Raw genomic sequence first — 57671 nt, 5'->3', positions numbered from 1 at the left:
AAAGGTTTAGGAGAGGAAATAAGCTGAATGAAGTTGACCATTATTAAGAAGACAGTCCTGCTGATCACATTGACAACAATAGCCTTTCTATTCGAAAGTATCAAATTACCTGAATTATTTTTAGAAGATATTCCAGATGCTCTAAGGTTTAAGTTGGAAAACCGGCTGGCTGTCATTCTGTTTTTCATGCTGCTTTTAGTGATTTTCAAAGAACAGTATAACCACTTATTTAAGGTTAGTGTGCTGAAAGATAAAAAAACCTACGCTTGGATTTTCTCCGTTCTGTTTGTCGTGTTCCTTTTAATAAAAGCCACTGCTGGTTTTCAGGATCCTTTTCTTATTAATATTGTTGTATCGAGTTTGTGTACTTGTACCCATTGGTGAAGAATTTTTGTACAGAGGACTTCTGCTGATGGTACCTTCTCATAGAATCAGATATGTCATGCTGATTATTTCTTCTATCATATTTGCCAGCATTCACAGCAATCCCTATGAAACAATCTGGCGCTCTCTGGAATCTTATGGCAACCTACTTGTGAAAGGGACGTTTCAGATCAGGAAGCACTTTAGCTGACTGTTTTGGAAGGATGCTGTTTGTCAACAGCACGATCAAAATTTCTGAAATAACCACCCTCCCAGGAACATACAGATAATCTCCCAAAGCACAGTTCTTTCTATCCGCCAAAATGAAAATGTAAAAAATCCGTCTCACTAATCTATATACGTTCACTCAGATACAAACTAAACTGCTTGATAGAATTCAAATTAATAATTTGCATATGTTTAATTAAAGTTACAGCTGTTTCACCTGGGAATTTTAACCCTCTTGGTAAAAGGGCTATGCTTCATAAATCTCTATAATTCTCCTTGACTCCCTTCATCGCTGATTTCCCCGTTTCTTGGGCCTCTAGAACCCTCATTGAGAACACTTTTAATATTCGCACGCCGAACTCTGACCTATCGAGCAATGTTTGTTCTACCTATCTAGGAAGGTAATAAAAAAAGACCAATTCGTATACATTGTTGCTTTCGGATCTCCCCGGGGATACTAAGGTTTTTTCTCCAGACGGAGGGAGTAGCTTTTTTTTCCTGCTTACCAGGACATTCCCCATAAGATGGGGGTTTTTTCACAAATTAATATTAAATAGCAACAAAGTTTACGAAAAGAGCCAAAAATAGACAGTTTCAATAATTTTTATTCAAAAAAGCGACTTCTCATCTCGAAAAGTCAGCAAAAGATTCAGGCACCACAACACTTCTTATACTTCTTGCCGCTTCCACACGGACAACGGTCATTGCGGCCAGCCTTCCTCTCTTCTTTTACTCTATTTATTTCTTTCGAAGGAACAGGCTGCAGATGATTTCGTTCCAGGCGTCCCAGTTCTGCAGGAGTGTACCCCTTCAAGATCCATTGTCTTGTATTATTCATGAGGTGAACAACATGGTCGGCTACTTCCTGAAGAGTTTCCATAGAATCCATTTCCAGATGACGGCTTAAATACTGCATGACCTCATTAGGTCCTTGATCAATTCTTACGGCATAAGTACACTCTTCCACGATCTGTTCAGCGATATCCTTTTCAACCGAAAAGTTAGCAGTAAGAAAGCGGACGAATTGTAAGTAACTTCGATTCCTGTCGGTAAAGTTTTGCTCCCCTGCCGTCAGAAGCTGATCTTTCGTAAAAGGATAATATGCAACATTGCTTCTGGACTTATGCTCCTCCTTGACCTTCTTAGGATCCATAACCCTTTTATCGGAATAGCCATTGTCATCTATACGAATATCCTTGCGCCGATAAGCATTAGCCTCATGAATAACATATAGGTACTCTCTAATCGGCAAAGCTTTCCCTGTGTATTTTTCCAGCATCTCAATAAGAACTGTAAAACTTAAGGTCCCATAATAATACAGCAGCCCTTTTGTCAGCTTAATCCATTCAGTATTTCTTCTTATAACCGAGGTGGCATTTTCATCCTTATTCAGCTCTAGTATTGCAGTTATCAATTCTTGAGGAACAACCAGACTCTTTTCACCATTGTAAGTACCAGAATAAATCAGGCCGGTTGTACGGAGATATTCAACCTGCTCCCATCCGAGACTGCCTGCAGACACGTGCCCTCCGTTGCTAGCTGCTTTGATAAGCCACCCGAAACGCTCTTCGTCCCAAAGCAAGTAAAGGTTTCCTAGAGACAAGATCCTTTCTTCCAAAACCTTCTGCAAATCGGCCTTCTTCAAACTGCTGACGCCTTGAATATCGTGCGCCTTCCGTATGTCGTCTAATTCATATTTTTTAAAGTTTCCTAATGCATCCTTCAACTTAAGAGGAATGGTTATATCACTCCAAAACTTGATAAATCTGCTCTTTTCATGTTCCTCTTTCATATTGTTCAATCCTGACAGAATATTTTTCATCGCTGCCTGCAGCTGCTTGTCTGCCACTCTAACACCTTCTTCATTTGAAATTAATAAGAACCTATATCTACTTTTCATAGCATCAGTAGTTAGATCAATACATGATATCGGACCTTAATAGATTATAGAAATCATTATACCAAACATGAAGCGATGAAACTTCTGAACAATGAAAGATTGTAATACGAAGTGCTATCAGAAATCCCTGGATACTAATTTTTTCAGGTTTCAAAGGGAGAGCAGCTCCTTTCTGCCTACCTTAAAGGTCACTGATTTAAGACAAAATCACTTAAATTTTAATCTTAACCAACCACGAATTTAACAAAATACTTCAAAAAAATAACTACCGCTCCCCTTGGACCACTGTGCTATAATACAAAAAAAGGAGGTGTTAAAAATGGAAGAAGTATTGAATCAAATATTGCTCGAATTAAGACAAGGTCAAAGAGTGATAGTTGAAATGAATGGAAGACTTGAGAAAGTTGAAGGTTCTGTCGGAAACTTGGAGGGCTCTTATAGAAGGTTAGAAGGCTCTGTTACTGGGTTAAAAGGTTCTGTCGGAAACTTAGAAAGGTCTTTTGAAAGTTTAAAGGGCACTGTTAATGGTTTAAAAGGTTCTTTTAAAAGTATGGAAGGGACTGTTAGTGGTCTAGAAGGTTCTGTCGGAAACTTAGAAGGGTCTTTTGAAAGTTTAAAGGGCACTGTTAGTGGTTTAGAAGGTTCTGTCGGAAACTTAGAAGGGTCTTTTGAAAGTTTAAAGGGCACTGTTAATGGTTTAAAAGATTCAGTCGGAAAAGTAGAAGGCACTGTTAATGGGTTAGAAGGTTCTGTCGGAAACGTAGAAGGCACTGTTAATGGGTTAGAAGGTTCTGTCGGAAACTTAGAAGGGTCTTTTGAAAGTTTAAAGGGCACTGTTAATGGTTTAAAAGATTCTGTCGGAAACGTAGAAGGCACTGTTAATGGGTTAGAAGGTTCTGTCGGAAACCTAGAGGAATCTTATAGAAGTATAGAAGGCTCTGTTGATAAAGTACAAGAAACTGTAGACAGGATTGAAGCATCCCAAACTCAGGATGTAGTTGCTTTGTTAAAGACTTCTCGTAAATACACTGAGTCTGAATTTGATTACCTCAATAGCAGACTAACTCACATGGATAAGCGCATCTTTAAGTTAGAAAAACGTGTAGAAAATTAAAGAGGTCTCATGGAACAATAAACAGTTCCCTTCTAATAAGGCAATTACTTAGACTACTTTCAAACTCCTCCATAAATAAGCAATCACACAATGTTAAAAGTTTTCACTTCCTTAATGAAAGAATGGCTGCACTTCTGATTCTAATTTCTCCGTCAATCCGATCGCAGCAATCGTCACTCCTGCTGTTTGAATGTAATTTCCTATTGCTTTGATTCTTTCCCCCAACTTAATTTGACCCTTAACATTGTACAAAGCTCCTATTGCTTCAATGAGGAGTCCGAATGATTGGATGAGATTGCCTGAAACCAAAGTCTTTAAGAAAGGTGTCTCTTCTGATGAACGTAATCCTGCTGTTTCACTCAGGGCTCCTAGAAATTGAACAGAGTCTCCTACGACGTCAAGCTTGAACCCGTTTTCTTCCTCTTCGTCTAGAATAAGAAGGGCTGCAGCAACATTAGTAATGTTCCCAGCTGCCTGAAGCCATGCACCGAGGATAGTAAGAGTCGTTCGTTTTTCAAAAGAAGCTTTTTCTCTTCCTATAGCTTGAAGGGCGTTTCCCGATGCTTCAATCCCATTTCCAAGGGCAACGAGCTTTAAGCCCTTTTCCACCGAAGAGTCTTCTGAAGTGCTGGCTAAAGTCGTCCCGCCGACAGAAACAATTGCAGCTCCTCCTGCCTGGATCCACCCTCCTGCCGTTTCAAGCAATGTACTGTAGTAATCATCCACTTTTATCACCCTTTTCATTCCCGGTTTCTTACTATCAGTGTATGAAGGTAACCAGAAGTTGCAAATGGGGAATCTTGATGCTAAATACGAAAACTTCTGCAATAATTAAACCTCATAGGTCAGTCTCTCCCCTATATAAAGTTCGACCTTTTCATTTGGTTCTTTTTGCAACTTTGCTGCTAGTTAAAATGGGGTACGAAAAAATGATCCTAAAACATTTGTATGGAAGGAACCATAATCACCACAGCCCTGCCCAACATATACTAACTCAAAGAGAGAGAGGTGGATTCAGGTGAAGATAAATACGACAGAAACATGGCTTTCCCTGCTGGAAGCGCAAATTGAAAAGAAAACAAAGAAGGACGGGAAAAGAAAAGAGGAGTATTCAAAAGACCATCTTCAATTAACATCAAGAATTGAAAAGCTCGAAATGGAAAATGACCTTTTACTTGAAAGAGTTGAAAATTACAAAAACATCGAACTTGCCTTAGCAAATGTTTATGATATTGCAGTTATATTTAACGATTCACTCAAAGCGATCTTGGAAAGCCAAAAAAAGATAGATTTCCTTGAAAAGCGAATGGAAAGGTTCGAAAAAGAATTAGCTGCTCAAGCCTTAACAATCAACGAATTAAGTCACAGTGAATTTATTACAGAAGCCAGCTTTTTGGAAAATACAGAGCTAATAAAGGATAATCTCTATAAAAAAATACTTCATCTTGAAAATAGAGTGGTGATGAATGAACGAGAGTCAATGGCTGAAAAAGGTTCTAACGAAACAAAAGTGGTAAGGAGAAGATTACCACCAGGCCCTAAATCCCCCGAATAATCGGTTAACATGATGACGAAACAGTACTGCAGCAGCAGCTTAAAAATTTTTTGGCGATTCTTTTAAACTCGAGATTCTTGTTTTAGGTAAAAATCTCATTTTCAAAGAATGGATCATTCGAAAGGTAAACCACCCAAGCATGACAGGTTGTCTTGAATACTCTAGTAGAGAAATAGAAATATATTATAAAGGAGTTTTTAAGTTGACCAACAACAAAAGGGTGGCAAAACAGACAGATAAGAGAGAGCAATTGAACTTAGTACTCAGCAGTTTAAGAGAAGCTATGCTAGAAGCAAAAGATGCAGGTGATTTTGAACTATCAGCGTCATTGCAAGTGGCTCTTGATCAGGTAGAGAATCAGGCTGCGGATTGTTTTGCAGTGGTTCTGGATCAATGTACAATCGAACTGCCAAATGCTGGGGGCACTATCATTAGCACTCCACCTCTTTTTTCAAGAGTTATTAATGATCCTTTTTCCCTGGAATGCTGTATCTCCCCAACGACTGTAGCGGCTGTTACAGATTGTGGAATCCTTCCGGATGCTGCAACTGTAAATGAAGTAAGAGCAACAGGTCCGCTCAACTACTATCTCACATTTGACTTGAACACCTACTTTAATGATGGTAATCAAAATTGTAACGATCAGGAAGTAAGACCGTTTATTTGCCCAGGATCTACCTGTGTAGATGAGGTTCTCTGTTATACTCCGCTGGATGAAGTGGACGTGTGTCCTGACTTTTGTAATGGCGAGGTATTCTCTTTCGCGGTTAGATGCAGTCTATGTCAAATTGGTGATAAAATTACGGCAACCTATGTAATTGTCCATATTTTGCCTGATTGTAATTAATACTTTTTAACTAGATAAGGTTCAAGCTCAGCTTGAACCTTATCTTTATATGATTATCACTCTCTTTTTTCTGTGGCACTGAATAAAGTAAAAACGACCACTGTTCTTATAAGGTAAAATATTCTTATGTCCCCGAACAAAAACGCTACGGTGACTTTCACTATTTTCTTTTCTATCAGTCGGACTGCTTTACACTAAGCAAAGTAATTGTCGCCAGGATGATCACCATACCAAGATATTGAATCAGGTTCAAGTGATCCCCCAGAATCAAAAGACCAAATAATGAAGCTGTAACAGGTTCGATCATCGCTACCATTGAAGCGGTTGTCGGTGCCGTCTTTTGTATTCCAATCACATAAAAGATAAAAGAAATTCCCGCACCGAGAATTCCTAACAGCAGAAACCAGCCTAAGTCAGCTGAAGTCAATACACTAGCTGCTTCCCCTTTGTTGGATAAAAGAAAAAGGATGATACAAAAGGAAAAAAAGGCGATGGTTAACGTAGTCTGCGGCTTTCCAATCTTAGAAGCATTTTTAAACCCGAATATAAACAGTACATAAGAAAGGCCGGCAGCCAGACCAGCTGCTATCCCTAGAAAACTTATAGAAAGGGTTTCGAGATTGTAGGCGCCTGTAAGGAGGATGATTCCTGCAAGCACCCCTGCAATGCATCCCCATTTAAACCAGGTCGAACGCTCTTTGCCCAGTACGAACGAGAGCAGAAGGACGAAGACTGGCGCCGTGTACATTAGAGTGGAGGCAATTGGAATGCTGGCAGCCTGAATGCTTAAGAAGTAAAAAGTGAAATTTCCTGCAACCCCTGCCCCCGCCAAGACTGCCCATAAATAGAAACGCCTATTGAAAATCCAATTCTGCTTAACTCGAAACAGAAACCATGAGAAAAAACAAAGAAATCCAACAGCTCCCCGGTATAGTGAGATCACTATTGGATCCCAGCCTTTCCCCATTAAGATACCGGCTATTCCGCCACTAATGCCCCAGCATACAGCGGCTAACATCACTAACCCTATGCCTGCATATTTCATTGTGTGCCTCCTAAATATAAATATGGCTCGCACCTTTTATAACATGATAATAAACTTGTAGTAAGTGCAACCGGTAATAGAAAGGAACGAACCATTCACTAGTATCCTAATACAAGTTTTTTTTAAAAGGTATTAACGGTAATTCCCTTGTATACACTCCTAAAACCTATTCATGATGTATAAAAAGTAAAAGAGCAGATGAAAAGTACATCTGCCCTTCTTCTCTCTTCTAAACAAAATAACCAATATCATTAGTGATCCTATTTTTGTGCGAAGTTTATTCTATTGGAAAACCCTTATTGTTTACATAATAATGTTATAGTATTTTTATTTTATGTTTTCCAGCATCTTACTTTCTTGTTTTGGATCATCCATAGCGATCTCCTCCTTAAAGAACTGCAGTACTTCTAGGAAAAGTATGTGGCAATAGGACTTGGAATATTATTGTAGTTATGGATTTCTTTTTAGAGGGCTCTTTTTGTTTTTACCTTCTGAGTGTCCTAATAAATTTAAAGGGGGCATGTGAGGTACAAACTTTAAGAAGGCAAACCTGACCATAGTGAAACTCACAGACCAAAAAGGCTAAGAGGAAAAGTCTCTAAGCCCATTGCTGTTACCAGTATCTTCTATTAAATACACAGTCTATTGCGGTTATTGTTGAGTTAAAGTAAAGGTTTCTGTATTACATTCTATTCTACCTTCACACAATCCCTGCATTGCTCCTCAAAACTGAACCCCGTGCCAATAACTATAACCGATTTTCTTTCTATATGATTTTTCACAGTCCAGGGGCATGAAACAAATTAGCACGAAAATTTTACCCTTTATAGAGCAACCTAACAATTAGATGCAAAATAAGGGAACTTTCTTCCGTTAATTGCTGAATCTAACTGTATCATTACTAAATAAGGGAACATTTTTCCCTTAAGCCCAGAAAAATCACCTTATTTACCGTTTTTCAAGTGGATAGCGGTAAAAAATTCCTTTATTTCAGTTGTTTCTTATGAGTTCTACTAAATAAGGGAACTTTCATCCCTTATTTTCATACTTCTTTTTTCAGAGGTCGGCTTTTTTCTCCTAGCCGTTTTAATTGGTACCACATAAAAAAGGCGTAGAGACCAAATGTCGTCTCTAAGCCTTTTTACAGTGAATACATCCCCGCTATACCCAGCTTCCCCTAAAATCCTCTATGAACTGAGCGATTTGTCGAGGCTTCTTACCTGTAACTTTTTCAAAGTCATGTTTGATTCCTTTGGCGAGTCCCAGCTTCGTTGGAAAGTGGACACCCACGACAACATTGGTCATGCTTTCGTCTTCACCTGTCTCTGTCATGAACTCCTTAAATTCCTTAACAGATGGATTGGTATACTCAATTTTGACCCCAAGAACCTCTGTCATGATTTCGGCCACCTTATAGAAGTCCAATGCTTGGTCACCTGTTATGACATACTTTTTGTTCTCATGTCTTTTCGGATTGGTCAGTGATAATGCTGCCACTTCCGCAATGTCCCTGGTATCGACAAAGCTGGTCTTTCCCTTTCCGGCCGGGACAAAGATTCGCTTTCTCTCTCTGATTTCCTTACAGAGAAAGTCATTCAGATTCTGCATGAAATAGCCTGCCCGTATAAAGGTATACGGTATTTCGCTCTTTTTGATCAGCTTTTCCATTTTATAATGATGAATGAAGGGCATGAATTGAACATCCTTCACTGACAGGTACACAACCTGCTTTACAGCTGCTGCTTTTGCCTGAGAAATAAATTCCTCAAACTGCAGATTCTCTCCCGGCGGATACATGAGGAAGATTCGTTCGGTATTTTTTAGAGAATCTGGGAATGTTTCGGGTTTGGCAAAATCTAATGTAACAAATTCATAGTCGTTCTCATGTCTTTTCTTCGCTCTCTCGACATTTCTAACACCACAAATGAAGTCGGCATTTCTATCTTTCAAGGCTTGTGCCACTTGAAATCCGACCTTTCCTGTAAAACCTGTCACAAGTATGCTCATTGGGCATCCTCCTATAAATTAAGGGACGGGAAGACCCATCCCTTACCTTTAGATTTGAGCTGATTCTTCTTCCGTTTCTTCTTCATTGGAAGTCCGCAATGCGATTTCTTTTAGGAAAAAGGTGAAGATGACCGCTGCGATAATGGCCAGCATCGCAAAGGTGAAAACAGATGATAAGGCATAACTCAAAGCCTCTCGTAATGACAAAATCAGCGAATCAAACATCTCTGTCATTGGTGCAGGTATGTCACTTCTGATTTCACTCAGCGCATCAGGATTCATGAGAAGCTGCGGATCCTGCAGGCTGCTAAAATCCATGTTTCCTTGTGGTGCGCCTTCACCCTCCGGCAATGCAGGCATCTCCATCTCTTCTATCTTCTCACTCATACGGTTGGACATGATAGCACCCATGACGGCTACGCCAATCGTTCCGCCAAGTTCCCTGAACAGCTGGGAGGTTGCCGTCGCAACACCAAGATACTTATGCGCAACTGCATTCTGAACCGTCGTATTAAACACGGGGAATGTAACACCCATTCCAAGACCGGTCACAATCAAGTTCAAGATGACCCTCGTTAAGGACGATTCAATCGACAGCAGAGTGTTCAGGTAAATACCTAATGCCATAACCATCAAGCCGATGATGGCAATCTTCTTGTACTTCCCTGTCTTCGTAATCAAATTGCCGGCAATCGCACTGGATAGTACCATCGAAATCGTCATCGCCATTTCGATCATGCCGGAAGTTGTTGCCGTATCACCCGAAACCCCCTGTACATGGAAAGGAATATACATGATTACACTGAACATGCCCATCCCCAGTAAAAAGGCCACGATATTTGAAATGGTAAAAACACTGTTTTTAAACAGATACAGTGGGATGACAGGGCTCTTGACCCTCATTTCAATAATAAAAAATAGTACGAGGGAAACAAGTGACGTTGTGAATAATCCAATGATTTCAATTGAACCCCATGGATATTTTGAATCTGCCCATGAGAATCCGAGCAGCAGGGTCACGATTACAACCGTCAATACAAATGAACCCAAGTAGTCGATTTTTTCTTTTTCCTTCTTCTCTGCTTTAGGATAAAGCCTGGCAATCAGGATAAAGGCAACCACCCCAAACGGCAGGAATACCCAGAAAACCCACGACCACAGGAAGTTGTCAACAATGATACCTCCCAATGTTGGTCCGAATAAACTGGCCAATCCAAAAACGCCGCCCAAAGCTCCCTGCCACTTCCCCCGTTCTCTTGGAGAAAATAAATCCCCGACGGTGGCAAAGGAAACACTCATCAGCATTCCGCCGCCCAAGCCCTGAATTCCGCGGTAAATAATCAGCTGGATAATTGTATCCGAAAATCCGCTCATTAACGCTCCAATACTGAAAATAATGATTCCAACGAGAATGAAAATCTTCCGGCCGTAAATATCCGAAAGCTTTCCAACCAGGATAGCCGTGATACTCGATGTCAGCATATAGATCGTGAACACCCAGTCAAAGTACTCCATACCGCCTATTGCCGAAACAATCTTAGGCAGCGCCGTCCCCACAATCGTCATATTCAATGCCGAAAACAACAGCACCGACATGACCGCAATCATAATCAATGTTTTTTGTCTTCTATCTAATGTCTCCATTCCGCTGCTCCCCTTTTGGCTGTTCCTCTTGATACGCTTCAATTTTGTCTGAAATTTTATTAAGAAGCTTGATTGTCTGCAGCAGTTCCTCTTCAGAGAAATCCTGCAGGATATACTGGTACAATTCGACATGCTCCTGCTTTTTTTCTAAAACAAGCTGCCGTCCCTTTTCTGTCAAACCCAGCGTGACAACCCTGCGGTCCGTCTGGCTCCTCCTTCTTTCAATCAGCCCAAGGTTTTCAAGTTTATCCGCAATTCCCGTAGCAGCACCGGAAGTGACACCAAAGTGGTCCGAAATTTCGCTTGTCTTGATTTCCCCCTTATGATGAATCATAAAGAGAAAGATAACCTGGCTGTGATTGACTTCCCCGATATCCCGGGGCTTCATCACAGAAATACTGACCTCACTCGCTCTCTTTAATGAAGTCAACAGACTTTCAAATATGTTCAAAACAACAAACCTCCTGACAAATAAAAAATACCTTAGTAGCTAAGATATTTACAAACTAAGTATATTCAATTGTAAGGTTATATTCAAGATTCTTTTAGTTTGAAAACACATAAAACGAAGATATTTATAAGAGTTATTACCGGAGGGACTATTTAACAGCGAGTATTAGAAGGTTTATAGGGTTTTGTTTTGCATTTCTAACTTTTTAGCAGCTTTTCCAGTTTTCTTGTTGTAGAAGATGATGATAAAAACCTCAGCTCGCCAATATTTACCTTACTAAAGAAGGATATGAAGTCATTGAGGCTTTCGGACGGTTTAGAAACCAAACAAAAACTCGAAATCTATGATCCCTGCATCAACATACTCGATCGGATGCTTCCAAAAATTAGCGGAGAAAAAGTGTGCCGCTGGATCAGGGAGGATATGAAAAGCATGATGCCTGTCATCATGCTGACTGCAAAAGTCGAGGTAAAAAGCCGGATAAAGGGCTTCAAGTTGGGAGCAGATAATTATGTAGTGAAACCTTTCAGTGCTGCAAAGTTAAAGGTCAGGGTCGAGGCTGTTTTAAGACGCACAGAAAGCAGATGCGGAAAGTTAAGGTTTACAGGGTTCATGATTAAACCCGCTAAAGGAGAAGCATGGATTCATAAAAGTCAGCTTGAGCTTACCCACTATGAACTCAAGCTGCAGCACCTGTTTATGTGATTGTTCTCTGGCTGCACTTGCCTTCCTTAAGTAGTGCTTCAGCAACTCTCCTTCTTCTACCGTACCTAAATATTGGTGGCCGGTGTATGAAGCCCACGCCTTGATATTCGCCGTGGAGCCTTTGTCTGTCGACTGAATCTCCATCACTTGACTGGCTTCCAGGTTCGACATCTCTTTTTTGTTTTGACGATAGGCATTGAACAAGCGAGCCCTGTAGCATCGAGAACTCTTATAACTGTTACTTCCATTTTCCTCGGCCTCCTTTCTTAAGGATATTTTTAATTACCAACACACGTATTAAATTCACATAAATTTTCACTATAATTTCTAAATTCCAACTGCCTTAGCATGATAATACATCTCTCAGATAGTTTGTTAAAAACTTTCATTGAAAACATGCAGACGCTGGCTTGCTCATATTATTTGTGTTGGCTGAATTGCCTTTATTTCTGTCTATTGAGAAGAAACTCTATTTCCAATTGCTTTCTTTTCAAGTGTGACATTTATCACATCTTTTTATTTCATATTCTTTTAATATAGGGGTAGGGGTATAAAACAAGACTTCAAAGGAGCGGATAATATGAATAAAAAAATCGTCATTATTGGCGGAGTTGCCGGCGGAGCTTCAGTAGCTGCCCGTTTACGCAGATTAGATGAAACATCCACTATTGTTATGTTTGAAAGAGGAGAACACATTTCCTTCGCTAATTGCGGATTGCCCTATTATATCGGAGAAACTATTCAAGAACGTGAAAAGCTGCTAGTCCAAACGGTTGATGGCATGAGTAAGAAGTTCAACCTGGACATTCGCAACTTAAGCGAAGTGACAAGCATCAACCGGGATGAAAAAACAGTAACCGTAAAAAACTTAAAAACAAACAATGTCTATAAGGAAGATTATGATGTGCTAGTACTTTCACCTGGTGCAAGACCAATCGTCCCTCCTATTCCCGGCCTGAAAGAAGCGGATAACATTTTTACTCTTAGAAATATTCCGGATACAGACAGAATCAAAAGCTATATAGATGACCAGAAGCCAGACAAAGCAGTAGTAGTTGGCGGCGGTTTTATCGGACTTGAAATGGCGGAAAATCTTGCTCATCGTGGAGTAAATGTGACGCTTGTTGAAATGGCAAATCAAGTCATGGCCCCTGCTGATTATGAGATGGCAGCTATTGTCCACAAGCATCTTCGAGATAAAGGTGTTACTTTGATCCTTGAAGATGGAGTAAATTCATTTGAAAATAAGGGTAAAAAAGTAATTTTGAACAGCGGAAAAGACATCTCAACAGATATGGTCATACTTTCTATTGGTGTACAACCGGAAAGCAGTCTTGCTGTAAATGCAGGTCTTTCAGTCGGTGAGCGCGGTGGAATTCTTGTTAACGAGTATATGCAAACCAATGACGAAAGTATCTTCGCACTTGGAGATGCTGTTGAGGTAAAAGATTATATTAGCGGCAGTGCTGCAATGATTCCTCTTGCAGGGCCGGCCAACCGCCAAGGACGAATAGTTGCAAATAATATTTATGGCAAAAAAGAACCTTATAAAGGAACATTGGGAACAGGAATTGCGAAGGTATTTGATTTAACTGTTGCCACAACAGGAAACAATGAGAAAACATTGAAACGGTTAGGAAAAGAATATAAAGCAGTTCATATCCATCCTGCTTCCCATGCTGGGTATTATCCAGGGGCATATCCCATAGCTCTAAAGGTGCTCTTTGACCCTGAAAACGGAACAATCCTGGGAGCACAGGCAATTGGGAAAGATGGAGTCGACAAGCGAATTGATGTTATTGCTACGGCAATCATAGGTAACTTGACGATTTATGATCTTACTGAAATCGAACTGGCTTATGCCCCTCCTTTCTCATCTGCTAAGGACCCTGTGAATATGGCGGGATACGTGGCTGCTAATATGTTGGCTGAAGGTATTCAGACGATTCAATGGCACGAAATTGATTCAATTGTAGAAGCGGGCGGTCTCTTGATTGATGTTCGGGAACCAAATGAAAGAAAAAAAGGTTTCATACCTGGATCCATTAACATCCCTCTTGGTGAGCTTCGCGGCCGTCTTACAGAGTTTCCGAAAGACAAGCCGGTGTATGTATCCTGCCAGGTTGGACTACGAGGATATCTTGCAACCCGGATTCTTGCCGGTAATGATTTTGATGTTTTTAACCTTGATGGAGGCTGGCAAACGTATTCGGCTGTTTATGGTGGTGAATAATATGGCAGGCCCTCTTTTAAGGAGGGCCTGCCATATGTATGTTTTTTTACATAACACCATCGTAGGCAATCACTGCTAAACAACTATCAGGATACTAATGAAGAAATAAATAAAAGCTCTCAGTTCAAATAATTCCCCTTAAGTTTACGCGACATTCTTTGGAATGTTTAAGAAACCTATTCTCGGATAAAAAAATAATAGGACGTTAGTAAATTATTGAAGGAGGAGTTAAGATGAAGAACACTAAGAAACTATCAACTATAGCTCTTGCCGCTGGTTTTATGTTAGGCGCAACTGGAACAGCCAGTGCGGATGAAATTGTGATAAAAGAAGGAGACACCATTTGGGGCATCGCCCACGACTATGGGGTCGATGTAACTGACCTTATGGAAGCAAATGCTGATTTCGATCCTTTAGCGCTCCCTATTGGAGAAGTAATTGGAGCCGATACAAGTGAAGAAGTTCACTTAGTTGGAGATGGAGACACTTTAGAAACCATAGCAGACGATAACGGCACTACAGTAGATGAACTGATCACCCTCAATCCGGGCATCGATCCCTATCTTCTTTTACCAGGTGATGGTATCGTGATTGGAAGCGGTGACGACGAAGTAGTGATAGCATTGGAAGATGAGAACGAAGAAGCACAACAACAGGAGAATACCAATGAAGCATCCGATGACGATCGTAATGTAACTCAAAATGCAGATGACAGTGAAGAAAATGAAGAGAACAATAATGAGGAAAGTAATGAAGATAGTAATGCAGTAACTAACAATGAAGAAAATACCGACGATCAAGCAGGCAATAACGCCGAAGATGGTACTGTAAATGAAAATAATGAGCAGGAAAACAATGAAGAGAATAATACTGAAGCGAACAATACAGAAGAAAACAATGATGAAGAATCGAACACTGACGAAAGCAATTCATCTCAAACACAAGTTGATGAAGAAGAAAGAGAAAATGATGATGAAATGATGAATGACTATCAAGGTAAGTAAGATTCATTCACTTTTTCAAATATAGTTAATGGTAAATAATATAAATAGCCCCTCACTTAAAAAAAGATTAATAAAAGAACAGCAGTGATTTCGCTGCTGTTCTTTTATATTTCTATTGATAAAATTTATGAGTAATCTTCTAACTTGGTGTTCATTAGGAAAATTAGCTCCTTGACTTGATTACAGCTTCTCATCTCCTCTTTAGTGATGAGCATCTCATATCCATTGTTTCCTTTAATAAATGCAGCAGGAAATTCAACTTTCGGGAGCTCACTCGATAGCTCATCCAGATGGAGAAACGTAATTTTATAAGGAAGATTCCGAAGATAGGACTTCCACTCCCGATTCATGGTAGTTAGCCCATAAGTCAGCTGACACAGCTCACATGAGTAGGTTTCAGGTGAAGATATTTTATGCAGGCTATCAAGAAGTCCATTCCAAATGCCGCTTTTGGCGTTATACACAAATATAATCTCTCCTGACATTTCTACCAGCTTCTTTCATAAGTTTTTTAAGCGCTGACTCATTATGTTAATTACATCTTTCCACACCACTATCGAAATTAATAGGATTATGTTTTATAAAAGGCTCTCTTCCAATATTTTTCTTCTATTCGATTTAAAGTTCGAAATGGATATCCGGCCGTCACCTGTCCACCCATTTTCTAAGAAAAAAGCTGACCCCTGCTTAATCAGGGAGTCAGCTAATAATTCTTGTGAGATGATGTAAACGATTCATTACTGTAAATCCGCATCATAGTCATATTGAGTACGATCTACTTCTTTAAAGCCATCTGGTGTGTAGAACCGTAATAAATCGCCATTGACCACTCTATCTGAGAGGCTTAACTTTTGTTCTGCTATCTTTTGCATTTCTACAGCTTTTTCTCTTTGGTCACTTGGCAGCAGTTTCCCAGTAGAAGTATCATAGAATTTTCCTTCAACTGATGAGATATCCTTACTTACGAAATCTCCATTTCTGAATGGGATAATATCATCATGTTCGTCAGAAAAGATATCTGTTCCAAAGTGCAGATACTCATCAGACTCGATTCCAAGCAAATGAAGGAGAGTTGGAAGCAGATCAATTTGTCCTGCAAATTCATGATTCACTTCCCCTTCCATGCCAGGGACCCTGATGAATAATGGCGTCCGCTGCAAACCGGCACTTTCAAATGGGGTCACTTCTTTTCCGATAACTTCCCTCATTGCGGCATTGTGATTCTTGGATATCCCGTAATGGTCTCCATACATTACGATGATAGATTCATCGTATAAACCAGACTCCTTCAGGTAATGGAAGAATTGCTCCAGGGCTTCATCAGCATATCTGGCTGTCTGAAAATAATCATCTACCGTTTTATCACCAGTTGTATGTTTACCGATTGTAGCTTCTTCTTGATCCATCGTAAACGGGAAGTGATGGGTAACCGTAATGAAGTTCGCGTAGAACGGTTCAGGAAGCGATTCTAAATAAGGAATCGACTGCTTGAAGAAAGGCTTATCCATCAAGCCGTAATCAGCTAAATCCTCCTGTTCGATATCAAAGTACTGATCGTCATAAAAATGATCATAACCAAAGGATTTATAAATTTCATCCCGATTCCAGAAGCTCCCGGTATTGCCATGAAATACAGCAGAGGTGTAGTCCTGCTGCTGTTCTAAAATCGCAGGAGCTGAATGGTAGGTATTCAGCCCTTTTGTTGTAAAAGCTGAACCTTGAGACAGACCATATATAGAGTTGGCAACCATATACTCTGCATCAGCCGTTTTTCCTTGAGCTGTCTGATGAAAGAAATTATCAAAGTAGAAGGTGCTTTCTTCATTCGTCAAAGAATTCAAGAACGGAGTAACTTCTTCACCATGCAGTTCATAGTCAATAAGGAAATTTTGAATAGATTCCATGTGAACATAAATTACATTCATCCCTTCCCCTTTTCCAAAATAGTCTGGATTGGGATCCGCATGGTTCGATCTAGTATAGTTCTCTATCTCTGTCGCATCATCACTGCTGGCCAAAGCCCGCTGTGCAGTCGCTTTCGTGCTCTGATAAGCATCATATATTGTATAATTGTAGACTCCCAGATACTTAACAATGTAGTTCCGGTCAAAGCCCCTCTTTAATAATTGCGGACGATCTATTTCCGAAATTGCCAGGTTGACGCCTGATATCAATAAAGCGGTCACCAACAACCTTTTAACCCTCTTTGATGTCACTGTGTTGATTTCTAGTCTATTAAACTTCAATACAAGGTACCCAAGAAGAAAAACGACGTCTGCAAAAAACAACAGATCGACTGGCTGCAGCAGAGTCCCTGCGCTGCTGCTGACATTTCCAAAGTTCTGGGTCTGCATTAAAGTTGGAATTGTAATAAAATCATTGAAAAATCGATAGTACAGGGCATTTGCAAATAACACGATGGACATTATAAAATAAATCACCATGAGGATGATAAATTTCTTTCTGCCCTTAAAAAGTAAAGCCAAACCTAAAAACAATAACGATGAACCTAAAGGATTCACCAAAAGCAATATATGCTGGATAAAACTTTCGATTCCTAAATTAAATTGAGTTAATTGGACGACATAAGTTTTTAACCAAAGTAATACAACTGCCATTACGAAGAAGAACGTGAATTCGTTTGCAAAGTTAGTTGTATTCTTATTAGTTATTGGGGTTTTCATGATTACACTCCCTTTACATTAAATACAACTTGCTTATGTTTTACAAAATCTTAACATATTCTGTCCCAAAAAGGAACCATAATGGTATTATAGTATTATGTAAATCAACAAAGGAGTGTTCATCATGCTAATTGGGTATACAAGACCCTCCACCTTAGATCCAAACTGCCAACAGCAAAATGCGCTTCTATATAAAATAAATTGCGGTAACATTATAGAGGAGGCTCACTCTTCCTCAAAAAATAGACATGCTCTGGAACAATTGCTGAATGACCTGAAACCAAAAGACAGGCTTGCGGTTGCAAAGCTTTCCAGTTTAGCAGACTCCCTTCCCCATCTCCTTGAACTACTTAATACCATCGAGGAAAAAGGCGCTGCTTTTGTATCAATTGAAGAGGAAATCGATACAGAGAAAGATAACAATGCTTCATTCAAGAACCATTTAGAACACATTCTAAAATTCAACCGTGATACCATCAGTTCAAAAACCCGGGAAGGTCTAAAAGAAGCAAAACTGAGAGGAATCTCTGCGGGGAGACCAAAAATACCTGATGATAATATAAAACTGGCACTAACCATGTATGAGTCAAAAGAGTACACAATGTCTGAAATTAAAAACAAGACAGGAATAAGCAAGTCTACTCTATACCGTTATCTTGGAAATCATAAAAATTAATTCTTTGGAAAAAGGAAATTAGAGAATGCGGACGGAGGTACCTACACGGGAGTGCCCTCCTGGAATAGAATTAAGAGTTTCTATTTTCAGCGCCCAGCTCCTCGGGGTCAAAAAACCTCAAGAGAACATTTGCCTGTCGGGGCTGACCAAGGCGCTTCCACTTTAATAAATAGAGGGAAAAATTCCCCTTGTTTAACAAAATCCACTAAAAATAGCTAAAATAGGGGGAGAATTTCCCCTTATTTGAATCAAAACACTAAATTAATGGTACTTTTCTTTATATAAGGGGAAAAAATCCCCTTATTCATCAACCATTTTAGTCCAAAACTGTAAATAACGGGAAATTCTCCCCTTATTTTTCACATTAGATTACTCAATTAAGGAGATGACTCCTCTTTTTCGATATTTCCAGAAGATTGTTACTCAATAATGCTGCTTCGCATTATCTCCCAGGAGGATTGGAGCGTACGACGAATGACCTCCGCCAACAGGTTCCCCCCAGTGCCGCCACACATCCCTTTCCCTTCAATAAACTACTTCCATATAGCGGTATACTTCTTTTTATACTTCGGGTCTTCAACCGTTTCTGTCAATTCTAATGCAGTTTGCTTGATGGTTTCGTCATGGAAATGCTTATATAAATTTCTCATATTTTGAAGGATGTCATTTCGGATTAAAGTAAAATTTTTTTCGTCTGTTCCCCTCCTGAAACGGTCCTCCATAGCTTTCATCACCATTTCTTTTTGCGGCGGCCCTGCGATTCCGACCTTCCAGATTGACTGGAGGCTGTGCCGGGCAGTTACAAACTTTTCGTCTTTGGTTACCTGCCACAATTTAGAAAAGTCTTTCATTATTCTCATCTCTGGATCGCTTTTAGCAAGATTCGCTAAATATTGGGCGGCGCGGGATCGCTGGTGGTTGTCTTTATGAGTTAAGTCCTCTAACAGCTGATCCAAAACCTCATAAGCCCAATCAACTTTTTGGTCCGTAATATTTAGAATGGTATGAAAAGCTTCATATCGCTCCTCTTTATCACCTGATTTTGATTTTTCGAATTCCTTTTCAATTTGACTATCCACTATTTCAACTCCCTCCTAACTAATCTAGTTTAATTACTGCTGCATGATCTGAATCAGATTTCCGCAAGTATCGTCGAAAACAGCTATTGTGATTCCGCCCATTTCTGTTGGAGACATTGTAAACTGGACACCCTTCTCGACCAGCCTTTTATACTCTTCTTCAATATCCTCAACGCCAAACATTGTTACAGGAATTCCATCGCTGAATAACTTTTGTTGATAGTCCTTAGCAGCGGGATGCTCATTAGGTTCCAGTAATAGCTCGGTTCCGTTTTCTTGACCTGGTGTAACTACAGTTATCCATCGATGCTCACCAGTGGGCACATCGTGCTTTTTAACAAATCCCAGTGTTTTCGTATAAAAATTTAACGCCTTATCTTGGTTTTCTACAAAAATACTCGTTACGATTATATTTAACATTTATAGACCTCCCTATATAGTTCAAAGCAGCACTTTCAAAATCCTAATACTTAATCTATCCACCCTTCCAGCAAATTCTTCAGCGGTTCTCTGTTAAAATTAAGCACCCTGTACTTTCCTTTTCGTTTTGAGTTTACAAGCCCGGCAGCTTCCAATGCTGAAAGATGTTTGGCGATCGCTTGTCGTGAAATGGCAAGATTGTGCTTCATAATGAGCCGTGTCGTAAGCTCATACAAAGTTAGGTCATTTCGTTCCGACAGCTCATCCAATATAATTCTCCGTGTCGAGTCACTAAGTGCTTTGAATATAGCGTCTTTATCCCATCTCATAAACCGATTATATGCAACTTCAAGGTTGCATGTCAATCATAGGCAACTAATTGGTTGCCTATAAACCAGGAATGAGACGGAGGATTCCCTCGTCCCCCCGTCTCAGCAACGCTTCCGTATTCCCGGTAAGGCATCTTTTATATCTACTATACCGTCATCTTCCAGCTCGATGCGGCCAGCCAGTTTTCTTTCTCTTTATAGTCCGGCACGATTTTTCCGACAAGACGCCAGAAAGACCGGTCATGATTGAGATGAACCATGTGGCACATTTCATGAACGACTACATAATCAATCACTTCCCGGGGCGCCATGGCAAGCTTCCAATTGAAGGTCAGCTGCCTTTTTCCATCGCAGGTTCCCCAAGTTGTTTTGCTGTCATTAATACGGATGGAATGCGGCTTTGTTTTAAAGTGATGTTGATGTTCGGAGATACTCTTCTCTACTAACGCTTTGCACTGTCTGTAATAAAACCGTTTTAAAGCCTGTTTAATCCGCTCATCTTCAAGCTGTTTGACGTAGATATGCAAAGTGTTTTCATCAAACTTTATATGATCTTGCGGGGTGCTCCAATCCTCATGGACTTCTATGGGATATACCTTTCCTAAATACAGAAATTGTTCACCGTGCACATAGTCCTTTTCCTGCGGCCCATTCAGTCTGTCTTTTCTTTCATTCGAATTCTGCAGAATTACTTCCCATCTATCTTCTATTAATCGAAGGATAGCTTCGTCTGGCGTGCCCTTAGGTGCATGCACTTCAACATTTCCATAACTGTCAAGGTAAATACCAATGGATTTGCGGTTTTTATATTTAATATCAAAATGGATCGTCTCACCTGAAAAAGTATGGTTCATGAGTTATCCCCTGTATCTGATGGTTAATCCTTTTAAGAAATTCCTGGCATACCGGTCACCGCAGATCTGGTAATTCTTGTGGCCTTCTCTCCGCAATATGGCGCCGATTTCCCCTTTGGTAACCGTCACTCCAGCATCATCCAATATCTCGATCATGTCTTCACTTGTGAGAGAGAGCGCAATTTTCACCTTCTTAAGCAGAAGGTTATTCACGTGCTCATGGGTTAAAGCAGGTCGTTCAGGCTGCCCCGGCTTTGGCTCCTGCTTTCCTCTTTTATATGTAATAAAACCGTTTAAGAAAGACTCGAACATTTCATCATCACACGCTATATGGGTCTCTGTTACAGCAAGATCGTCCTCTGATTTGGTCAGTACTTTCATCACTTCTTCTTTAGACAAATCCACCCCGCCCAGCTTGAAGATCTCAACCATCTCTGTATTTTTGATATCCAGTGCATATCGTAAGCGGATTAATATATCGTTATTATCTATATTCATTGATAAACCTCCTGTTAGTTACACGTGTCCAGATTTTAGCATATTTGCGACACTGAATTACTAGCTTACCACTTTATCGACATTTTTACATCGTGAGAATTGAATGTGAATCAAATTTGTGCTGAAGCGTAAGGTATCTGGTTTCGATAAGAAAAGCCTTGCTTTTTTGGTGAAGCCTTCATAATAGGACAGCTGGACCTCACCTTGCTCATCATTCCCTCAGAATCCTCACATTTAAACGACTGCTAAAAAAACCGTCTGAGGTAAAAGAATGAATCACTCGAATGATTTAGTGATATCAGCTGAAAATCATTGGGTGAGCAAGCAAAGCGGCGTTTTGATGTTTCATGGTAAACACACCAGCCCTGTTATTCCCGGTAAAGGTTTATTCACAGAAGTGTCAGGGTAGTGTAATGAGAGCTTTGATGTTTATTAGAAAAGAATTTCAGTATGCGAGATTTACATAATGAAATTCATCAGTCGGTGAGAGAGCCGCCATCATCAGAGAGGTATTTTCATATTTTTAAAACAGGTGGGATAACATGAAAAAGATATTGAAAACGGGAGCTTACTTTGCAGCCATCCCTTCATTACTAATTACAGGATGTTCGCAATCAGTAACTTCAACAAACCAGGAATCCATGATGCATCAACAAACAGAACTTTCCCTTAGTGAGCAGCATTATGCGATTGCGGATGCAGCGAATTCTCCACGATTCGCTAACCAAGCATCCTTTCAGGCAATCGAGCCCAGCCAAAGTGCTCAACCGCTGAAAACCAACTATACAGAAGAACAGCTGGCGGAAATGCCAAGGACGCAGGCACATGGAGGCGACACGGAAAGAAGTGTGCCATTAGGGCAGACCTTGACCAAAGGTGCAGAAGATGCAACAGATGGACCGCTTAAGGATCATAGAATCGTCTCCTATTATGGGCATCCCAATTCAGTGAACATGGGAATTTTAGGAGAGCACAGCCCTGAAGTTTTCATGGATAAACTTCTTGAGCAAACCAAGGCCTATTCTGAACTGGACCCTGAAAGACCGGCTATCCCTGCGATCGAATTGATCTCAACTGTAGCTCAGCGGAGTCCCGGAGAAGATGGTGACTATATCGTTCCAACACCAGACGAAGCTATTGAAGAATATGCCCAATTGGCAGAAGATCACAATGCCCTGCTGATCCTCGATGTACAGCTTGCCCGTGATACCGTCATGAATCAGGTCAAATCGCTGGAAAAATACTTAAAAATGCCTCATGTCCATTTAGCCATTGATACGGAATTCCAAGTCAAAGAAGGACAAGTTCCCGGAGTGGACTTAGGTACGGTCGATGGTAAAGAAATTCAAGAAGCGATAGAATATGTATCAGATTTGACGGAGGAAAATGGGCTTCCTGATAAGTTTGTCATTGTCCATCAATTTGCAGAGAAAGTTCTTACCAACAAGGACGCCATCCAGCCTACGGACAATGTGGAAGTTGTCTTGAATTTTGACGGCCATGGAATTGCTGGAATTAAAAGAGCAGGATACAATGAACATGTGCAGAAGCAGCCAATTCAATACGGAGGCTTCAAGGTGTTCTACAAAAAAGATGAACCACTAATGACGCCTAAGGACGTCTTGGAATTAGACCCTGCCCCTGCTTTTGTTAATTACCAATAGAATAAATTCAGGTCAGAAGGGCCGATCTCTTGTTTTCAATGAGAGATCGGCCCTTCTATTTTTACGGGATGAGAAGTATCTCTTCACCAAAAGAGGCTGCATGCAAACCAATATCAATTCTGTCCCGCTGGTCTGCACCACCCAATTACAGAAAAAGACTATTCTTCTTTATTAATTGATATTGATATTCATTATCACTGATAATATAATATAAATATCTTATACTTTTTAAAGGAGAATTCCATGTATAAAAACCAAAACACCAAAACCCTGACGACCATTGCTTTACTAGCTGCTTTACCCATTGCACTAATGTTCGTTCATGCAATGCTGATGATGTTGATCTATACCGTCTATACGCTTGTTTTAAAACCGCAAAAATCAATTATGATCGGTGTCATCATCGGAACTATCTCTTTCATAACAACTGGCAAGATCTTTGCTACTGCCAACATTATCATCCTGCCTGTCTTTGCCATAGCCATTTTTCTGCTCAAGCCTTATATCTTTTCAATTAAAGACAGAATGTTTAACTGGAGCACTTTATCATACAATGGCAAAACCAAACTCAGATTGGGCATCATGATTTTCCTAACACAACTAATAATAAATTCAGTGAATGAAATTATTTTGGCACAACTATTGAATATTCCTATTTTCACTGGACTCATCGTCGCTTTCATTATTTCCCTTATTCCTGCCATAATCATAGGAATTACAGGCATTGAGATATCAAAAGCGTTTGCTCATGCGTATTCCCGTTTCTTAAAGAATTCTAACGCTAAGCCGGCTTCATTAGAGCTATAGTGAAATTTTCTCCTTGAATATACATAAAAAATCATTCACCTAGTACCCTTTTTAGATCAGCTCTCCTTCTGAGATGACGGTTTCATGCAAGACTCGAAATTCTGTATGACTTCCCTAAAACGAAAGATACTGCCTTATAAAGAAACATAACAAGCCAACACGGACTTGTTATGTTTCTTTATTTCTTATGAATATGTGGACAAGTGGAACAACAATGGCTTTTATCACCTTCATGTTGAAGGTAGGCGAGACAGCAATGCTTGCGAATATAGGCTGCTGTGCTGCTTCCGCCTTCCGTTTTTCTAAAAGTAAAGTCTAACGGATTTCTTTGATTCTGAAACAATTCCGCTCCTGTCATCATACGAAGAACGTCCTCTGATGATTGTTTGCAGTCGGAGAATTTCTTTCGTAAGAAATGGCTCCGTTGGTACAAGTTATGACTCACCAATGATTGTAGATGTGGTACTTTAGAGTTTGCTATTTTGCAAACTATCTCAAATAGCGGTGTCAAATGATCGGCAACTAAGGTATGTAGAAGCTTTTGTTCCTGCTCTTTGGACAACGATTTACGTGAGACTATATTTCTTGGATGAATAAAAAAACGGATTCCGCCTGTTTTCGTTACTTTGACAAAGATATTCTCTGGTGATGCGTCAATGACCATACCACTCAGCACCATCTTATCGAAGAAAACGATCGGCAGTACAGAATACCTTTTACCGAATAGTGTCCCCACGATTGTTAAATTAGGATTACCGTGGCTGTGGCTTTTCTGTACAAGGAGAAGATTTCGCAGTGTCTCTTCATCTTCTATTAACTTTTGAACGGAAAAATCACCTTTTTTAATGTGTCTTCTGCTGATGTGCACACCCAGCCGCTTCATTGATACTGATAAATATAGATTCATGAACAATTTCCTCAACTGTCTTCACCCTAATTTAGAATTTGAAAGTTTATTAACTGATTAACTTATGTTTAAAAAAATCTCATTACCTATTACTCTCTCTATAGTAAATCAAAACTAAATGACTGTATATGCAGTAATTAGTTCTGTACGAGGCGGAGGACCAGGTTCCGTGTCCCATCTGCTTAAAGTTCTAATTCATTCTTTTATAATTATCGACTAATGTCTTCAAGGGGCCGACTCAGGAAAATGCGGATTAACAATCATAAGGAAATTCCAAATTTAAAAGCTCAACTTCTCTGCAAATCAAAATAGAGAAATTGAGCTTTTTCAGTAAATTTTATTTAAGAATTCATTAACTGGAAGAAGTATTGAGGTTCATGAGTTTTATTTAGGTTATACCATGAATGTAATGCTTCTGGTGTCAATACGTCTAGTTTTTTCAGTACTTCCATGGCAAATTCCAGTGGAGCTATTCCTGATGCAGTGACTAAATTCGCATGAGATACCGCAGGTCCTGACTCATAGAACTTTTCTCCTCCATAGTTAGGACATACCATTTTAGTATAGTCTAAGTTATTACTTGTATGCTTCCTGCTATCTAAGTATCCCATATTCGCAAGGGCATCAGTTGCACCACAAATTGCAGCAACAATCGTGCCGTGCTTTAAAGCTCCGCCAATTCTTTCCAAGACAGGTTGATGAATTTCGTCACTCCAAGTAGTCCCTCCTGGTAAAATTAAAAGATCTTTACTCTCAAATGTACATTCATCAAGAGAAATATCTGGTTTTATGCTCAGTCCTCCCATAGTAGTAATCATTTCTTTGTTAGCTCCTACTGTTATTACTTTTAAAGGTGCTAAATCTTTTTTAAAATATCTGCCTGAATTTAGTTCAGCAATTAAATATCCATATTCCCAGTCCGACATTGTATTAAATACATAAAGAAAAGCTTTTTTTGTTTGCATCCAATAACACTCCAATCAACCTTGATACAGCTATTATAAAATAACTTCCCTGACAGTTAACGTCAGGGAAGTTATCCTTCTTGATGAAAATTTATTAATTCCGACAGAACTTCAATAAGTCTTTTTTTAAGACTTACTGGCTCAATAACTTTAATCGATTGATTGTACGGCAGCAGTAAATAAGGGACATAAGTATGTATGATATCTTTTTCAAGAAGAAAAACTGCCTCGTTTGAAGTACGTTTCTGTAAATAATGTCCTAAGAACCAATGTTGGCAAATATCAGCCAGCACATTTTTATCTCCATGAATAACCAAAGAAATTGCCTCTTCCTTATCTTCTATAGTTGGAAGAAGATTTTCTATAAAAAAGTCACGTGCTGAAAAATTTTCCGGGGGATTAAAATTATTTTCGGTCAGCAATAGGTTTTCAATTCGATCTATTCTAAAACTACGGATAGCATTTCTAAGATGACAAAATCCAATCAAATACCACTTATTATTCCAATAGACAATTCTGTAAGGATCGACCAATCTATCATTTAATTGCTTTTCGCCACTTTTATAGTAAAGAATTTTTACTGAATACCCGTCAGCTACAGCCAGCTCCAGCTTCTTCAAAAAAGATTCCATAGACAGTGAACTTACTCGACTTATCACTTCAAGACTAGTTAAATGTTGATTTACCTTTGTTTCCTGCTCTGGATTTGAGTATTTACTTAGTTTTGAAATGGCTCGATTCAGTGCTTCACCTCCATAATAACCGGCTTCTTCTGCAAAAACAGCAGCATGATAAAGTGAAGTTTGCTCCTCAAAATCAAAAAAAAGAGGAGCTTCAATAAAATTATTCATTAAAGAGTATCCACCGTTATGTCCCGGTTCTGAAATGATCGGTACGCCACTTGTTGAAATAGTATCAATATATCGATACACAGTTCTTATATTCATCTCTAACTTTTCGGAAATTTGTTTTGCTGTAATTTTTTCACCTGAACGAAGCATCCATAGAATGGCTAACATATTGTCGATTTTAGGCATACAATTCCACCTCTATATGAAAGTTATTTTATAAGCCGGGACATACCCGGGGGTTTTCGAGAACATCATAAAAAAACTGGTTACCATTTTCCAGATAACCAGTTTTCCTTGTATTCTACTTCTCTTTCAGCATCCCAAATACCTGCTCAACATCCTTGTCCCCTCTGCCAGAAAGATTAACAATAATGATATCTTCTTTTGATAGGGTTTTGGCAAGCTTTACAGCATGCGCAACTGCATGAGAGCTTTCCAAAGCAGGGATGATCCCTTCTATCCTCGATAATTCCTGGAATGATTCTAATGCTTCCTGCCCGGTTACCGTCACATATTCTGCTCTGCCAATTGTTTTCAAATGGCTGTGTTCCGGTCCGACACCTGGATAATCGAGTCCTGCTGCAATGGAATACGTCGGCTGCGGATTTCCTTCTTCATCCAACAGGGTTAAACACTTAAATCCGTGAATAACCGCCGGCACACCTTTTGTCAATGTAGGTGCTTCAGCTGGCTCGACACCAACCAACCGAACATCTTCCTCATCAATGTAGTGAGAGAATGCTCCTATCGCATTGCTTCCGCCGCCTGCACAAGCCACCACTGCTGTTGGCAGCTTTCCTTCTTTCTCAAGAATCTGCCTCTTGGACTCTTCACTAATGACAGATTGAAAATGCTTGACCATCGTCGGAAATGGATGCGGCCCGACTGCCGAACCCAACAGATAAAAGGTATTCTCATAGTTTTCAACCAGGTCATTCAAGGCTTCATCTACTGCATCCTTCAACCTGCCCTGCCCTTTATCAACAGGAATGACCTTCGCACCCAAAAGCTCCATCCGGAAAACATTCAGAGATTGACGGACAGTATCCAGCTTTCCCATGTAGATAATGCATTCCATTCCAAACATCGCACACGCGGTAGCTGTTGCTACGCCATGTTGGCCGGCTCCAGTTTCAGCGATAATTCTTGTGGCACCCATGCGCTTGGCTAATAATATTTGTCCGATGACATTATTGATTTTATGAGCACCTGTGTGATTAAGGTCCTCGCGTTTCAAATAAATCTTTGCTCCGCCTGTCTTTTCAGTAAGGTTTTTCGCAAATGTCAATGGGTTTTCACGGCCTACAAACTCTTTCAGATAGAATTTGAATTCTTCATTAAATTCCTCATCATCCTTATACTTATAAAACTGTTCTGCCAGGTTCGATAAGACCTCTTGTAAGTCTGGCGGAAGATAGCTGCCTCCAAACTCTCCAAATAACCCATTCTCAACTACACTGTTTTTACTCATCTCTAAACTCAGCTCCTCTAAATAACTTGAATATTCACTCTTGAATATTCATAATCTATTTTTTCATCATTTTCATCGGAAATCAATGATTTTATCCCTTTTTATCAATTTAATGAAACAGCGATGGACTAAGAAGCTGCCCCCTCATCACTGGAGAGATACATGTCAGACACATTTCTCACCAAATCGCTCGCTCCCGACCGACATGCGGCCAGCTTCATACATATCTCTCACCAATTCGCTCGCTCCCGACCGATATGCCGCCAGCTTCATACACATCTCTAACAAAATCACTCGCTCCCGACCGACATGCGGCCAGCTTCATACACATCTCTCACCAATTCCCTCGCTCCCGACCGATATGCCGCCAGCTTCATACACATCTCTCACAAAATCCCTCGCTCCCGACCGACATGCGGCCAGCTTCATACACATCTCTCACCAATTCCCTCGCTCCCGACGACAGGCTTCAGTCATAAATACTACTTGTTAAAGGCAGTGACAAGGCAGTTTTCCATCTGTTCTTCAACTATAAAAAAAGGATAATGAGAGTGTCTCCCATTATCCTTAAATAATTTTTCCAGCAAATAAAGATACATGTACTTCCCTGCTATTAACTGCGCTTCACATCATATCTCCTACAGCCCAAGCAGTCCTGGAAGAAAAAGGCTGATCTGCGGAATATAGGTCACAGCAAGCAATACGACAAAGATGGCTGCGTAAAATGGCAGTAATGGCTTTGTTACCTGTTCGATCTTTACTCCTCCAACACTTGCTCCGACAAACAGCGCGCTCCCGACCGGAGGGGTAATGCTTCCAATACATAAGTTCAGGCACATCATGATACCAAAATGGACCGGATCCATCCCAAATTCAGCCGTGATCGGCAGGAAGATCGGCGTGAAGATAAGAACCGCGGGAGTTATATCCATAAAAGTTCCTATAATCAATAGAATGATATTCATCAATAATAGAATGACGATCGGGTTATCTGACAGCGAAAGCATTCCACTACTTATCGCATCTGGTATTCCCGTAAAAGACATCACCAGAGACAGAATCGAAGACGTAGCAATCAAAAGCATGATGATGGCAGTCATCTCGACCGTTTCCAGCAGCATTTTCGGCAAGTCTTTCATCTTAAAACTTCGGTAGACAATCGAAAGAATGATAGAATATGCAACGGCAATGGCTGCCCCCTCTGTTGCAGTAAATATTCCAGCAACGATTCCCCCGATTACAATAACAATTAACATCAAACTAGGCAGGCTTTCCAGAAAAACTCTAAACCGCTGCTTCCACGTAATCTTCGGTGATACTGGATAACTCTTTTTCTTGGCAATAATGTAAGCAACCACAATCGCTGCAAGCCCCCATAGTATTCCCGGTATGTATCCGGCAATAAAGAGTGCTGCGACTGAAGTTCCTCCGCTGACCAAGGAATAGATGATCAGCAGTCCGCTTGGCGGGATGAGCAGTCCTGCTGGTGCGGATGCAATGTTAACGGCAGTTGAATAGGTTCTTTCATATCCTTCTTTTTCCTGCAATGGTGACATGACTCCCCCGATGGCTGCAGCGGCCGCAACCGACGATCCGGAAATGGAGCCGAATAACATATTCCCGACAACATTGGTATGAGCCAGTGATCCCGGCATCCTGCCTGCCAGCACCTTTGCCAGGTTGATCAAGCGGATGGCTATGCCCCCGCGATTCATAATGACTCCCGACAGAATAAAAAACGGAATGGCGAGAAGAGAAAAACTGTCCAATCCTGTTACCAGTTTTTGCGCTGAAGTAAAGACGGCGATATCAAACGGAAACAATATAAGCATAGTGGTGATCGATGCCCCTGCGATACTGACAGCTATCGGTACTCCAAGAAACAAGAGAATGAAAAAGGCAAAAAACAAAATCAATCCCGCAGTGATCGTCATTTTAAGCTCCTCCCTTCTGCGTCTAAAGGAGTGGCCGGCCACTCTGTTTCCATATCTTCTGAATAGAATTCCGCTTTCCTTTTTACAGTAGATTCATATATAGAAAACAACGAATAACAGATGATCAGGATTCCTGATACAGGCAGAGATAAGTAGATGGCTGCCATAGGAATGCCCAATGCCGGCGAAGACTGGCCCAGCGAAATGCCGATCGTTTGCACACCCCCAACAATCATGACAAGACTGGCAAACAACAAAACGATAACTTCTATTAAAATACTAACCTTCAAAGCGTTTTTCTTTGACACTTTATGAACGAAAAGTTCTATAGCCAGGTGTTTCTTATTTCCAAATGCGTAAGCAGCCCCCAGCATTGAAACCCAAATGAGTGCAAAACGGAGAAATTCCTCCGAAATGGTACTCGGCGCGTTGAGTACATATCTTGAAAAAACCTGCCAGACAGCCATCAGAACCATAACGGCAAGCACCGTGCAGGTTACAAAGGCAATTCCCTGATCCATCCACTTTTTTGCTTTCTCCATTCTTTACTCCCCCTTAGTCCCTTCCGTTGACATTTCACGGATTTCTTTGTAATAGTCTGCAGTAGATTCTTTAGCGGCAAACTCCTCATGAAGAGGCTGTACGGCTTCGGCAAATGGTTCCTTATCCACCTCATGGAAGGTGACGCCATTTTCCTTGCTTTTAACAATGGCTGATTCAACTGCTTTTCTCCAAACCTCTTTATGAAAAACAGTCGATTCCTCTGCTGCTTCCTGAATCAAATTTCTCTGGTCCTTAGTCAGCTCGTTCCATTTCTTTTCATTAATGATCAGGATATCAGGGACAATGGCATGTCCGCTGAAGCTGTATTCCTTCGCAACCTCTCCGTGATTGGCGTCCGTTAACGCCGTCTCATTATTTTCAGTGCCATCGATGACCCCCTGCTGCAGCGAGGTGTAAACCTCCCCGAAAGGCATGGGAGTGGGAGCACCGCCCATTAACTCAATCATCTCAATTGTAGTCGGAGTGGGCTGAACTCTTATTTTTAATCCCTGCAAATCATCCGGATGCAGGATAGGAGTATCTTTCGTATAAAAGTGTCGGGTCCCAGAATCATAAAACGTCAGGCCCCTGAAACCGATATCTCTTGTTTCATCATATAACTCTTCCGCAATGCTGCTGTTCATCACCTTATAAAAATGGTCTTCACCATCAAACAGATAAGGCAGACTGAATATAGAGTATTCTTCAGAAAAATTTTCCACCGTACTCGCACTCACCTTTGCAAAATCAATCGCACCCGTTTGCGTTAACTCTATAGCTTCACGCTCTGAACCCAGCTGTCCGCCCGGATAGACCTTCATATCAATCCTTCCCTCTGACTTTTCCTCTACTAAACTCGCAAACTCAGATAGTGACGTATGTATCGGATGATTCTCCCCTTGATTATGAGCAAGCCGCATAATAAGTGGACCCTCCCCCTGTCCCTCTCCTACAGCCTTTGCAGAGCATCCCAACAGTGAACTAACCACTAATAAGAGCACTAATGCTATTCCATAATAATTTCTCATCGATTTACTCCCCCTGCATGTGATCTTCTTATAGACGAAGGGCCGTATAAATATCTATAGTTGAGCCCTTACATATAAAAGAAATCATTTGAAGTTTATGGAATATAATTCCCCTTTTTGAAAATTTCGAAACTATTCTTATATAAAAAAATTTAAGGAGCGGTCTTTTGTCCCTATAAAGCAGTTACAAATCATGAAAGCTTCTTTTGCACAAAAAATGACGTGGATGGTTTTCCACGTCATTTTCTATGTATTTTCCATTTCAGAAACTGTCTGCTTTCAGAAAGAACATCGTCCCTTTATGAACCAATCTTTATCATTCCGGAAGCAGAACAACCTTCCCTACTTTCCCGGCTCCTTTAAAATACTCTTGAGCTTCCCGCGCCTGTTTTAAGGGAAAAGTGCGATCAATCACTGGTTTAATTTTGCCCTCAGAAACAGCGGCCAGCATCTGTTGAAACTCTTCTCTCGTTCCCAATACAGAGCCATAAAGAGTAATATGCTTTAAGTATAGTGTTCGAAAATCAAGTTCAGTCTTCTGCCCGCCTGCGGATCCGGAAGTGCAGAATTTCCCGCCTTTTTTTAAAGCCTCCAGAGAAGTCGAGAACAAAGCATCGCCGACAACATCTACTACCGAGTCTATGGGACCGCCATTGACCTCCAGAATTTCTCGAGCAAGGTCTGCTGACTTATAGGACAATACATGAGATGCTCCAAGCTCTTTCATCTTGTCCGTCAGTGCTAAATCTCCTACAATCGCAATGACCTTAGCTTCAAAGACTTTTGAAGCGATTTGAACATTCAATGACCCGACACCGCCATTGGCTCCAGTCACCATAACAGTCTCTCCAGGCTGGACGTTCAATTGTTCCAGCATATGCCATGCGGTTAAACCACTAACAGAGAAGACGGCACTTTCAATAAAATCAGGCAGAGGCATGTCATAACACAGATTAGCCGGCCATACGACATATTCGGCATATCCGCCGTCATATTCCGACCCTATGAAGGACATATCGTCTGAAATATGTTCAGTCCCAGGCTTTCCCCTAGAGGTAAACGGAAAAAGAACGACATTCTTACCCATCATGCTTTCATCTACAGCTTTGCCTGTCCCTACGATCGTTCCCGTAATATCGGAACCCGGAGTACGTGGGAATTGGACTCCTTCCGACCGCCAGCCAGACTTGGAACCCTTTCCGTATGCACCTTCCCTCATCCAGATTTCAGTGTTGTTGATTCCGCAGGCTTTTACTTTAATCAGCACTTCATCTTCTTTCGGTTGGGGTATAGGCGAAGAAACAATCTCCAGCTTATCAATACCGCCATATCCAGTAACTTGTACAGCTAACATCAGCTGTCCACCCCTTTCTTTGAAGTGAGATAGTTTGTAAATGTCCACTTTTTATTATTTTTTGCTGGGAAGATTTTTATGCACCAACGCAGCGAACAAGTACAGAGGATATGACGGAGTTCACCTGCGTCTTTCAGCAGCATAAATACATTTTAAAATCCTCTTATCCAACTGATTAAGACCTAACAAAAATGTTGTGTTAAGAGCCCAGCAATCCAGGGTATCAGAACACTATACATAGCCACGACTAAAAAACCAAAAACATAAGCAGTCTCCTTAAGAGAGCGGACTCATTGTTAATAAATGAAAATTGGTAGCCTTAACTAACATAGTATTTTCTTCCTATGTAAAGGGGTGAATATACTGTGCTTAGCAAAACTGAACACTTGCTATTCATCAGAGAGCTTGAACGTTTACACAACGAATTTAAAAAGTGTAATAATAACCTAGTCCGCGAATGGATTCATCAAGACATTCTTCTTCTTTCAAAAGCATTATTAATTGCTGCTATCATATAGCAGTTTTTTTTGTAACATGAGCAACATTGACTTCTATCCAAAAGCTCTTCTTCCACAATACTCCCTTGAGCATTGCAAATGCGGCTGCTCGATCAACAAATCTCTCAAGAATGATATAAGTAAAACTGAAAATCAAGTGTGTGTTCTTCAGCTGCTCACAGGTTATTTCTTAAAATGCCACATAGCGCAAATCCCACAATTTCGTTGAACGATGCAGCATTTGATCCGTTAATTGTACGGCTAAAGATACAGTTAATAAAATATATAGTATCTAAAGTTGAAAGCGAAAAGAATAAGGGCAATCATTGAAGCGGCTATACTTATAAATGTAAAAACAGAAACAACAAATTTTGCTAACCTAGAGGTATTTCCACACATGAAAGAATGGAAAAAGCTCATTCACTAGTATTTTTTGTTTTCACCATAGACCTATTAAATAAATATGGTTGAATCAAAAAACCAATTACCCTGAACGAAAGAGAATTAGCATAAATATTGGATTCAGGCTCACCTAAAGCCCTTCCCTAACTCAATTTTACCGTTCCAGTTGGAGGAAAGCTTCCTGCAGCAACTGATCACCCGACCTTGGAACGATTAATGATGCCCAACCTTTATGATTACTCCTTCACCTTAGCCACTCCCAGTGCATAGTGATTCCATAAAATATTTTCAACTAACTCTGCATGCGATTCTTCACAATCAATTATTAATACAACCTCGGACTGCTTACCTTTCAAGGCTCGCCTTTTCTTTTTGATCACTAATTCTGTAACAAGGCGAATAGAGAATCCTAGCATGAAACCGATGAAGGCGCCAATCAGCCCCCAATAGATAGGCCCCCATGCTAAATTAAAGCCAACACTTGCTCCAACAACAGAAAAGGCTGTGCCGAGAACCATCCCTATATCGATCAGCGATGTCCCATCTGAACGATGAATCGTATCAAAAACCATACGCTCTTCTGTTCGATTATCTAATGGGACAGCAAAGATGTTTTCTCTTTTTAGTCCCTTTTTCTCCAGCATAGATATCGCTATTTCTAAGAATGCATTATTTTCAAACGTTGAAATCAACTGCATGTCATCACTTCACTTTTCGTCCTTTTAAAATTTTGAAATCAGCTGCCTGATAGTGTTCTTTAAGATACTTTCTCTGCTCTTTTTCATAAAGCTTATTATTCTCTACTGTGTTGATATAGGAATCATAGACAGAAAATCCATAAATTGAAGGAAAAAAGAGAAGCCATTCAGGCTTTAATACAGATGTTGCTTCCTGCACCTTACCTAGAAACAAAAGCGAAATAGCTTCAAGACCATGAGAGAAATAAGAGAATGTGACGACCCAAATAATAACAAAAAATGCTGTCAGGATTCTATGTATATAAAGCTGCCCAAGACCAGGTACAAATAAAGACCAAATCACGGACATGACAGGGTTTCTTTTATCTAAATAATTTATTTCCAGTGCACCTATGCTAAATGAATTAAATCTATGCTCTTCCCGTTCTGCTAACACATAAATCTTATTCATATCAACAGTTGTTCGATAACTATCCCATATACCAAATATGTAAACAGGGATATAAATGAGTAACCACCTTGTATCTAATACATCTTTTGCCAGTTGAATCTCGCCTTGAAATGAGTAAACCATCGCTAAGTTGACATTAGCTTGGAAATTCACGATTACTTCCCAAATAAAAAGGACAAATCCTCGCAAATACTTGGAAAGAAGCAAGTGCCCGAACCCCGGAAATGCAGCACTCCACCATGCAATGATATAGGGATTTCGCAAATGAATCTGCGTCGTCCCCCAAATGCTGACATGAGCTTTATAGCGTCGTGCCGTGTTGTCATTCGTATAATTGTTCATAACGCCACCCTAAGAAATTCAAAATTGACTTTAACTATTATCATTCCTTAAAGCTTATATTTAATTCTCTTATTTATTTTTTCATGCTTCGTATTATTAGTTCAGCCAGATTCACAGTGCATTATCATTAATGGCAACACATATTTTTACTAAGAGCAGTGACTAAAAAAACCCCAGAACGTTTGGTTTCCAGGGTGTATCCATTCTACAGGCTCTCTTTGTTTCCATTCTTTTAAAAATCTTATTCCGGAGACACAGAAACAGATTCCTCGCCTCACCAAAAATTAAACAATCAAAAAATTCAGTTTTAAGCGTTTTAATCTTCACTAAAATACTCTGGTTTAAATTCCTTTATTTTAACAAATCACCAACTTCAAGCCTCCATATCATATGGTGATTAGCTTCTCCCCAATAATTCTCCAAGAAATAAAGTGGTTCTCCATACTTCTTTTTCCAAATCATTTGAGAACTAACATAGCCGCTATCTAAACAAAATTCCTCTATTCCTCTAAAATGCAGGGTTGAATACATCTTATTTAATAATAAATTTGCTACTCCCCTCCTTTGATAGTCAGGATGCACAAAAACTGTACCCACTTCGATAAGATCCTTAAATGCTCCCTCTGTACATTCCCTTATTAGTTCGCTTGCTGCACCATATTCAATTGTGCCGATGATTCTATCTCCATCTACAGCAATGAGAAAAAATCGCTTTTCACCATTGCTTTCTAAATCACTTTGTAAATAAGCTTTCTTACTTTCAATTTCGTCTTCTAGATCTTTTACTTTTTCCGCTATACCCTCTTTTCTAAATGTATCCGTTATGACTGTTTTAAAAAAGTGATGCAGTTCTTCTATATCCCAAGCACTTGGCCTTCTGATCTGCAGATTAAGCACTTTGAAACCTCCCTGTACAACCTTCACCTTAATCTTTTAAAAAGCTGTTTTCGCAAGGATTTTGGCTATCGAAAATTATTGGATTTCCACAGAAAAGAGCCTTACAAAAATGTTTCTTTTTCTAATAATGAATTAGATTAAAACAAATGGAATACCACTTCAGGCTCATGACTCTGTTTCAATCACATTAATCTTATATACTCAGACTGTTAAAAGGACTCATAGTAAATAATGGTCTTCTCTGCAGTTTTATTTATTCAATGCTGTTCAATTCTTTCCAAAATCCTGCATAGCAGGGCTAAAGGCTATCTTTTACCTGCTATGTCATCTTCATCTTACCTGCTTTTCATGCTTTTTCCATTTGTAGTAGTTATAGAGGAATTGCACTATTAAGGTAACAAAGAAAAAAACGGATATTAGGAAAGTTTGATAGAAATTTAATTTACCCCAAACAGATATACCAATGAGTAATATAATGATTAGTGGAATATTCCATACAGTACGAATCATTTTTCTTCTATAACTCAGCCCGTAATAGGCAAATATAAATCCTTTATCTTTCTTTTCTTTATTTCTGTAAATCAACGGAAAAAGTAGAGAGACAATAAGACTTACGATTAAAATTATAAAGAGTTGTTCAAATGGCATTGTAAATCATCTCCTTAAATTCTGCTGCCAAGATAAAATAATCATGAAGGATAAAAGGAAAGATTCCTTGTTCCTCTCATTTATATATATTCTTTTATAAACAATAAAAACAATAAAAAACTCAATCGTCTCATATTAAAGAAATAAGTTCACTTTAACCTTACCAAGGTATGTAATCGTTCTTACCACGCTATTTGATAAGCAGCAGTAAGTTAAACTAAACAGGTTCATCAGACCCGCAATGAGAAATTCACCAGATTGCCAGGATGTGATGGCTGAAAACAGAGTCCAGATGCCTATTAATACATTCGCAAATAACTCATAAAGACCTCCAAATGCGGCGAACATCCAGGTATCACGTTCTTCCCATGAGCCTGATTTCCGTCCTTCTTTCACGGAATGGACCAAGTGTCCAGATTGAATAATCATCGTGATCACCAAACTCACTTTCTGTTATTTTATAGATGGTTATTGGAATGGGCAGCCATATGGCGTACATCCAACATATCTCTAACAAATTCAACTTACTCCTGACCGAAACACGAATCCCCTTATACCTATCTTCCACCAATTCGACATGCTCCTGACCGAAATGCCCCTTACTTCATACATATTCACACTAATGTCATTCTCTTCCGATCGACAAAGTACATAGACTGTAAAATCCTAAGGAATAACTTCGTAGCCATTCCCATTGTACCATTCGAACCGCTGCCTTTTTTGTGCTTGGCCCGATAAACCTATGTAACTATGATAACTCACTTCTTTCTCTTTGAAGAATCTTTCCTGAAATCTTACCACACAGTTATGTTGTAAAAATAGGGAGGGAAAATGCACCCATCCCTCTGTCCCACCCCGCACTAAAAAAAGAAGGACAGTTTAACTGCCCCTCCATACCGTGAAAAGTCTATTTAAACAAATTCACTCAGCAGTAACCAATAACATGGATTGAGCGGCAGATTAGGGTCCACTGGAATATCGTCTGAATTATAACCGTCGATAAAACTTTCTGGATCAGTGGCAGATGCCCACCCTGCGACGGTAAATTCATTCATAATTGTATTGTCAGTACTGAATATATCTGTGCTGCCTATATAAAATGAATCGATGCCGGCGATTCATTTTCCAACAGTATTTTGGACAGTATTTCGATTACCGGGGTGTCACTGTGACAGGGAATAGCAAAATAAGACCTTTCCCTTTGGTTCAAATCATCAGTACATGCAATGGTCTTAGGAATTCATGTAGTTGCATTAGTTTAGTTTTCACCTGGAAAAAGGATAGCTAAAATAAAAATGTCATTCTCAATCATTTTATATTAAACTCTAAACTTTTTAACATCTACCCTACTAACCCCGTTATATTTCCCGAATTCTTCAGTATAGGTTTTAACAATTATACGATTCTTTAATAGATCTTCGGTTTCAATAATAAACTGAGAGATGAAATCGAGAGTTTCTTCAGGGGTACACCTTACCCTCCTGAACAGAGTAAGTTTTCCTTAACAACAGGGAACCAAATAACATTTCGTTCATCCATTACTTAAAGTCCTTTTTAGACAGAGAGTTCAGTAATTCTGAAGTAGATATACCAAGTCCATTGTCATACTGCTCATGACTTTCTTTTAACATTCGTCTAAGTTCAGGATTTTCATCAGCTTCAAATTGTATAGATTTCTCATCTTCTTCTTGTAAAACAAGTGTAAATTTACCTTTGCCAGGAATTGAAAACTGGAATACAGAGTTATCACTATTCATATTTTCAATCTGTTTCATAAGCTCTTCTGAAGATTTAATTTTTCCCATACTGATTAATCACCACCGATATTCTTTTTTATATAATATCATAACCATTTTTATTCCATTAGCCGAAGACAATGAATATAGTTGTGAACTCGTAGGTCTAGCCATATGGCGTACATCAAACATATCTCTTACTAATTCAACTTACTCGAGACCGAAATACGAATCCCCTTATACCTACCTTCCACCAATTCGACTTACTCCTGTCACGGACAGAGGGACAGGTTCCATGTCCCTTTATTCCTGAATACCCTCTGTTTTAACACAGCCAATCTTGCGCCCCTCATACACACAATAAAAGAAGCAAATGATCTATATCATCCGCTTCCAAGCTAACCTTTGTATTTTTTTACACCACTTGACGGAGGTTTTACCATCCACTATTTTCGACATAAATCGGGTAGTCACTGTGACAGCGTTTTTGTCCCCACAGGATACCAATTTACTCAGCCACTCCATCACTGATTATAAATTTATAAAAATACACCAGCGCAGTTTGAGTAAAGAGGTAAATGGGGAAGGAAAAAAATAACTCATATCCATTTTTGTATGTAAACACACCCACCTTTACATTTACATATTCAAATGTTATACCTATTAGAGACCAAGCAAGGATATAAAGCTAAAGCCGGATATTCTTAATTTTCCATTTTTCCATTATATATATAAAGAAGTAGCCGAAGGGACCATATAAAAGATAGGCTACTAAATCCATACCAGTATATTTTTCACCATCCATAATATCGTAATAATCATAGGGTGATGCACCTAGTGTATTATCAAATAAACCAGCAATGACAATCCCCCACAAAATGAGTAAAAAAGAGATCATCCGGTTTCGAAAAGGACTTTTTAGGGTGAAAATAAGACCGTATAAAACAATAATTAAACTTATTACAAAAATGTCATTTAGACCAAAACGTTCCTCTACCAACAAGAATGAACCTTCCATTAAGTCCACCCCAGTCTTTTAAAAACCTTATGACACAGAAACCCCAGTAACATCAATAGTGTTACAAATAACAAAGAAAAATGAATGGACCATTTAGCAAAAGTCACAAGCTCTTCACTGGTATTAAACCACTCAAAAGTTCCAATTAAAAGAAGCATGCCAACAGCCTGCATGAACCTTGCAATCATTCCTGTTGTATGGAATACCAATACAAAGAAAAATGTTAATACTAATGGAACAACGAAACATTTGTATAGAGTATAAGCTATATACTTACTGGGATCATCATTAAAACTGATAGCTTTAAATATAGCAGCCACTATTTCATATAAGTGGGTGTTCATTAAAGTGAAGAAAAGAAAGTAAAAACCTATTTCCCTATTACTTATGGACCTTTTAATAAAAGCCAATAAACCAACAACCAGCCAGCACGTTACTAAATATACAGCTAAAACCATATGAATCACCCTTAATCTTTAGATCCCCTGCTCCTTAAAAAGAGTACCCACCAAGGATCAACAGGAATAGTTGGTCATCGCCAATATAAATGATGCTTACTTGGGCTCTGTTTACGTAATAATTGGTTTAGTATGTACATTATTCATTTTCTTCATTATCTTGATACAATATACAGATTTTAAAAATGAACCAGTCTCTCTGTCCCATGTCACATATTCATCCTCAGTAAATTCTCAGTGTATAATCCCCTCTTCACAGGGTTTTATGAAAAGATAACTCTCTTCTGTCAAACGCATGTTTTCCTTAACCGGCTACCCCTTTAACTTTATGCAAAACTCCATCAGCAGCTCTCAAATTTCCCCTGGTGAATAGTAGCAACCAGAACGAATAGAACAAAAATCCTTAAAATATGCTCAATGTATGGTATATTTTGCCGGTGTCCCGCAATAAACTCCAAAAAAGGTGACTCCGATGAAAAAGTCACCTTCTACCTTTAAACTCTGTCACAGTGAATACCCGGTTTATGTTGAAAATAGTGCCAGTAACTACGGATTTTTCTATATAGTCTTCTTTGTAGTGAGGATATTAGGGAAAACAAAAGTAACTGTGCTTCGTCAAGAATGTCTTTAACAAACAAAAAGGTCCACAATGCACAAAGGATCAATATGGTCCTGTATATACTGAACTTTTAGGCTGTGATCTTATGTAAAACGCACGTCATTACTTGTATAGGCTACTAGTCCATTTCATGAGCTGCCGATTGTAATCAATCAATTTTCGACTCATGCTTCTTCCTACCGGTCATATTCCCTATTGGCGATACAGATAGTTTCTTTAACACCTTCAAGAGAAAAGCGATCAGCACTGCCGGCTAACTTTTTAGATAAAGCTAATTTTTCTTTTTTCAATAATCGTTTCTTTTCTGGTTTAATCACTATTTCATTCTCCTCTTCAACAAAAACACTAATTGCTGGTTCAATATCAATCCCATACCAGGTCGTCTCCGAGAACGGGCAAATTCTTTTAGTCATATAAATCACTTTTAGTAATTTTAAATTCTTCCTTAAGCGGCATAGTATATCCCTCATTTCAAAGTGATTGTACATTATTAGATTATTAGATACTTTTCCCTTCATTTGAAAAATGCAATCTGAGATTGCCTTACTAAATAAGTCACTATTGTGAGGAAAGAAACTAATTATCCTTGCAAAAACCGTGGAGTCTCGGTGAGAGAAACTTATTTCTTTAACCGGGTAGTCACTGTGACCGAAGCTTAACTGTTTTGTAGCAGCTGAATTCTTCTGTATAATTTTTTTAGCCTTGAGAGAAAATATTCCTTATAATCACATAAGGAGGAAGGATTTTCAATGTCCGAGGTGACTACTAATAATACTAATAATAATAACGGCTTGAGCACTGCAAACAAAGTAAACCTTTCAGGTATTGGTATTGGAGCAATTGTCCTTACTACTGTTTACACAGCTATTTTAGCTTCCCAACTACTGGCTACAAAGCACAAGGTCGATTATCTTTACTACAAAGAAATAACTCAAAATAAATAGATTAAATTTAACGGTGAACTCTTTCACCGTTTTTATTATTCCTCCCTTGGCATAAGTTCGCAGTTTGAGTCTACTTCGTAATACAATCGTTAATCATGTAGTGGTAAACAGTCTTTCATTCTGTGATACATTCTTTGTCATTAGGTGGTAAACACTATGTCGCTGGTGGTACATTTCAATGGCTGTAATCACATTAGACTTATTTAAGGTACGACACCAAAATCGACCGTCTATATTTTCATGATTTTAAATTCAATAAGAAACGGTACTACTCCATTCTCCTTGTTTTGAAAAGGCTGTTTTCGTATATATTGTTGCTTTCGGATATACCCGGATACAGTTTTCACTCTAAACGGGAAAGAGAAGCTCTTTTCTTTTCGGTGTTCCAGATCTCATTTTCGTAATAGTATAGAATAGCAACAAAGTTTACAAAAAGGGCCTTTGAAAAAATAAAAATCCCAGCGATACTATCTATATCACTAGGATGAAGGACTAACTATTATAAGCTTTCAATTTTTTTCATATTTTCATCGGATAAGACGAAATCGAAAAGTTCTAGATTAGATGCTTGATTTTCACGGTTGTGAGATTTAGGAATAACGACCACACCACGTTGGATTTGGTATTTTAGTAGTATTTGTGCACCAGATTTTTTGTAGGCTTCACCGATTTCATCCAGCACTTCTTTTTGATGAGTTTCGGCTTTCATAGGTCCCCATGCTACTGGTGTAATGCCTTCTTCTTTTATTAAAGCAAGGAGATCTTTGTTCGGTTCTTTTAGATTAATTTGGATTTGATTAACAGCCGGCTTCACTTTAGCAAACTTCTTCAATTCTTTCAGATGATCTTTTCCAAAGTTTGAAACCCCGATTGCTTTTAGCTTGCCCGCTTCGTAATATTCTTCAAAAACTTCCCAAGTGTTTTGAAGTTGGGCTCTATCCTCGATAGGAAAGTGAATAAGAAGCAGGTCAAGATAGTCCGTTTGAAAGTTTTTCAGACTGTTATCGATCGCTGCTCGAGTAGCTTCCTTTGAAGAAGTATATTCTTCATCGGCGGGAACTTTCGTGGTAATAAATAACTCTTCTCGAGGCACGGTGCTTTCTGCTAAAACTCTTCCGACAAGTTCTTCGTTTCGATACATGATGGCTGCGTCTATTGAACGGTAACCCAACTGGAGTGCTGATAGAAGTTCAGGAATTTCATTTGTTACCGCCCCGTTATACTCATTATTTTCTTTCCCATAAGTATTTGTACCAGTACCGACGATAGGCATTTTCAACTGATTATTAAGTGTTACGTATTCCATATTTTAAGCACTCCCTCTGTATACTCTAATTTTTCTGCTTACAGAGTACATCATATCAAATTATGGAATTTTCAAAAAGCAATGATGAGTCAATAAAAAAGACCACTTATGAAGTGATCGAGGTTAAAATACATATTTAGTTCCAATATTCTTGTTCAGTGGCTTACAATTTCCACTAAACATCAGCACTCGTGTATTCACTCAGAATACCTTCTACAACTTAATCTAAATCCACCCTCTAACCAATGATGTCGTGTTGTGTTATTTTTGCAGCAGCATATCGACGTGAGGGATATTATCTTCTAAATAGGTTTCAGATATGGCCTGAAATCCAAAAGAACCATAGAATTTCCTTAAATAATCTTGGGCTTGAATTTTAACATTTGTTTCATTTAACTCTTTTTGGATAAACTTCAGCCCTTTTTTTATAAGTTCCTCTGCAAGTCCTTGGCCCCTGAATTCTTTCTTTACAAAAACTCTTCCAATAGAAACTTCCTGATAAGAAACACCTGCTGGTAATATCCTTAAATACGCAATGATTTCTCCATCGTCTTCTTTAAAAAGATGATAGGAAAAAGGATCTTTACCATCAACTTCGAGGTAGGGACAATTTTGTTCAACCACAAAAACTAGAGTTCTTTCTTTTAAAAGATTATATAATTCACTATTTGTTAGCTCGTCGAATTTTCTTATTTTCCAACTCATTAATATTTCACCTCTTATTTGGCAAATGCAAAAGCACGTGATGCTGTCGTTCTGGCTATTTTTATCATATCATTTATCTTTTCTTAAATGAACTAACAGACCGTTGCTTTAAGTGAAATTCTTCAAGATTATAATTCCCATCATGGTAAACAGTCTGTCAATCTTTGGCTAATCGTACTTTGACTAACTTCTTCAAGGTGAATTTCTAGAAGCCTCGGCAATTACCCATAAAAAAAGCCTTCTATTATAATAATGTCACGCTGCTAGCATGCATGGTTATTATTCAGGAGGCTTTCCTTTATTCCATTTATAGTGGCTCTGTATTCCCGCATAGGGTGGTTCTTTTCTCCGCATTGAGTGGCTCAAAACTCCGCATCAGTGGGTCATTTCAACTGCAATAATCAAGGAAAACCGTAATTGTATATCATGTACTATATTCGACATTAAACGGGTAGTCACAGTGACAGAAACTTTACCCGCTCTCAGTTTGAATTAAAAATCTGGACGCGGATTAATCATATCGTGTATATTTCTTTGTGTGATTTTAAAATAAGATTCTGATCTGCTGGCCTTAGAATGGTATCCTAACAACACCTGTATTGTATTCCATTGATACCCCTTTTCTAGCATGATTCTAACAAAAGTATCTCGAAATATTCTAGGAGAAATGTTTTTGCCTAAGTCAGCTCTGATTCCTATATTACCCAATTCCCTTTGGATACCTCTATGACTAATTTTTCTAAAGGGCTTTCTCTCTGTAACAAAGATAAACTCTATATCATCTTGTCTATTATCTAAATATTCTTTTAAGTTCTTTTCCGCAGTAGGTGTTAGAAATACAATTCTTCTCTTTTCTCCGAATCCAATATTTAAAGTCTTATCTTTCCAATCTATCGAATCTAGTTTGAGTTCACATAGCTCTGCCAAATGACACCCTGAAGATAAAAATGTTTCTATCATAGCACGCTCTCTTAAGGTTTTGCTGGCAGTCCTTAATTTAGAAAGCTCTATATTACTTAACCCTTCATTCACATTTTTATGAAACTTATAGGGTTTTACTTTTAATACAGGATTTACCTCGATTTTATTTTCATAAACTAGCCATTCAAAAAATCCATTTAATATACTCCTTACTCTCTCCATAGAATTTTTAGATCTAATTGAATAATTATCCTCTCTATATCTAAGAAATTCTTTAATTTTCATAGTATCAATTTCATTTATCAGTAAGTTACTAAAGTAATTTTGGAAGATTTTCAAATCTACCATATAAGTATCCAATGTTTTCTTGATAAGTCCATGTCTTTCTTTATCTTCTATATAATATCTTATGTTGTTATCTATATTCATTTCAACTAAATCTGGCTTCTCTTTACCACGTATCCAACCCCTGAAATTATATTCTGATTTATCCTTTCTTAAATATTCTTGCAAGATAAATCCCACCTCACTTGTTATCTGATTTACATCACCTACTTCTCCTACTAAATTTGACATTGCTATTTTTTTGAATGCATTGTATTTCTCTATTGAAGGGTTTTCAACCTCATGTTCATAGATTTTCAAAGATATATTTTTACTCTTTTTATTAGCTAAAAATTGTTCATTTAAGACAATTGTACATACTGGTATATTATTATCGGCTGCAAATTCATACTCTAATTGTGTGTAACTCTTTCCACTATTAGGCTCAATAGACCCATACCTTCCTCCCAAAATTAACATTAATAAGTCGGAGTCAACTATCCATTCCTTAATAACTTCCCATTGGGATTTATCACTAGGAATAAAAAGTTCCATTCCGGCAGGTATATGCTTTGATTTTAGTATTCCTTCAACTGCTTTTTGTCTTTCATCTCTTAAATCAAGATAAGTGGAAGAGACAAATACTTGTAACTTTTTATTCAACGGGGGACACCTCCAACAATATATATTTTAATCGCTACTATATAGAAAAGTAGAATTAACTATACAAATTAATAGTTTTAATGAAAAGGACAGGACTATAACATAAAATACTAATGAATTTGCTTAGACTCAGTTTTTATATAAATTATTATAAATGAAAAATACCTTAAACTGGTTCGCCTACTTAATTACAGCCATCTCCTCATGCATAACCCCAGCAATCAACTCAACCCCACCCTGCTTATCCAAACTCTCATTATTCCGTTCACACCGGGATAAGTGTGTACAGTTAGGACATCCCTCATCACATTCACAAGACTTAAGAATGGACAAAGCCTTATTAAGAATATGGTGAAGTCTTTCAGAGACGGTATCCATGATGCCTGCTCCTCCGCCTCCTGTTTCATACAATACAATGGTCGGAACATTGCCGAATTCATTTAAGTTGGAAGATGATAGTAAAGCAAAATCACTGTTTGAACACTTAACCACGGATGGGATGGCAGATGTCAATGCATGCTCGACTACGTGTAAGGCAGCGTCGGTTACCTGGTTGTCGGCAAATTGCAGCCAGAGGCCTTCTGTCGTGTATTTAACCGGATACATATTGATTTCGGTTATTAAATCTGAGATCGATCCACCATACAAAGGGACTTTCTTGTATCCCCACAACCTTCTGGTGACTTCCAAAGTTCCTTTTCCGAATTCCAGTGACTCAGTTATCCTGCTTCGTTCAAGTTCCTTTTCGATGTAAATTGAATCTTTGACCTGGGACCTTGTTGTATATTCTGCTTTAATTGGAACCACCACTATTTCGCTGGTTCTCTGTGAAATCCTTAAGACCCTATATGTATGCTGGTTGTATAAAAAGACAGCCCCATAATGGTAATCTCGTAATACAGTCCGCTCATCAACGCCTTCCAGGATTACATCTTTTGTATTGCCTTTTTGAGTAAGTATTGAATAAACTTTGCCGCCTGAGACCAGAGGATTGTACAATAATTCTTTAGTAGTTAACTCCCATGTGCCTTTTTTGATTTCTGCCATATTATCTAGAAAACCAGCAGACTTTCTTGCGGCAGAAACCTTAAAGTACTGATGGACCCCAGATATTTTTCCATTCAATTCATGAGCGGCATACTGAAGGTGTTCCGCTACAATGTTGGGATTGGAGACATCAATTGCTACATGCTCTGCTTGTCTTTCCATGAATTCTACCGGATTACTGGCATAGTATTGTTCCAGCGGATCTTCCTGGAATATCTGAATCACTAAGCCAGGACCTTTTCGGCCAACTCTTCCTGCTTGTTGAAGGAAACTAGCCTTGCTGCCTGCATATCCGACCATTATGCAGATATCTAAGTCTCCTATATCTATCCCCATTTCCAGAGCGGAGGTCGACACAAGGCCGGACAATTCCCCTTTTTTGATTCTGCTCATGATTTCTTGTTTTTTATAAGCATTTATGTGGGCATGGAAGGGTGAAAAGTATTCTTGGGGCATTCCTTCCATGCCCCATTTTTCACGTAACGTCGTCCTGATTGCTTTGTTCAATTCAAAACTTGCCGTTTCCGTCGATTTACGATTGCCATGGAACAGAATTGATTTAGGCAATTTTCCGTATTTGTATGCTAGATGTTTTAGAATTTCTATAGCTTCCGAAATTGGCGCCCTCCTGAGCCGGTTGTCAGTTTGGTTTCCTAACAAGCCTGGGGTCATCAAGAGAATTTCCCTTTGATAAGCAGGGCTGCCATCTTCCTCAATCAATGAGAATCCATTGATTCCTTTCAACCCAGTGATGTCTTCAGCCAATTCTTTTGGGTTTCCTATGGAAGCAGAACAGGTAATGAACTGTACGGATGTTCCTAAAGCTTTGCACAATGATCTAATTCTCCTTAAGAGCATCGACACCTTGGAACCCAGCACCCCGTTATAGGCATGAAGTTCATCGACAACAACATATTTAAGGTTCTTGAAGAAGTTCATGATGGCGGGGCCTTTCTTTTTAAAATGCACCGCCCCTTGAAGGATGTAATGGAGATAATGAACATTTGTCAGCCAGTATCTGGCGTTCTGGTAAGTCAATTCTTTAACAGAATCTGCCTTGCCTCCTTCCAGGATTCCCACGCCAACCTCTTTGTCACCTAACCTGATCGTTTTAAAACCAAAAGAAGTCTCACTTGAAGAAGTTCCATGATTGAACATGTCCAATGATTGCAGCTGATCCCTTGTTAAAGCTTTCAATGGAGAAAGATATAGGGCCGTCGCTTTGTCGTCCTCAATAAACGACTCCAAAACAGGGATTGAGTAGACCAGGGATTTTCCTGATGCTGTCCCGGTAGTGATCACGACGTTTTCTCCCTTTCTTACCTTATTTACAGCTTCAGCTTGATGGGAGTATAACTGACCTATTCCTTTCTCTTTCAACTTCATAGAAAGTTCGTGAGGTAATGGGTATTCGAGATCCCCGAATGTTGCAGCCTTTTCCGGAACCGAGTATTGCTGAAGTTTCGAGCCTTCCCTGTTACTGACCTCTTTGATGTCAGAGATGATTTTACCTAGTGGAATATCGTTAAAAGATAGAGCTTCCATTCGGTTATCCTTAAGAAGCTCCCTCTCATCTTTACTAATCAACAGATCATTAACCAAGGAATCACAAGCAGCACAATAGATACCATCACTTAATTGTCTTTCTGTAAGAAGTACCCATTCAGCCATCCTTAACCCATTTGTGGGCTGCATAATTTCTCTTTTGTAAGGTTCTCCCCTTAGTTGAGTACTGATTTGATAAAAGTTCAACTGTGTCTTTTTGGATGTAAAGCAATCCTGACAAATTAACGGCATTGCATTTCAGCCTCCTCAACCTGTACATCATAGGATGCTGCGATTTGACTTAATATAAATCTTCCTCCCGCTTTAGATAGGTGTTCATTGTTCTTTCCGGGATATTGAATACAAGAAGGACATCCTCCTGGACATGAACACGTTTTCAGGAGATTAAGGGCAGACTCTATGATTCTATTTAAGTTTTCTCCTATAGCAGTGGTGATTCCCATGCCCCCAGATTCGTTTCCATAAAATCCAATGACCGGATTTCCATCAAAATTTGGTAAAGAAAACCCTGAAAAGCTAGAGATATCCCTGCTGTCACAAATGATCGTATCAGGGATGACTGACAGAATGACATGCTCTGCAGCACGCAATGAGCCCTCAAGTTTCTCCTGTGTGGCTTCTTCACCTAGTAAGTCAGACAAGGAACCAATGCTTTCTTTTGAAAGATGAATCCAGCATCCCTCTGAATCAAAATTTGAAGAGATTGGAGTAAGAAGCGGCTCTATTTCTGTCACCCTAGAGTTGAAATAAGATTTATTATAAGCGAAAACAGATCTCTTAATATTCAACTCTCCGTACATCAATTTCACATGACCTATAGAGTTATCTGAGGTCTGTTCACTTATCGAAATGGTATCCTTATAGATTGATTGTGTATAATATTCGATTTCCCCTGCAATGGGTTTCACAAGAATTTCGGCTCTATTACTATTAAAGCTGTCTACCTTGTACCCTTTTTCATTAGCATTCCAATAGACAGCTCCTTCATGAAAGTCACGTAAAGCGGTCCATTCGTCGACATTATCAATCAGGACTTCCCGGTTTTTTGTCGAGACCACTTTATAGCTGGTTCCACTACCTGAACGAAGGCTGCATCGTTCTGAGAGCTCCTCAGTCGTTAACTCACTTAGATGTGCCAATATAGCTGACTGGTAATCCTCATGTATATCAAATAAGTTTAAATCCTCTTTTATTAACTTTCTGCCCAGTTCTTCTTGCAGATATTGAAGATGAAGCTTCAGCAGTTCTCTGTTCCTTGGATCAATCCTTACAACCTCCGGGGGCTTTTCAAGGAATTTATCAGGATTCTGCATATAGTACTGCTGCAGCGGCTCGTCTTCAAAAATCATTACGGCTACGCCTTCCCCTTTACGTCCTACTCTTCCAATTTGCTGAGAGAATGCTGCCTTGCTGCCAGGATAACCCGAAAGAATGGCCACACTGAGATCTCCAATATCTATGCCTACTTCCAACGCATTAGTAGCAATAACCATATGGACATCGTTTTTCTTAATGGCATGGATTACTTGTTTTCTTTCTTCAACAGCAAGCATCCCATTATAAAATGCCGAAAGTTTCACACCGGAGACATCATCTTTCTTCAGCCTCAGTTTTTTTCGAAGTACATCTTTCATGGATCTTGCTGTCACTTTCCCCTGCAGTCTCGATCCCTGGAACATAATGGTCCTGATTAATCGATTTTTTTGTACCAGCACATTTTCAGCGATAGATAGCGCATCCGAGACAGGGGCTTTCCTTTCGCCTGTATCCAACGTTAATCCAGGATTCCAGAATATAATATTCCGCTTTCTCTTGATTGAACCATCATTATCCACCAATTGAAATTCATTTCTTCCAGTTAACAGCTCGGCAAGACGATCAGGTTGATCAATAGTAGCCGAACACAATATGAATTGAATGCTGGTATTACCGAGATTTTCACAGATCTTCTGCAATCTTTTCAGCACCAGCGACACATGGCTCCCGAATGCTCCTCGATATAGATGCATTTCATCAATGACGATATACTTTAAATTTTTCAACAGGGAAATAGTATCCTGAGAAGAACTGTTATTTATCCCCGCATTTTTCAATATAGAGTGATGGATCATATCCGGGTTGGTGAACAGAATTCTTCCATCTTTCAAGAGTCTTCTTCTGGACCCGAGTTGAGTATCCCCATCAAACCTACCGAATGAGAGGTATTTCTCACCCAACTTGATCGAACGCTCGTACCAATCATCCAAATCTTCATCTTCTGAACCGGTATCTTTAAGTTCTGTCCATCTGTATAACTGTTCCACTTGGTCGTCAGCCAGCGCTTTGGTCGGAAATATGTATAAAGCCCTCGCCGATTCATCCTCCAACAATCCCTGCAGAATCGGAAGGTTATAGGATAAAGTCTTTCCGGATGCTGTATGAGTTACAAGAACAACATCTTTCCCTTTTCTTACTGAATTATATGTATCCGCTTGATGAACATAGAGATCATTGATTCCCATGCGGTTTAAAGCTTCTTTTAAACTTACTGGTAATTCTTCATTCAAAGTTCCAAAAGAAGCTTCCGAATCTGGCATCTGATGGATGTAAATATCAGCCCGTTCTTTCTCACTTAATTTCTCCAGGGATTCAACCACTTCACCAGATCTGAACTCTCCTGAGCCTACTCCTGGTATACGTTTATCAATCAAAATAGAACTTTCTTCTGGTGCTAGGACTACAGGACTGCAGCAACTCGGACAATACACACCTACCTCTTTCGTTCTCATCCATGAATGTTCATTATCAATTTCCTGCCATTCACCCATATCCATAGCCGCTCCAACCTTGTATTCCACTAACCTGTATTCTCCGTCCGGCATAACTTTTCTGCTATGCTGAAGTCCTTTCAGCATAAAACCACAGTCACATTGTAAAAAGGCCATTTATATTCAACCTCCTAATTTAATTGTTCTGATTTTTCTTAATTACCATTATACGACAAAAGTAGTCATATAATGTGAAAATATGTAAAATACATTCTTAATAAACTAATAAAAAAAAGACCACTTTTAAAGTGATCTTAAAATTATTAACAGATTAACTAACGTTGACAGTAATAAGCGGCTGTTTCATTAGATTTCATTTTATCTTTGCTAGAAATATAAACCCGTTGCTAAGTCCCTATTTATGATTATGATAATGATTATTGATATGGGTGTGAGTTATCCTTCCATTATGATTAATGGATCCTTAATATTGTGTCTCCTTCGTAAAATACCTCATACCAGAAGAAAGAGGATTTTGCCCAATTAAATATGGATGAAGTCCTTCTTAAGTTCACCAAGTAAATTAGTTCTGGACTAATTTTTTAATCATTAAAGATTATGTCTATCTTCTTTATAACACCTATAATATCTTGAACAAATTGCTCTTCATTCTTTTTCTCTAATTCAAATAATAAGTTCTCTAAGGTATCCTCAACTTGTGATTTTAATAATTTATGATCTTGATTAAAAAAATTGTGACTGGTATTACTAAGTGAATTAACCTTATAATTTCTTAGACACTTTTTAAACGCCTTATTTATATCCGCCGTTTCTATCACTTTGTGACAGGAACCACAAAGAGTGACAAGATTATCCTTATGGTTGGGACCTCCAAGTCTGCGAGGAATCTTATGATGCACATGTAAATCTTTTTCTGCCTCACAAACAACACACCTCCACTCATCTCGATCCTTTACACTCTTTTTCAAATCCTCCCTAAATGTTTGAGACCAAACATCCAGCAACTTTAATTCACCATTAGTTTCTCTTAGTTTGTCCATAACTTCTTGGTGTGGAAGGATAATACTCTCTATCGTCATATAGATGGATTCAGCAATGGCATCGTCAAATTCGATATACCTGTTATCCTCTTCTTCATCAATATCACAGGAAAAGATGATTTCTGATAAGTCACAAGTAAAACCCATTATGAGATCCTTGTTCTTACCACTTAAGTTTTCTTGAATCAAAAGAGACTTATTATAAATGTCAGTTATTGATAAGGATCTCCAGTTTGTTATACGCTCTTTAATGATTTGAGGTATATGTTCTCTCCATACTTCTTTTAAAGACGAATCCGCATCATTGTAGTCTGAACCGACTGCACCCTGTAAGTATTTTTCTATAATTTTTAATGGATCCTGATGCTCAAGATCTGTTATATCACTATTCTCTCCTAATTTACTCTCTCTGATATCTAGAATAGCTTCAAGTTCATCATGGATGGAGATTAGTTCTTCAATATGAAACTCTAAAAGCTCATTAAAAGAGTAATCATCTAAATTAATATTGTTGTCGGGTAGTATATAAACATCCATCACACCGCTCAGTTCTAAAATTCTATCCAGAAAATATTCTCGTTCTCTTTTTTCACCTAATTTTGCAACCACTTACCACACCTCTTAATTCTATTTATACAAATTTAACTAGGCCCTTAAATTCGCTATTATTTAGTTGGAAAGTGTCATTTTACAAAACTCCAATACTATATGATTAATAGCTGGAACATGCTTGGAAATTTATAATATATTAACTCCGCACTCCTCTCCACCGCGTTTCATCTTATAACAAAGTTGACCTTACATTTCATTAAATAATTGCTAAATTTCAAGTAGCTTTCAAGTAGCTGTAAAGAATTCACACTCTATATAGTAGCCCTTAGATATATCAGTGATTTATAACCTTAAACATTTGCGATATCAATCAACCTTTCATAAATCTCCTTCCAAGAGCCATCCAGATCAACGGTCATCATTTCCAGCCAAACATTCTCACTCCATTGGTAACTCTCTTTAACATCTGTTCCATTCGCAGGATAGATCAGCAGCCCCCTAAGCTGAAGCTCCTTGTCCTCGTGCATTAAATAGGTAAATAGTTGATACATATTGTGGCTGTGGAAGGTGGATTTGCCAAAATTCTCTTGGAATGCATTTTTATAAAACTTTGCATCTATTATGATTTTTTTCTGTTCTTTTTTGTGAGTTAGGGATACATCTGTCTTCATCTGAGGCAGGTATGATTTGTTCCCTTCCAGCCTCCACTGTAATATCTCCGAGGAAACACGATAGTCCTTCTGTTCAATTCGGTAAAAATGAAACAGAAACTTTTCGAAAATAGCATTTAACGATTTTTCATCTAGTTCTGCTGAGAATAAACTCCACTTTCCTTGTCTGTGAGACAGCAGCCTCAACTCAAATAATAAGGTGGCCAGATGTATCATCCGTTTGTAATGCACGTTATGTCTTTTAAATATCAATTGAGAAAAAATCCTTTTAGTTAGAGGGAGATCCCTTACCTCGTTAAGGAACTCCAATTTCATAAAACTTTTCTTGCGTGTCTCTGTTCTTAAATACTTATTCATACAGATGGACTGCAGTGTGCATTTCATAATTTGATTTGGCAGAATATCGAGCGAGTATTCATCTTTCTCGCACACAAGCACCGGTTTTTTTCCTGCTAGATAAGGAATGGACTCATTAATCAGCATACGACCAGTCAATCTGTTTGTCACTTCTTGCTTTTCAACATAATCCTTCACCAGTCCCCGACGCTGAAGCCAATCCACTTCTCTAAGAAATTGGTCCACGATAAAATCATATGTAATCAAATCTTCATCAACATCATTCATGCTCTCTATCAACTCTGGCATGTCGTTGATATAACTGAGGAGACAAAAAAGGTTACGGATCGGGACTTTAAACATCTGTTCCATATCAAGACCCTTCTAATAAAGAAACAACCATGTCCGGACGATCGAAGAAATATTCTTCCAGTAGCGGCTGAATTTCAAACATAAGGATTCCTTGGTACCAGGCATTCTCATCCATGTCATCAGGTTTCCCAGTGAAGAACGAATGGCCAATGGCATATCCTTCACCTAGCTGAAAATCTTTCTCGATTTCTTTATTAATACCTGAGACAGTGTCAGTGATCTTTTGCAGCATTTCTGCTGACACACCTGTTTCTTGAACAGCTCTGTACCACTTTTCACCAAAGGCTGGATTAAGGTTGATAAAAGCAAACCGCCTACGCAGAGCGACTTCAAGTTGAGCCAGTGATCGGTCGGCCGTATTCATAGTCCCGACGAGATACACATTGCTTGGTACGGTGAATTTTTTCTTAGAGTAACCCATTGTGACATACTCTTCCCGCTTGTCCTTTTCAATCAGCATGAATAGTTCACCAAATACCTTAGAAAGGTTACCTCTGTTAATTTCATCAATGATAAAGTAATAGTCTTCTCCAGGGTTTTCTATCGCACGCTGGCAGAAGTCATAAAAAATACCGTATTGAAGAGAAAATCCATTCTTATCAGGTCTGAACCCCATTACGAAATCTTCGTAAGCATAGTTTTGATGAAATTGAACCATTTCTATTCTTGTAGAATCTTTCACACCCATCAAGGAGTAAGCCAAACGTTTAGATACAAAGGTCTTCCCTACACCAGGTGGTCCTTGCAGAATAATATTTTTCTTATAACGAAGCAGACTGGTCATTGTAGTATACTGGTCTTCCTCCAAGAATACCTCTTTAAGGAAATCCTCTTTGGAATAGCTTTCAAAGTCTTCTTCTGAAAACGTATTACCAATCGCTTCTTTTAAGCAAGGTTTCAACCTCCAGATGAAATGGTTATTTTCTTCATACTCACCGTTGAACAAGACACACCAATAGCAGTCTGTCCCGTCATCTCTTACTGGCACAGCTATTCCCGTTGCCTCTATTACCCGCTTTGCCAATTGAACTACCGGAGTATTAAATGAGGAATGGTGTTTACCAAGCTCAAGTGCAAGCTGTGATGCGGTAGCCTCCCCACCTAACTCGTACAATTTATGAAGGTAGAGAAAATCGCTCTCAGTAAAAACTTCATTATTGTTCAAAAGCTCTAGCCATTTTTCTGAACTTATACTGTCTTGTAAATTGTCAATAGGGGCAGCATTCACACTAGTATCATTCGTTTCTTGAAATGCATCTATGACGTTTACCATTTTCCGGTGTAAATCTTCATAAGTAAAAGAAGAGACATCACTTGTTTCTTCGATATCCCGCTCACCTCTTCTTGGATGTTCAGAGCCATAGAGCATTCCATATCTAACTCCACTGTCCTCTACAGCCACAAACAATTGAGGCGCATTTTTATGATTTATATGGCTCTTTTCGTAAACCGCCAGCCAGCAAGTTGAACCACCAAAATTCTGATTCCAATTGAAGCCATTCAGCACTCTATCTTCAAACAAATCAGCCTCCTTTAGCTCTTCCATGTTGCGAAGCGCCTCATGAATCTTTCTTTGTTCTTCCTGAACTTTCGCTTTCTTATCAGTGTAGTAAAGCTGAAACAAGATCGAGAAGTTGTTCCAGGAGTTTAAGATGTTTGTTTCATACTTAACTCTTACTTCTTCCTTGATTTCTTCCAGTTCATCAACTGTCACAGACCCATTTTCGATAATCCTGTCTACTACTCTGGACTTGATTAAATTAACCTTCTCGGAATTCTTATACTGATCCTTCAATATATGAAGATGAGCAGCATCAAGCTGAGAAAGGCTGTCCAGCATCTTTTGGGGTTCTAACTTGTATGTATGCAGCTCAGTTGCAACACTATATAGATAATCAACAGCACTTTCCACTTTGATTTCATCATATGTAGTGCTGCAGTAAAAGAAATCCTGAATATCAAGCATCGTCAAACCTTCATTATTCCTTTCCAGGTGAGAAAGAGCTATCTCACACAGCTCTAGATAAGTTTGATAATTAGTGCCTACACTGGAAAGCTTCAGGTTAATCCCGTAAGATCTCTTCATATCCATAAAAACTTCCTGCTTATAAATTGGATACTTCTTATAATCAAAAGCTGCTAAAATATAGCCAAACAAAGGTGCTCCTAAAGAAATTTTAGAATTGAATGCCTTTCCCTTCTCCCTAAATTCTTCAATTCTATCCTCTTTAGGATGAGATGAATAAATTAATTTATTTAACAAGCTGGCCACTTCTTTCGGCTCTGCCTCTGCATATTTCAACAGATCATCTGTATTACTCCAGTGAACAAAGCTGCCAGACGTGGGATTTTCCTTCTGCAGCTTTCTAACTATATCCACGACCGTAATCTCATTAATATCCTGCTTCCTCATGAATTCATTCAAGCGGGAAAGGATTTCTTCTTTATAGGACTCAGCGTAATTAGAGCTTTTCTTAAACTTCAAGTAACGTTTGAACGACAGATCTATGTATGAATCTTTTAGTAGATACTTTTCCAATTCTTGTGTAGACATCATATACACCTCATAAACTATTTATTTGTCACCCTATCAAGATAAAGAGCTGCCAGCCCGTTAAATATAACTTACTTAAAAATGAGAGACATACTTATAGCCTAGCATAATTCCCAATAATAAGACGAAACAAATGTAAAACTCCACTAACTTTGTTAAAATATAGTATATATTACTAGAAAGACGTGATTTCATGCTAAAAACACTAATGTCGAAATTATTTGCTCCCCAAAAGAAAGAAGCGCCTATAGAAAATAATCCAGAAGTCGAGGTCAAAAAGCAGCAAGTGGTCATCTATGAGTCCGACCCCAACCGGTTAATGGAAATAACTAAGTCTCCTTTTCCTGAAGGAAGCGATCAAGGATATGTATATTTCTTACAAGAAAGCCTAAATGGAACTTTTAAAATTGGCACGACCGCTTCCATTGATAAAGATATGAAAATTTTCAAAGAAGAACTTCCCTTCAAGACTCAATTGGTACACCTGATTAAGTCTGGAGAATCTTCCGGGACAGAAGCCTCTTTTCATAATTACTTCTCTCCACAACACCTAGAGAGTGGATGGTATAACTTAAGCCGGGACCAGGTAGCATGGATTAAAGAAGAAAACTATACCGAGCAAATCAGGGAAACGATAGGCATCGAAGAAGACAAAAGTGATAAACCCCTGACTCAAAAACAAATCGATTATGCCAAAACTGTTAATGACGCTCCATAATGTCCTGAAACTGACGGCTCATTTTGTCCTGAACTTGACGGATTTATTGCCTATTAAAGATACAGAAGGGAGGCTTGTGAGGCCTCCCCAAAACATCTATAAATCTACCTCATAGGTTTCATTTTGCTTCAAATAAAAACGGACTTCGTGACTGCCGGTGATAATGTACCAATCTCTGCCGAGCTCAAGCCTGCATGACAACACCTTTCCATAACCAAGATTCAGCTCGAACCATTCGCCACACCTCAGTTTGTAACC

General features: G+C 39.0%; 52 protein-coding genes and 1 pseudogene. 13 read left to right on the top strand and 40 right to left on the bottom strand.

The genetic code is table 11. The features are described 5' to 3' along the window. Positions 1–27 precede the first annotated feature (27 nt). Positions 28–384 carry a hypothetical protein gene (locus FZC79_RS20110; protein ID WP_148948490.1) on the top strand — a complete coding sequence of 119 codons (357 nt, stop codon included), beginning with the start codon at positions 28–30 and terminating at the stop codon, positions 382–384. Further along, positions 347–574 (top strand): CPBP family glutamic-type intramembrane protease, encoded by a 228-nt coding sequence (locus FZC79_RS24045; protein ID WP_187445176.1) that lies wholly within the window; start codon positions 347–349, stop codon positions 572–574. Before FZC79_RS20110 ends, FZC79_RS24045 begins: the two co-directional genes overlap by 38 nt. A 666-nt stretch (positions 575–1240) precedes the next feature. On the opposite strand, the gene FZC79_RS20100 is transcribed toward FZC79_RS24045, so the two are convergent. Then, positions 1241–2440, bottom strand: coding sequence for a YecA family protein (locus FZC79_RS20100; protein WP_252183413.1), 1200 nt, complete (start codon positions 2438–2440; stop codon positions 1241–1243). 370 nt (positions 2441–2810) lie between these two features. Between FZC79_RS20100 and FZC79_RS20095 the strand changes: the two genes are divergently transcribed. Then, a complete protein-coding gene (locus FZC79_RS20095) occupies positions 2811–3605 on the top strand; it encodes a hypothetical protein (RefSeq protein ID WP_148948488.1) in 795 nt (264 codons plus the stop codon). Between the two features lie 111 nt (positions 3606–3716). Here FZC79_RS20095 and FZC79_RS20090 read toward each other — a convergent pair whose 3' ends face one another. Further along, positions 3717–4349, bottom strand: coding sequence for a DUF6944 family repetitive protein (locus tag FZC79_RS20090; protein ID WP_148948487.1), 633 nt, complete (start codon positions 4347–4349; stop codon positions 3717–3719). A gap of 274 nt (positions 4350–4623) precedes the next feature. Between FZC79_RS20090 and FZC79_RS20085 the strand changes: the two genes are divergently transcribed. After that, positions 4624–5160, top strand: coding sequence for a hypothetical protein (locus FZC79_RS20085; protein ID WP_148948486.1), 537 nt, complete (start codon positions 4624–4626; stop codon positions 5158–5160). Between the two features lie 202 nt (positions 5161–5362). Then, the gene (locus FZC79_RS20080) at positions 5363–6007 is read left to right on the top strand and encodes a hypothetical protein (protein WP_148948485.1); all 645 of its coding nucleotides are present in this window, start codon (positions 5363–5365) and stop codon (positions 6005–6007) included. 175 nt (positions 6008–6182) lie between these two features. Here FZC79_RS20080 and FZC79_RS20075 read toward each other — a convergent pair whose 3' ends face one another. The 4 genes from FZC79_RS20075 to FZC79_RS20060 all read right to left on the bottom strand — a co-directional run bounded on the left by FZC79_RS20075 (position 6183) and on the right by FZC79_RS20060 (position 11154). After that, positions 6183–7052 carry a DMT family transporter gene (locus FZC79_RS20075; protein WP_148948484.1) on the bottom strand — a complete coding sequence of 290 codons (870 nt, stop codon included), beginning with the start codon at positions 7050–7052 and terminating at the stop codon, positions 6183–6185. Positions 7053–8213: 1161 nt separating this feature from the next. Beyond that, positions 8214–9059 carry an SDR family oxidoreductase gene (locus FZC79_RS20070; RefSeq protein ID WP_148948483.1) on the bottom strand — a complete coding sequence of 282 codons (846 nt, stop codon included), beginning with the start codon at positions 9057–9059 and terminating at the stop codon, positions 8214–8216. Positions 9060–9107: 48 nt separating this feature from the next. After that, the gene (locus FZC79_RS20065; RefSeq protein ID WP_148948482.1) at positions 9108–10703 is read right to left on the bottom strand and encodes an MDR family MFS transporter; all 1596 of its coding nucleotides are present in this window, start codon (positions 10701–10703) and stop codon (positions 9108–9110) included. Then, positions 10687–11154 carry a MarR family winged helix-turn-helix transcriptional regulator gene (locus FZC79_RS20060; RefSeq protein WP_148948481.1) on the bottom strand — a complete coding sequence of 156 codons (468 nt, stop codon included), beginning with the start codon at positions 11152–11154 and terminating at the stop codon, positions 10687–10689. Before FZC79_RS20060 ends, FZC79_RS20065 begins: the two co-directional genes overlap by 17 nt. A 264-nt stretch (positions 11155–11418) precedes the next feature. Here FZC79_RS20060 and FZC79_RS20055 point away from each other — a divergent pair, with 264 nt between their 5' ends. Then, complete coding sequence (locus FZC79_RS20055) at positions 11419–11859, top strand: response regulator transcription factor (protein WP_148948512.1); 441 nt, start codon at positions 11419–11421, stop codon at positions 11857–11859. A 17-nt stretch (positions 11860–11876) separates the two neighbouring features. On the opposite strand, the pseudogene FZC79_RS23695 reads toward FZC79_RS20055, so the two are convergent. Next, positions 11877–12107, bottom strand: a pseudogene (locus tag FZC79_RS23695) (sulfurtransferase TusA family protein); the annotation flags it as partial. Between the two features lie 332 nt (positions 12108–12439). Here FZC79_RS23695 and FZC79_RS20045 point away from each other — a divergent pair. Further along, entirely contained in the window at positions 12440–14092 is a 1653-nt protein-coding gene (locus tag FZC79_RS20045; protein ID WP_148948480.1) for a CoA-disulfide reductase, read from the top strand. 233 nt (positions 14093–14325) lie between these two features. Beyond that, a complete protein-coding gene (locus tag FZC79_RS20040) occupies positions 14326–15096 on the top strand; it encodes a LysM peptidoglycan-binding domain-containing protein (protein WP_148948479.1) in 771 nt (256 codons plus the stop codon). Positions 15097–15221: 125 nt separating this feature from the next. On the opposite strand, the gene FZC79_RS20035 is transcribed toward FZC79_RS20040, so the two are convergent. Together FZC79_RS20035 and FZC79_RS20030 are read right to left on the bottom strand one after the other, a co-directional pair. After that, entirely contained in the window at positions 15222–15581 is a 360-nt protein-coding gene (locus FZC79_RS20035; protein WP_148948478.1) for a GTPase, read from the bottom strand. 252 nt (positions 15582–15833) lie between these two features. Then, a complete protein-coding gene (locus tag FZC79_RS20030) occupies positions 15834–17780 on the bottom strand; it encodes an LTA synthase family protein (protein ID WP_148948477.1) in 1947 nt (648 codons plus the stop codon). Positions 17781–17904: 124 nt separating this feature from the next. On the opposite strand from FZC79_RS20030, the gene FZC79_RS20025 reads away from it, so the two are divergent. Next, on the top strand, positions 17905–18456 hold the full coding sequence (locus FZC79_RS20025) for a recombinase family protein (RefSeq protein WP_148948476.1): 552 nt from the start codon (positions 17905–17907) through the stop codon (positions 18454–18456). Positions 18457–18989: 533 nt separating this feature from the next. Here FZC79_RS20025 and FZC79_RS20020 read toward each other — a convergent pair. The 5 genes from FZC79_RS20020 to FZC79_RS20000 all read right to left on the bottom strand — a co-directional run bounded on the left by FZC79_RS20020 (position 18990) and on the right by FZC79_RS20000 (position 21636). Next, entirely contained in the window at positions 18990–19535 is a 546-nt protein-coding gene (locus tag FZC79_RS20020) for a hypothetical protein (RefSeq protein WP_148948475.1), read from the bottom strand. 33 nt (positions 19536–19568) lie between these two features. Beyond that, positions 19569–19955, bottom strand: a complete 387-nt coding sequence (locus tag FZC79_RS20015) for a VOC family protein (protein ID WP_148948474.1) — start codon at positions 19953–19955, stop codon at positions 19569–19571. A 50-nt stretch (positions 19956–20005) separates the two neighbouring features. Then, positions 20006–20284: an ArsR/SmtB family transcription factor gene (locus FZC79_RS20010; protein ID WP_148948473.1), complete on the bottom strand. Its 279-nt coding sequence runs from the start codon at positions 20282–20284 to the stop codon at positions 20006–20008. 146 nt (positions 20285–20430) lie between these two features. Continuing rightward, positions 20431–21138: a M48 family metallopeptidase gene (locus tag FZC79_RS20005; RefSeq protein WP_148948472.1), complete on the bottom strand. Its 708-nt coding sequence runs from the start codon at positions 21136–21138 to the stop codon at positions 20431–20433. A 3-nt stretch (positions 21139–21141) separates the two neighbouring features. Next, positions 21142–21636, bottom strand: a complete 495-nt coding sequence (locus tag FZC79_RS20000) for a DUF1456 family protein (RefSeq protein ID WP_187442908.1) — start codon at positions 21634–21636, stop codon at positions 21142–21144. Positions 21637–22178: 542 nt separating this feature from the next. Here FZC79_RS20000 and FZC79_RS19995 point away from each other — a divergent pair. Together FZC79_RS19995 and FZC79_RS19990 are read left to right on the top strand one after the other, a co-directional pair. Continuing rightward, the gene (locus FZC79_RS19995) at positions 22179–23300 is read left to right on the top strand and encodes a hypothetical protein (RefSeq protein ID WP_252183412.1); all 1122 of its coding nucleotides are present in this window, start codon (positions 22179–22181) and stop codon (positions 23298–23300) included. A 243-nt stretch (positions 23301–23543) separates the two neighbouring features. Then, entirely contained in the window at positions 23544–24107 is a 564-nt protein-coding gene (locus tag FZC79_RS19990) for a hypothetical protein (protein WP_148948471.1), read from the top strand. Between the two features lie 178 nt (positions 24108–24285). Here FZC79_RS19990 and FZC79_RS19985 read toward each other — a convergent pair whose 3' ends face one another. The 17 genes from FZC79_RS19985 to FZC79_RS19905 form a co-directional block, all read right to left on the bottom strand. Further along, complete coding sequence (locus FZC79_RS19985; protein ID WP_148948470.1) at positions 24286–25014, bottom strand: hypothetical protein; 729 nt, start codon at positions 25012–25014, stop codon at positions 24286–24288. Positions 25015–25355: 341 nt separating this feature from the next. Then, positions 25356–25979: a type 1 glutamine amidotransferase family protein gene (locus FZC79_RS19980; protein ID WP_148948469.1), complete on the bottom strand. Its 624-nt coding sequence runs from the start codon at positions 25977–25979 to the stop codon at positions 25356–25358. 71 nt (positions 25980–26050) lie between these two features. Further along, the gene (locus tag FZC79_RS19975; protein WP_148948468.1) at positions 26051–27016 is read right to left on the bottom strand and encodes a helix-turn-helix transcriptional regulator; all 966 of its coding nucleotides are present in this window, start codon (positions 27014–27016) and stop codon (positions 26051–26053) included. Positions 27017–27131: 115 nt separating this feature from the next. Continuing rightward, the gene (trpB, locus tag FZC79_RS19970) at positions 27132–28301 is read right to left on the bottom strand and encodes a tryptophan synthase subunit beta (protein ID WP_148948467.1); all 1170 of its coding nucleotides are present in this window, start codon (positions 28299–28301) and stop codon (positions 27132–27134) included. 638 nt (positions 28302–28939) lie between these two features. Continuing rightward, positions 28940–30235: a TRAP transporter large permease gene (locus FZC79_RS19965; RefSeq protein WP_148948466.1), complete on the bottom strand. Its 1296-nt coding sequence runs from the start codon at positions 30233–30235 to the stop codon at positions 28940–28942. Further along, positions 30232–30777, bottom strand: coding sequence for a TRAP transporter small permease (locus tag FZC79_RS19960; protein ID WP_148948465.1), 546 nt, complete (start codon positions 30775–30777; stop codon positions 30232–30234). Before FZC79_RS19960 ends, FZC79_RS19965 begins: the two co-directional genes overlap by 4 nt. A 3-nt stretch (positions 30778–30780) precedes the next feature. Next, positions 30781–31806: a TRAP transporter substrate-binding protein gene (locus tag FZC79_RS19955; RefSeq protein ID WP_148948464.1), complete on the bottom strand. Its 1026-nt coding sequence runs from the start codon at positions 31804–31806 to the stop codon at positions 30781–30783. 316 nt (positions 31807–32122) lie between these two features. Continuing rightward, on the bottom strand, positions 32123–33160 hold the full coding sequence (locus FZC79_RS19950) for a zinc-binding dehydrogenase (protein ID WP_148948463.1): 1038 nt from the start codon (positions 33158–33160) through the stop codon (positions 32123–32125). Positions 33161–34295: 1135 nt separating this feature from the next. Beyond that, positions 34296–34757 (bottom strand): hypothetical protein, encoded by a 462-nt coding sequence (locus tag FZC79_RS19945; RefSeq protein ID WP_148948462.1) that lies wholly within the window; start codon positions 34755–34757, stop codon positions 34296–34298. 4 nt (positions 34758–34761) lie between these two features. Further along, a complete protein-coding gene (locus tag FZC79_RS19940) occupies positions 34762–35550 on the bottom strand; it encodes a hypothetical protein (protein ID WP_148948461.1) in 789 nt (262 codons plus the stop codon). Between the two features lie 351 nt (positions 35551–35901). Further along, the gene (locus FZC79_RS19935; RefSeq protein WP_148948460.1) at positions 35902–36447 is read right to left on the bottom strand and encodes a GNAT family N-acetyltransferase; all 546 of its coding nucleotides are present in this window, start codon (positions 36445–36447) and stop codon (positions 35902–35904) included. A 330-nt stretch (positions 36448–36777) separates the two neighbouring features. Continuing rightward, on the bottom strand, positions 36778–37095 hold the full coding sequence (locus FZC79_RS19930; RefSeq protein ID WP_215727446.1) for an ATPase: 318 nt from the start codon (positions 37093–37095) through the stop codon (positions 36778–36780). Between the two features lie 135 nt (positions 37096–37230). Beyond that, positions 37231–37524, bottom strand: a complete 294-nt coding sequence (locus tag FZC79_RS19925) for a hypothetical protein (RefSeq protein WP_187442907.1) — start codon at positions 37522–37524, stop codon at positions 37231–37233. A gap of 1109 nt (positions 37525–38633) precedes the next feature. Then, a complete protein-coding gene (locus FZC79_RS19920) occupies positions 38634–38900 on the bottom strand; it encodes a hypothetical protein (protein ID WP_148948458.1) in 267 nt (88 codons plus the stop codon). Between the two features lie 619 nt (positions 38901–39519). Then, positions 39520–39849 carry a hypothetical protein gene (locus FZC79_RS19915; RefSeq protein WP_148948457.1) on the bottom strand — a complete coding sequence of 110 codons (330 nt, stop codon included), beginning with the start codon at positions 39847–39849 and terminating at the stop codon, positions 39520–39522. Then, positions 39849–40307, bottom strand: coding sequence for a hypothetical protein (locus tag FZC79_RS19910; RefSeq protein ID WP_148948456.1), 459 nt, complete (start codon positions 40305–40307; stop codon positions 39849–39851). Before FZC79_RS19910 ends, FZC79_RS19915 begins: the two co-directional genes overlap by 1 nt. A 795-nt stretch (positions 40308–41102) precedes the next feature. Then, a complete protein-coding gene (locus FZC79_RS19905; protein ID WP_187442910.1) occupies positions 41103–41339 on the bottom strand; it encodes a hypothetical protein in 237 nt (78 codons plus the stop codon). A gap of 336 nt (positions 41340–41675) precedes the next feature. Between FZC79_RS19905 and FZC79_RS19900 the strand changes: the two genes are divergently transcribed. Further along, positions 41676–41870, top strand: a complete 195-nt coding sequence (locus tag FZC79_RS19900) for a hypothetical protein (RefSeq protein WP_148948454.1) — start codon at positions 41676–41678, stop codon at positions 41868–41870. 499 nt (positions 41871–42369) lie between these two features. Here FZC79_RS19900 and FZC79_RS19895 read toward each other — a convergent pair whose 3' ends face one another. From FZC79_RS19895 to FZC79_RS19860, 8 genes are all read right to left on the bottom strand, one after another. After that, positions 42370–43176 (bottom strand): aldo/keto reductase, encoded by an 807-nt coding sequence (locus tag FZC79_RS19895; protein ID WP_148948453.1) that lies wholly within the window; start codon positions 43174–43176, stop codon positions 42370–42372. A 261-nt stretch (positions 43177–43437) separates the two neighbouring features. Continuing rightward, complete coding sequence (locus tag FZC79_RS19890) at positions 43438–43881, bottom strand: GNAT family N-acetyltransferase (RefSeq protein WP_148948452.1); 444 nt, start codon at positions 43879–43881, stop codon at positions 43438–43440. Positions 43882–44373: 492 nt separating this feature from the next. Beyond that, positions 44374–45789, bottom strand: coding sequence for a DUF4062 domain-containing protein (locus FZC79_RS19885; RefSeq protein WP_148948451.1), 1416 nt, complete (start codon positions 45787–45789; stop codon positions 44374–44376). Positions 45790–45969: 180 nt separating this feature from the next. Then, on the bottom strand, positions 45970–48633 hold the full coding sequence (locus tag FZC79_RS19880) for a DEAD/DEAH box helicase (protein WP_148948450.1): 2664 nt from the start codon (positions 48631–48633) through the stop codon (positions 45970–45972). Further along, entirely contained in the window at positions 48624–51326 is a 2703-nt protein-coding gene (locus tag FZC79_RS19875; RefSeq protein ID WP_148948449.1) for a DEAD/DEAH box helicase, read from the bottom strand. Before FZC79_RS19875 ends, FZC79_RS19880 begins: the two co-directional genes overlap by 10 nt. A gap of 425 nt (positions 51327–51751) precedes the next feature. Continuing rightward, positions 51752–52819 carry an HNH endonuclease gene (locus FZC79_RS23690; protein ID WP_252183411.1) on the bottom strand — a complete coding sequence of 356 codons (1068 nt, stop codon included), beginning with the start codon at positions 52817–52819 and terminating at the stop codon, positions 51752–51754. Between the two features lie 293 nt (positions 52820–53112). Continuing rightward, positions 53113–54141 (bottom strand): 5-methylcytosine restriction system specificity protein McrC, encoded by a 1029-nt coding sequence (locus FZC79_RS19865; RefSeq protein WP_148948448.1) that lies wholly within the window; start codon positions 54139–54141, stop codon positions 53113–53115. 1 nt (position 54142) lies between these two features. Continuing rightward, entirely contained in the window at positions 54143–56698 is a 2556-nt protein-coding gene (locus tag FZC79_RS19860; protein ID WP_148948447.1) for an AAA family ATPase, read from the bottom strand. Positions 56699–56888: 190 nt separating this feature from the next. Here FZC79_RS19860 and FZC79_RS19855 point away from each other — a divergent pair, with 190 nt between their 5' ends. Next, positions 56889–57413 carry a GIY-YIG nuclease family protein gene (locus FZC79_RS19855; RefSeq protein WP_148948446.1) on the top strand — a complete coding sequence of 175 codons (525 nt, stop codon included), beginning with the start codon at positions 56889–56891 and terminating at the stop codon, positions 57411–57413. Between the two features lie 96 nt (positions 57414–57509). On the opposite strand, the gene FZC79_RS23390 is transcribed toward FZC79_RS19855, so the two are convergent. Then, complete coding sequence (locus FZC79_RS23390; RefSeq protein WP_187442619.1) at positions 57510–57662, bottom strand: DUF5348 domain-containing protein; 153 nt, start codon at positions 57660–57662, stop codon at positions 57510–57512. Between the last annotated feature and the right edge of the window lie 9 nt (positions 57663–57671).

Origin of the sequence: Rossellomorea vietnamensis, from assembly GCF_008180615.1 — a bacterium.
In the GTDB taxonomy this organism is placed as follows: Bacteria; Bacillota; Bacilli; order Bacillales; family Bacillaceae_B; genus Rossellomorea; species Rossellomorea vietnamensis_D.
Note: the sequence above shows the minus strand (reverse complement) of the source record. Positions and strands in the feature narration are given on the sequence as shown.

Excerpts from the sequence above, each read along its gene's own strand:
- FZC79_RS19940 (WP_148948461.1), bottom strand. The coding sequence starts at position 35,550 with ATGAACAATTATACGAATGACAACACGGCACGACGCTATAAAGCTCAT.
- FZC79_RS20045 (WP_148948480.1), top strand. The coding sequence starts at position 12,440 with ATGAATAAAAAAATCGTCATTATTGGCGGAGTTGCCGGCGGAGCTTCA.
- FZC79_RS19865 (WP_148948448.1), bottom strand. The coding sequence starts at position 54,141 with ATGGAACAGATGTTTAAAGTCCCGATCCGTAACCTTTTTTGTCTCCTC.
- FZC79_RS20015 (WP_148948474.1), bottom strand. The coding sequence starts at position 19,955 with ATGTTAAATATAATCGTAACGAGTATTTTTGTAGAAAACCAAGATAAG.
- FZC79_RS19930 (WP_215727446.1), bottom strand. The coding sequence starts at position 37,095 with ATGCCATTTGAACAACTCTTTATAATTTTAATCGTAAGTCTTATTGTC.
- FZC79_RS19895 (WP_148948453.1), bottom strand. The coding sequence starts at position 43,176 with ATGGAATACGTAACACTTAATAATCAGTTGAAAATGCCTATCGTCGGT.
- FZC79_RS19945 (WP_148948462.1), bottom strand. The coding sequence starts at position 34,757 with ATGCAGTTGATTTCAACGTTTGAAAATAATGCATTCTTAGAAATAGCG.
- FZC79_RS20025 (WP_148948476.1), top strand. The coding sequence starts at position 17,905 with ATGCTAATTGGGTATACAAGACCCTCCACCTTAGATCCAAACTGCCAA.
- FZC79_RS19995 (WP_252183412.1), top strand. The coding sequence starts at position 22,179 with ATGAAAAAGATATTGAAAACGGGAGCTTACTTTGCAGCCATCCCTTCA.
- FZC79_RS19880 (WP_148948450.1), bottom strand. The coding sequence starts at position 48,633 with ATGCCGTTAATTTGTCAGGATTGCTTTACATCCAAAAAGACACAGTTG.
- FZC79_RS19915 (WP_148948457.1), bottom strand. The coding sequence starts at position 39,849 with ATGGAAGGTTCATTCTTGTTGGTAGAGGAACGTTTTGGTCTAAATGAC.
- FZC79_RS20030 (WP_148948477.1), bottom strand. The coding sequence starts at position 17,780 with ATGAAAACCCCAATAACTAATAAGAATACAACTAACTTTGCAAACGAA.
- FZC79_RS19960 (WP_148948465.1), bottom strand. The coding sequence starts at position 30,777 with ATGGAGAAAGCAAAAAAGTGGATGGATCAGGGAATTGCCTTTGTAACC.
- FZC79_RS20040 (WP_148948479.1), top strand. The coding sequence starts at position 14,326 with ATGAAGAACACTAAGAAACTATCAACTATAGCTCTTGCCGCTGGTTTT.
- trpB (WP_148948467.1), bottom strand. The coding sequence starts at position 28,301 with ATGAGTAAAAACAGTGTAGTTGAGAATGGGTTATTTGGAGAGTTTGGA.
- FZC79_RS20095 (WP_148948488.1), top strand. The coding sequence starts at position 2,811 with ATGGAAGAAGTATTGAATCAAATATTGCTCGAATTAAGACAAGGTCAA.
- FZC79_RS19980 (WP_148948469.1), bottom strand. The coding sequence starts at position 25,979 with ATGCAAACAAAAAAAGCTTTTCTTTATGTATTTAATACAATGTCGGAC.
- FZC79_RS20005 (WP_148948472.1), bottom strand. The coding sequence starts at position 21,138 with ATGAACCATACTTTTTCAGGTGAGACGATCCATTTTGATATTAAATAT.
- FZC79_RS20090 (WP_148948487.1), bottom strand. The coding sequence starts at position 4,349 with ATGAAAAGGGTGATAAAAGTGGATGATTACTACAGTACATTGCTTGAA.
- FZC79_RS19985 (WP_148948470.1), bottom strand. The coding sequence starts at position 25,014 with ATGAATCTATATTTATCAGTATCAATGAAGCGGCTGGGTGTGCACATC.
- FZC79_RS19920 (WP_148948458.1), bottom strand. The coding sequence starts at position 38,900 with ATGGGAAAAATTAAATCTTCAGAAGAGCTTATGAAACAGATTGAAAAT.
- FZC79_RS20000 (WP_187442908.1), bottom strand. The coding sequence starts at position 21,636 with ATGAATATAGATAATAACGATATATTAATCCGCTTACGATATGCACTG.
- FZC79_RS20035 (WP_148948478.1), bottom strand. The coding sequence starts at position 15,581 with ATGTCAGGAGAGATTATATTTGTGTATAACGCCAAAAGCGGCATTTGG.
- FZC79_RS20110 (WP_148948490.1), top strand. The coding sequence starts at position 28 with ATGAAGTTGACCATTATTAAGAAGACAGTCCTGCTGATCACATTGACA.
- FZC79_RS20075 (WP_148948484.1), bottom strand. The coding sequence starts at position 7,052 with ATGAAATATGCAGGCATAGGGTTAGTGATGTTAGCCGCTGTATGCTGG.
- FZC79_RS19925 (WP_187442907.1), bottom strand. The coding sequence starts at position 37,524 with ATGATTATTCAATCTGGACACTTGGTCCATTCCGTGAAAGAAGGACGG.
- FZC79_RS19955 (WP_148948464.1), bottom strand. The coding sequence starts at position 31,806 with ATGAGAAATTATTATGGAATAGCATTAGTGCTCTTATTAGTGGTTAGT.
- FZC79_RS19900 (WP_148948454.1), top strand. The coding sequence starts at position 41,676 with ATGTCCGAGGTGACTACTAATAATACTAATAATAATAACGGCTTGAGC.
- FZC79_RS19950 (WP_148948463.1), bottom strand. The coding sequence starts at position 33,160 with ATGTTAGCTGTACAAGTTACTGGATATGGCGGTATTGATAAGCTGGAG.
- FZC79_RS20010 (WP_148948473.1), bottom strand. The coding sequence starts at position 20,284 with ATGAGATGGGATAAAGACGCTATATTCAAAGCACTTAGTGACTCGACA.
- FZC79_RS20070 (WP_148948483.1), bottom strand. The coding sequence starts at position 9,059 with ATGAGCATACTTGTGACAGGTTTTACAGGAAAGGTCGGATTTCAAGTG.
- FZC79_RS19965 (WP_148948466.1), bottom strand. The coding sequence starts at position 30,235 with ATGACGATCACTGCGGGATTGATTTTGTTTTTTGCCTTTTTCATTCTC.
- FZC79_RS19890 (WP_148948452.1), bottom strand. The coding sequence starts at position 43,881 with ATGAGTTGGAAAATAAGAAAATTCGACGAGCTAACAAATAGTGAATTA.
- FZC79_RS19855 (WP_148948446.1), top strand. The coding sequence starts at position 56,889 with ATGCTAAAAACACTAATGTCGAAATTATTTGCTCCCCAAAAGAAAGAA.
- FZC79_RS19905 (WP_187442910.1), bottom strand. The coding sequence starts at position 41,339 with ATGACTAAAAGAATTTGCCCGTTCTCGGAGACGACCTGGTATGGGATT.
- FZC79_RS20065 (WP_148948482.1), bottom strand. The coding sequence starts at position 10,703 with ATGGAGACATTAGATAGAAGACAAAAAACATTGATTATGATTGCGGTC.
- FZC79_RS19990 (WP_148948471.1), top strand. The coding sequence starts at position 23,544 with ATGTATAAAAACCAAAACACCAAAACCCTGACGACCATTGCTTTACTA.
- FZC79_RS19910 (WP_148948456.1), bottom strand. The coding sequence starts at position 40,307 with ATGGTTTTAGCTGTATATTTAGTAACGTGCTGGCTGGTTGTTGGTTTA.
- FZC79_RS19975 (WP_148948468.1), bottom strand. The coding sequence starts at position 27,016 with ATGCCTAAAATCGACAATATGTTAGCCATTCTATGGATGCTTCGTTCA.
- FZC79_RS19875 (WP_148948449.1), bottom strand. The coding sequence starts at position 51,326 with ATGGCCTTTTTACAATGTGACTGTGGTTTTATGCTGAAAGGACTTCAG.
- FZC79_RS19860 (WP_148948447.1), bottom strand. The coding sequence starts at position 56,698 with ATGATGTCTACACAAGAATTGGAAAAGTATCTACTAAAAGATTCATAC.